Origin of the sequence: Flavobacterium sp., assembly GCF_965262375.1 — a bacterium.
GTDB lineage: Bacteria > Bacteroidota > Bacteroidia > Flavobacteriales > Flavobacteriaceae > Flavobacterium.
This window is the reverse complement of the sequence record NZ_OZ253527.1, coordinates 2,942,786-3,000,456: the sequence shown is the minus strand read 5'-3', so window position 1 is coordinate 3,000,456 and position 57,671 is coordinate 2,942,786. Positions and strand designations below refer to the sequence as shown.

47 protein-coding genes, 5 tRNA genes and 1 CRISPR repeat array (2 of these 53 running past the window's edge) are annotated in these 57,671 nt (G+C 33.3%); of the genes, 43 read left to right on the top strand and 9 right to left on the bottom strand.

The window, feature by feature from the left end; all coding sequences use genetic code 11:
* The 19 genes from ACQY29_RS13700 to ACQY29_RS13610 all read left to right on the top strand — a co-directional run.
* Positions 1–506: the 3' portion of a glycosyltransferase family 2 protein gene (locus ACQY29_RS13700; protein ID WP_428225732.1), read on the top strand. The gene continues 391 nt to the left of window position 1, outside the view; the window shows 506 of its 897 coding nt (coding positions 392–897); the start codon falls outside the window, past its left edge; the stop codon is at positions 504–506.
* On the top strand, positions 503–1,708 hold the full coding sequence (locus ACQY29_RS13695) for a hypothetical protein (RefSeq protein WP_428225731.1): 1,206 nt from the start codon (positions 503–505) through the stop codon (positions 1,706–1,708). The genes ACQY29_RS13700 and ACQY29_RS13695 overlap by 4 nt, the downstream gene beginning before the upstream one ends.
* Positions 1,705–2,394, top strand: a complete 690-nt coding sequence (locus ACQY29_RS13690; protein WP_428225730.1) for an FkbM family methyltransferase — start codon at positions 1,705–1,707, stop codon at positions 2,392–2,394. The genes ACQY29_RS13695 and ACQY29_RS13690 overlap by 4 nt, the downstream gene beginning before the upstream one ends.
* On the top strand, positions 2,394–3,410 hold the full coding sequence (locus ACQY29_RS13685) for a glycosyltransferase family 2 protein (RefSeq protein ID WP_428225729.1): 1,017 nt from the start codon (positions 2,394–2,396) through the stop codon (positions 3,408–3,410). Before ACQY29_RS13690 ends, ACQY29_RS13685 begins: the two co-directional genes overlap by 1 nt.
* Entirely contained in the window at positions 3,411–4,319 is a 909-nt protein-coding gene (locus ACQY29_RS13680) for a glycosyltransferase family 2 protein (protein ID WP_428225728.1), read from the top strand. It abuts the gene before it with no gap.
* The gene (locus ACQY29_RS13675) at positions 4,312–4,986 is read left to right on the top strand and encodes a cytidylyltransferase domain-containing protein (protein WP_428225727.1); all 675 of its coding nucleotides are present in this window, start codon (positions 4,312–4,314) and stop codon (positions 4,984–4,986) included. Before ACQY29_RS13680 ends, ACQY29_RS13675 begins: the two co-directional genes overlap by 8 nt.
* An 8-nt stretch (positions 4,987–4,994) precedes the next feature.
* A complete protein-coding gene (gene neuB, locus ACQY29_RS13670; RefSeq protein ID WP_428225726.1) occupies positions 4,995–6,035 on the top strand; it encodes an N-acetylneuraminate synthase in 1,041 nt (346 codons plus the stop codon).
* Positions 6,036–6,039: 4 nt separating this feature from the next.
* The gene (locus ACQY29_RS13665; RefSeq protein WP_428225725.1) at positions 6,040–7,176 is read left to right on the top strand and encodes an acyltransferase family protein; all 1,137 of its coding nucleotides are present in this window, start codon (positions 6,040–6,042) and stop codon (positions 7,174–7,176) included.
* Positions 7,177–7,191: 15 nt separating this feature from the next.
* Positions 7,192–8,313 (top strand): UDP-N-acetylglucosamine 2-epimerase, encoded by a 1,122-nt coding sequence (neuC, locus tag ACQY29_RS13660; RefSeq protein ID WP_428225724.1) that lies wholly within the window; start codon positions 7,192–7,194, stop codon positions 8,311–8,313.
* Positions 8,313–9,725, top strand: a complete 1,413-nt coding sequence (locus ACQY29_RS13655) for a hypothetical protein (protein ID WP_428225723.1) — start codon at positions 8,313–8,315, stop codon at positions 9,723–9,725. Before neuC ends, ACQY29_RS13655 begins: the two co-directional genes overlap by 1 nt.
* The gene (locus tag ACQY29_RS13650) at positions 9,694–10,755 is read left to right on the top strand and encodes a glycosyltransferase family 4 protein (protein WP_428225722.1); all 1,062 of its coding nucleotides are present in this window, start codon (positions 9,694–9,696) and stop codon (positions 10,753–10,755) included. The genes ACQY29_RS13655 and ACQY29_RS13650 overlap by 32 nt, the downstream gene beginning before the upstream one ends.
* On the top strand, positions 10,752–11,897 hold the full coding sequence (locus tag ACQY29_RS13645; protein WP_428225721.1) for a glycosyltransferase family 4 protein: 1,146 nt from the start codon (positions 10,752–10,754) through the stop codon (positions 11,895–11,897). Before ACQY29_RS13650 ends, ACQY29_RS13645 begins: the two co-directional genes overlap by 4 nt.
* Complete coding sequence (locus ACQY29_RS13640; RefSeq protein WP_428225720.1) at positions 11,898–13,454, top strand: glycosyltransferase family 2 protein; 1,557 nt, start codon at positions 11,898–11,900, stop codon at positions 13,452–13,454.
* A complete protein-coding gene (locus ACQY29_RS13635) occupies positions 13,444–14,436 on the top strand; it encodes a glycosyltransferase family 2 protein (RefSeq protein ID WP_428225719.1) in 993 nt (330 codons plus the stop codon). Before ACQY29_RS13640 ends, ACQY29_RS13635 begins: the two co-directional genes overlap by 11 nt.
* Positions 14,436–15,560, top strand: a complete 1,125-nt coding sequence (locus ACQY29_RS13630) for a glycosyltransferase family 4 protein (RefSeq protein ID WP_428225718.1) — start codon at positions 14,436–14,438, stop codon at positions 15,558–15,560. Before ACQY29_RS13635 ends, ACQY29_RS13630 begins: the two co-directional genes overlap by 1 nt.
* Before the next feature lie 283 nt (positions 15,561–15,843).
* Positions 15,844–16,941 (top strand): glycosyltransferase, encoded by a 1,098-nt coding sequence (locus ACQY29_RS13625; protein ID WP_428225717.1) that lies wholly within the window; start codon positions 15,844–15,846, stop codon positions 16,939–16,941.
* The gene (locus tag ACQY29_RS13620; protein ID WP_428225716.1) at positions 16,919–18,268 is read left to right on the top strand and encodes an O-antigen ligase family protein; all 1,350 of its coding nucleotides are present in this window, start codon (positions 16,919–16,921) and stop codon (positions 18,266–18,268) included. Before ACQY29_RS13625 ends, ACQY29_RS13620 begins: the two co-directional genes overlap by 23 nt.
* Entirely contained in the window at positions 18,261–19,268 is a 1,008-nt protein-coding gene (locus ACQY29_RS13615; protein WP_428225715.1) for a glycosyltransferase family 4 protein, read from the top strand. Before ACQY29_RS13620 ends, ACQY29_RS13615 begins: the two co-directional genes overlap by 8 nt.
* Positions 19,269–19,441: 173 nt before the next feature.
* On the top strand, positions 19,442–20,830 hold the full coding sequence (locus ACQY29_RS13610) for an exopolysaccharide biosynthesis polyprenyl glycosylphosphotransferase (RefSeq protein WP_428225714.1): 1,389 nt from the start codon (positions 19,442–19,444) through the stop codon (positions 20,828–20,830).
* Positions 20,831–21,666: 836 nt separating this feature from the next.
* Here ACQY29_RS13610 and ACQY29_RS13605 read toward each other — a convergent pair.
* Positions 21,667–22,788 (bottom strand): DUF4105 domain-containing protein, encoded by a 1,122-nt coding sequence (locus ACQY29_RS13605; protein WP_428225713.1) that lies wholly within the window; start codon positions 22,786–22,788, stop codon positions 21,667–21,669.
* A 25-nt stretch (positions 22,789–22,813) separates the two neighbouring features.
* Positions 22,814–23,890: a PorV/PorQ family protein gene (locus ACQY29_RS13600; RefSeq protein ID WP_428225712.1), complete on the bottom strand. Its 1,077-nt coding sequence runs from the start codon at positions 23,888–23,890 to the stop codon at positions 22,814–22,816.
* A 115-nt stretch (positions 23,891–24,005) separates the two neighbouring features.
* Between ACQY29_RS13600 and ACQY29_RS13595 the strand changes: the two genes are divergently transcribed.
* The 10 genes from ACQY29_RS13595 (at position 24,006) to ACQY29_RS13550 (ending at position 37,083) form a co-directional block, all read left to right on the top strand.
* Entirely contained in the window at positions 24,006–24,746 is a 741-nt protein-coding gene (locus tag ACQY29_RS13595) for a CDP-alcohol phosphatidyltransferase family protein (RefSeq protein ID WP_428225711.1), read from the top strand.
* Complete coding sequence (locus ACQY29_RS13590; protein WP_428225710.1) at positions 24,747–25,604, top strand: GH25 family lysozyme; 858 nt, start codon at positions 24,747–24,749, stop codon at positions 25,602–25,604. It abuts the gene before it with no gap.
* Positions 25,605–25,853: 249 nt separating this feature from the next.
* Positions 25,854–27,509, top strand: coding sequence for a S41 family peptidase (locus ACQY29_RS13585; RefSeq protein WP_428225709.1), 1,656 nt, complete (start codon positions 25,854–25,856; stop codon positions 27,507–27,509).
* Between the two features lie 104 nt (positions 27,510–27,613).
* Positions 27,614–28,468, top strand: a complete 855-nt coding sequence (locus ACQY29_RS13580) for a helix-turn-helix domain-containing protein (RefSeq protein WP_428225708.1) — start codon at positions 27,614–27,616, stop codon at positions 28,466–28,468.
* 170 nt (positions 28,469–28,638) lie between these two features.
* On the top strand, positions 28,639–30,930 hold the full coding sequence (locus ACQY29_RS13575; RefSeq protein WP_428225707.1) for a TonB-dependent siderophore receptor: 2,292 nt from the start codon (positions 28,639–28,641) through the stop codon (positions 30,928–30,930).
* A 73-nt stretch (positions 30,931–31,003) separates the two neighbouring features.
* Positions 31,004–32,482 (top strand): ankyrin repeat domain-containing protein, encoded by a 1,479-nt coding sequence (locus ACQY29_RS13570; protein WP_428225706.1) that lies wholly within the window; start codon positions 31,004–31,006, stop codon positions 32,480–32,482.
* Positions 32,483–32,962, top strand: coding sequence for a DUF2271 domain-containing protein (locus ACQY29_RS13565; protein WP_428225705.1), 480 nt, complete (start codon positions 32,483–32,485; stop codon positions 32,960–32,962).
* Positions 32,963–32,969: 7 nt separating this feature from the next.
* The gene (locus ACQY29_RS13560) at positions 32,970–35,147 is read left to right on the top strand and encodes a PepSY domain-containing protein (protein ID WP_428225704.1); all 2,178 of its coding nucleotides are present in this window, start codon (positions 32,970–32,972) and stop codon (positions 35,145–35,147) included.
* Positions 35,148–35,160: 13 nt separating this feature from the next.
* Positions 35,161–36,147 carry an FAD:protein FMN transferase gene (locus ACQY29_RS13555; RefSeq protein ID WP_428225703.1) on the top strand — a complete coding sequence of 329 codons (987 nt, stop codon included), beginning with the start codon at positions 35,161–35,163 and terminating at the stop codon, positions 36,145–36,147.
* 267 nt (positions 36,148–36,414) lie between these two features.
* Positions 36,415–37,083, top strand: coding sequence for a hypothetical protein (locus tag ACQY29_RS13550; RefSeq protein WP_428225702.1), 669 nt, complete (start codon positions 36,415–36,417; stop codon positions 37,081–37,083).
* Between the two features lie 659 nt (positions 37,084–37,742).
* On the opposite strand, the gene lptB is transcribed toward ACQY29_RS13550, so the two are convergent.
* The 4 genes from lptB to ACQY29_RS13530 form a co-directional block, all read right to left on the bottom strand.
* Positions 37,743–38,483 (bottom strand): LPS export ABC transporter ATP-binding protein, encoded by a 741-nt coding sequence (gene lptB / locus ACQY29_RS13545; RefSeq protein WP_428225701.1) that lies wholly within the window; start codon positions 38,481–38,483, stop codon positions 37,743–37,745.
* A gap of 201 nt (positions 38,484–38,684) precedes the next feature.
* Entirely contained in the window at positions 38,685–39,032 is a 348-nt protein-coding gene (locus tag ACQY29_RS13540) for a carboxymuconolactone decarboxylase family protein (protein ID WP_428225700.1), read from the bottom strand.
* Positions 39,025–39,843 carry a twin-arginine translocase subunit TatC gene (gene tatC / locus ACQY29_RS13535; protein ID WP_428225699.1) on the bottom strand — a complete coding sequence of 273 codons (819 nt, stop codon included), beginning with the start codon at positions 39,841–39,843 and terminating at the stop codon, positions 39,025–39,027. Before tatC ends, ACQY29_RS13540 begins: the two co-directional genes overlap by 8 nt.
* Complete coding sequence (locus ACQY29_RS13530; protein ID WP_428225698.1) at positions 39,844–40,809, bottom strand: KpsF/GutQ family sugar-phosphate isomerase; 966 nt, start codon at positions 40,807–40,809, stop codon at positions 39,844–39,846. It lies immediately after the preceding gene.
* A gap of 225 nt (positions 40,810–41,034) precedes the next feature.
* Between ACQY29_RS13530 and recQ the strand changes: the two genes are divergently transcribed.
* Entirely contained in the window at positions 41,035–43,230 is a 2,196-nt protein-coding gene (recQ, locus tag ACQY29_RS13525) for a DNA helicase RecQ (protein WP_428225697.1), read from the top strand.
* Between the two features lie 249 nt (positions 43,231–43,479).
* Here recQ and ACQY29_RS13520 read toward each other — a convergent pair whose 3' ends face one another.
* The gene (locus tag ACQY29_RS13520) at positions 43,480–43,713 is read right to left on the bottom strand and encodes a hypothetical protein (protein WP_428225696.1); all 234 of its coding nucleotides are present in this window, start codon (positions 43,711–43,713) and stop codon (positions 43,480–43,482) included.
* 182 nt (positions 43,714–43,895) lie between these two features.
* On the opposite strand from ACQY29_RS13520, the gene ACQY29_RS13515 reads away from it, so the two are divergent.
* The 13 genes from ACQY29_RS13515 to cas2 all read left to right on the top strand — a co-directional run bounded on the left by ACQY29_RS13515 (position 43,896) and on the right by cas2 (position 50,998).
* Complete coding sequence (locus ACQY29_RS13515) at positions 43,896–45,455, top strand: NAD(P)/FAD-dependent oxidoreductase (protein WP_428225921.1); 1,560 nt, start codon at positions 43,896–43,898, stop codon at positions 45,453–45,455.
* Positions 45,456–45,500: 45 nt separating this feature from the next.
* A complete protein-coding gene (idi, locus tag ACQY29_RS13510) occupies positions 45,501–46,028 on the top strand; it encodes an isopentenyl-diphosphate Delta-isomerase (RefSeq protein WP_428225695.1) in 528 nt (175 codons plus the stop codon).
* Positions 46,025–46,432: a 6-pyruvoyl trahydropterin synthase family protein gene (locus ACQY29_RS13505; RefSeq protein ID WP_428225694.1), complete on the top strand. Its 408-nt coding sequence runs from the start codon at positions 46,025–46,027 to the stop codon at positions 46,430–46,432. The genes idi and ACQY29_RS13505 overlap by 4 nt, the downstream gene beginning before the upstream one ends.
* 1 nt (position 46,433) lies before the next feature.
* The gene (locus tag ACQY29_RS13500; RefSeq protein WP_428225693.1) at positions 46,434–46,895 is read left to right on the top strand and encodes a peroxiredoxin; all 462 of its coding nucleotides are present in this window, start codon (positions 46,434–46,436) and stop codon (positions 46,893–46,895) included.
* Positions 46,895–47,863 (top strand): type I phosphomannose isomerase catalytic subunit, encoded by a 969-nt coding sequence (locus ACQY29_RS13495; protein ID WP_428225692.1) that lies wholly within the window; start codon positions 46,895–46,897, stop codon positions 47,861–47,863. The genes ACQY29_RS13500 and ACQY29_RS13495 overlap by 1 nt, the downstream gene beginning before the upstream one ends.
* Before the next feature lie 56 nt (positions 47,864–47,919).
* Entirely contained in the window at positions 47,920–48,186 is a 267-nt protein-coding gene (locus ACQY29_RS13490; protein ID WP_428225691.1) for a hypothetical protein, read from the top strand.
* Between the two features lie 80 nt (positions 48,187–48,266).
* A tRNA-Thr gene (locus ACQY29_RS13485) sits at positions 48,267–48,340 on the top strand.
* A 63-nt stretch (positions 48,341–48,403) separates the two neighbouring features.
* A tRNA-Thr gene (locus tag ACQY29_RS13480) sits at positions 48,404–48,477 on the top strand.
* A gap of 61 nt (positions 48,478–48,538) precedes the next feature.
* Positions 48,539–48,612: transfer RNA gene (locus ACQY29_RS13475), tRNA-Thr, on the top strand.
* Between the two features lie 64 nt (positions 48,613–48,676).
* Positions 48,677–48,750 (top strand) — tRNA-Thr (locus tag ACQY29_RS13470).
* A gap of 138 nt (positions 48,751–48,888) precedes the next feature.
* A tRNA-Thr gene (locus ACQY29_RS13465) sits at positions 48,889–48,962 on the top strand.
* An 831-nt stretch (positions 48,963–49,793) separates the two neighbouring features.
* Positions 49,794–50,678, top strand: a complete 885-nt coding sequence (gene cas1, locus ACQY29_RS13460) for a type II CRISPR-associated endonuclease Cas1 (protein ID WP_428225690.1) — start codon at positions 49,794–49,796, stop codon at positions 50,676–50,678.
* Positions 50,669–50,998, top strand: coding sequence for a CRISPR-associated endonuclease Cas2 (gene cas2 / locus ACQY29_RS13455; RefSeq protein ID WP_428225689.1), 330 nt, complete (start codon positions 50,669–50,671; stop codon positions 50,996–50,998). The genes cas1 and cas2 overlap by 10 nt, the downstream gene beginning before the upstream one ends.
* A 106-nt stretch (positions 50,999–51,104) precedes the next feature.
* Positions 51,105–53,841: a CRISPR direct-repeat array (repeat unit 36 nt; unit sequence AATATCGTGTTTTCTAATCTTTAATCAAACCACAAC).
* Between the two features lie 509 nt (positions 53,842–54,350).
* Here cas2 and ACQY29_RS13450 read toward each other — a convergent pair.
* Positions 54,351–54,596: a ribbon-helix-helix domain-containing protein gene (locus ACQY29_RS13450; protein ID WP_428225688.1), complete on the bottom strand. Its 246-nt coding sequence runs from the start codon at positions 54,594–54,596 to the stop codon at positions 54,351–54,353.
* 37 nt (positions 54,597–54,633) lie between these two features.
* A protein-coding gene (gene cas9, locus ACQY29_RS13445; RefSeq protein WP_428225687.1) for a type II CRISPR RNA-guided endonuclease Cas9 crosses the window boundary here: on the bottom strand, positions 54,634–57,671 show its 3' portion. 838 nt of this gene lie beyond the right edge of the window; 3,038 of the gene's 3,876 nt are visible here — the last part of the coding sequence; its start codon lies beyond the right edge, outside the window; the stop codon is at positions 54,634–54,636.

The window sequence follows — 57,671 nt, the reverse complement described above, 5'->3', positions numbered from 1 at the left end:
CAATATCTGAAATTTACCAACATCCAAAGTTAGAACTCGCTACCGATTTTTTAATGCGAAAATTCAAAGGCGGAACTAGAAGTTCGTTGAGTGAATATATTTTTAAAAAAGAAAATGTAGATGCTATCCAATTTAAAGATTTTCCACTAGCGTGGTATAGCGATTTGTTAGCTGTAGTTGAATTTGCGGAGTTTAAAACCATATTTACTATAAATGACGCTGTAGTTGATTTTCGATTAAGTGGAAAAAATATAACGAGTAAAACAGATGATTTAGTAGTAAAAAACCAAGCTACTTTTTTATTTTATTCTTATTTGTTGCGGGTTTATGGCAAGCAATTTTCAGATCAATTGGTTCAGTTGCTTTTTGATCGATTGGAAAAAACAGTATTTGATAACAAGAAGCAAATAAAGTATTGGTTTATTTTACTGAATTTGTTCGGAAATTTTTTTCAAGTAAAACGTTTTTTATTGCTAAGTTTGAAAATTAAAAAAAGTATACAATGAGGTTTTTGATAATAACACAAGATTTGAGGGTAAGTGGAACAAGTCAAGGTATTATTGAACGCTCTTTCTTGTCTAAACTTCGTAAACTATACCCTGATGCTATCATTGATGTATTGTATATATGTACACATACTTATGATGATAGTTTGGATGTTTTACCTGTAAATTCTATAAATAAGAAAATTGTAAATACAAAAATTCCTTTCCATATTAAATGGATGAATAGGATTTCAAGACGTTTGTTCAATTCGCTTTTAGCTGAAAATTACATCCACAAGCAATACGCTAAAGAAATAAAAAAAGTAGATTATACAATGTATAATCACATTATGGTGAGAAGCGCTGGTTTAGACTACGAAACCGTTTTAGCGATGCATAACTTGCCTATTTTAAAATACAGCATCGTCAATTTTCACGATCCTTATCCTTATGCATGGTATAAAGGTAAAGCGGAAAGAATTACTCCAAATGAATTTAAAAGATTACAAAAAGTAATTGAAATTGTAAAAGATGCTAAGATATGTTGTGCTTCAGCTTATTATATGGCTAAAGATTTACAATACTTATATGCTTCTGATAAATATTTTTATACCTTGCCACATCAGTTTGCATTTGATGGTTTTGATTTGTCGGATAATACGAATGTGAGAAAAAAAAATAAAAAAATTCAAATTTCGTATCATGGTGCTTTAATGTTTGGAAGAAATGTATTCACTATAGTCGAAGCTTTTAAACAATTGATGGAGGAACATGAATGGATTAAAAAGGATGTTGAATTTGTTTTAAGAGTCAAAGGAGATGGCGTTAATAAATTAAAAGAGTTTGTCAAAGATGTTGATAATATTTTGGTATTAGATACACTTAATTTCTCCAATTCATCTAATGAACAAATTTATGAAAGTGATATCAATATTATTTTAGAAAACGGACCACATTATTGCAATATTTTAGGAGGAAAAGTTCCTTTTTTATTCGCTATAAATAAAAAAGTTTTTATTTCATCTCCAGAAAGAAGTGAATTAAGAAGATATTTGCCAAATCATCCTTTTTTATGTGATATGAACGATTTAGAAGATACTAAATCAAAATTACATAAAGCACTGACTTTGGGTGAGTTACATAATTTGACAGCAAAAAAATTGTTTTCGGATGAAAATTTTAAAAAGCAATTGGATGTAATTCTTCAAGAAAAACTAATATGATGGATAAAATAAAAGAACTGATTAGAAGGAAAATATTCCAAAGGTATAACATTAGCTTTTCAAAATCAGGCGAAGATATGCAATTAAAGCAATTGCTAAAAGTCAACAGAAAAGGCGTTTATGTAGATGTTGGCTGTTGGGATCCTGTGAAAGCTTCAAATTCTTACTACTTTCATTTGCGAGGATGGAAAGGTATTTGTATTGATCCTAACCCTAAAATGCAAACTTTATTTGCTCAAAAAAGAAAATCAGATATTTTTGTAAATAGCGCTGTAGGTTTAGGTAATACAGCTTTAACATATTATATGTTAGAGGATTCACTTTCTTCCATGAATACGCTTGATTATAGTTTTATTCAACAGAATCAGTTGGAAGATAAAGTAGTTGCTAAAAAAGAAATCCAAATAGTTAGTTTAAAAACAATATTAGAACAGCACATTAAAGAAGGAGAATGTATTGACTTTTTAGATGTTGATGTAGAAGGTTTTGATTTAGAAGTTTTACAATCTAATGATTGGGATCGTTTTCGTCCAAAAGTAATTTTGATTGAAACCAATATGGATTTGAGTTCAGATTTGCAAAGTAAAATCACTCAATTCTTAAAGGAAAAAAAATATATTTTAATTGCTAAATCAGTAATTCAGGGTAATCTTGGTAATTTGTTTTTTATAGACCAAAAGATATAATGCGCGTAGGACTAAATCCACATAAAGATAAACCTATAGTTTCAGTTGATTATACATATCAAGTGGTAATACCTGTTTATATACCTCATTTTAACGATTATTTCAAAGAAAGTTTTCAAGTCTTAAAGTTATGTTTAGAATCGTTATTCAAAACTGTTTGTAAAAAAACATACATTACTTTGGTTAACAATGGTTCGTGTGCTATTGTAAAAGAATATTTAGATGAACTAAGTCTAGAAGGAAAAATTAACGAGGTAATTCATACCTCAAATATTGGTAAAATAAATGCTATTTTGAAAGGGGTAGTAGGTCATAGTACAGAACTGGTCACTATTTCAGATGCAGATGTTCTCTTTTTACCAAATTGGCAAAGGGAAACAATAAAAGTATTCAATCAACTTGAAAAAGTGGGGGTGGTTGGAATTGTGCCTCAATTTTGTACTTTTAAATCGAAATGTGAAAATATTATTTTTGAAAATTTATTTTCAAGAAAGCTTAAGTTTTTGCCTGTTAAGAATCAAGAAGCTCTAATTCGTTTTTATGATAGTATTGGTTGGAAGAGAGATTATAATAAAGATTATTTGAAATATACATTAGGATTGGAGCTCAATTCAGAATGTAAAGTTATTTTAGGTTCAGGTCATTTTGTTTCTACTTTTAGACGAGTAGCCTTGAAAGAAATTGAAACCTATTTGCCTTTCAAGTTAGGAGGACCAAGTGAAGAATATATAGATGGTTTACCTTTAGATTATGATTTATGGCGTGTAACAACATATGATAATTACGCCTATCATATGGGAAATGTGGTAGAGGATTGGATGTTAACTATTGATTATGAAAATCATGATAAACATAAAGAAAATGGGATTCAAGATATAAAAGCAATTACGAATACATGTAAAAAATGGTTTCAATTTCGAAATAAAATATTTAAGTATTTATTTATGAATAAAACTATTTTATCTTTTTTTTATAAGAAATGGGGTCTGCCTTCTGCAAGCGTTAAAAATTATTAAATGAACATCAAGTTTTCTATAGTAGTCACAACCCGAAATCGACTTTCAGATTTAAAAATCACCCTTGATAAACTGCATACAATTTTAGATTTGCCACAAGTAGAATGTTTAATCTATGATGATGCTTCGGAAGATGAAACAGTTTTATTTGTTCAAAATAACTACCCAAATATCAAACTTTTTCAAAATAAAAAATCATTAGGGCTTATTCATAACAGAAACGTGCTTTTAAATAATTCCTTGGGTAAGTATGCCATTTCGCTTGATGATGACGCACATTTTTTATCTGAAAATGTTTTAGAAACGATAGAAAAACATTTTGAGAATAATCAAAAATGTGGTGTTATCGCATGTAGAATATTTTGGGGTAAAGAAGAACCCACAAAAACTAAAACCAATCATGAAGTAGAACGCGTGCAAGGTTTTGTAGGCTGTGGCCATATTTGGAATTTGAAAGCGTGGAAAGAGATTCCCAATTACCCTGAATGGTTTGTTTTTTATGGGGAAGAGGATTTTGCAAGTTATCAATTGTTTAAAAAAGGTTGGGAAGTACATTATGTTCCTGAAATTTTAGTGCAACATAGAGTTGAAATAAAAGAAAGAAAGAAACATGAAGATTATTTCGTTCGCTTTCGAAGAAGTTTCCGTTCGGGTTGGTATTTGTATATAATGTTTTATCCCTTAACTTTAATACCCAAAAGAATGCTATATACTCTTTGGGTTCAAATTAAAACTAAAGTTTTAAGAGGCGATTTAGTTGCTTTTAAAGGATTGATATTAGCCCAACTTGATGTTTTAATTAACTTGCCAAAATTATTGCGAGAAAGTAATAGGTTAACACATCAAGAATTTAAAGAATATAATAATTTGACTCCAACCAAAATATACTGGCAACCAGAAAATGAGTAATAAAACGATAGCAATAATTCCTGCCCGTGGTGGATCTAAACGTTTGCCTGGTAAAAATATAAAGCTTTTAGGAGAAATTCCTTTATTGGCCCATAGTATTAATTATGCGAAACAATATTCATTTATTGAAGAAGTTTATGTGACCACAAATGACGATACAATAGCAAAAACGGCTATAGATTTTGGTGCAAAAGTCATTATTCGTCCAGAGGCTATTTCTGGGGATTTAGAGCCTACTGTTTCTGCTTTAAAACATGTAATTCAAAATGTTGAAGGTGTAAATAATGTTGTTTTGCTGCAACCCACAAATCCTTTGCGCCCAAATAATTTGTTAGATGAAGCATTTGCAATTTTCGAAGAAAGAAATTGTGATAGCTTATTTACGGTTAGTCAAAATCATCAAAAATTTGGAAAAATTATAGATAGTAAATACATTCCCTTTAATTATAAAGTAGGACAACGAAGTCAAGATTTAGAACCTTTGTATTTTGAAAACGGATTGCTGTATATTAGCAAAGCAGAATTAATTTTAAATGATATTATAATAAGTGAAATTGCTTATCCTATGATTGTAAATCATCCATTTGCCTCTATTGATATTGATACAATTGAAGATTTTGAATTTGCTGAATATTTATATAATAAACTCATAACTCATAACTCATAACTCATTTAATGAATCCATATATTGAAATTGCAGGAAGAAAAATAGGTCAAGATTATCCACCATTAGTCATTGCTGAAATAGGAATTAATCACGAAGGTTCGTTGCAAGTAGCCAAAGAAATGGTTGATGCTGCACATCGCGCAGGTGTTGAAGTGGTAAAACATCAAACACATATTGTTGAAGATGAAATGAGCGGTGCTGCAAAAAAAGTAATTCCAGGTAACGCAGATGTGTCCATTTATGAAATCATGGAACGTTGCGCTTTAAATGAGGCTGAGGAATTAGAACTTAAAAAGTATGTTGAAAGTAAAGGGATGATTTTTATATCAACGCCTTTTTCTCGTGCAGCAGCAGAAAGACTTAAAAAATTTGACATTCCTGCTTATAAAATAGGGTCTGGTGAATGTAATAATTATCCATTGTTGGAACATATTGCTTCATTTGGAAAGCCTGTAATTTTAAGCACCGGAATGAATACTATTGAAAGTATTCAAAAAGCAGTAGCGATTTTTGATAAATATAATGTTCCTGTGGCTTTGTTACACACTACTAATTTATATCCTACACCCATACATTTAGTGCGATTGGGAGCTATGATGGAAATGCATCAAGCTTTTTCTGATAAAGTTTTTGGACTTTCAGATCATACTTTAAACAATAATGCTTGTTTAGGGGCAGTTGCATTAGGAGCTTCTATTTTGGAACGCCATTTTACAGATCATATGTCTCGCACTGGCCCAGATATTGTTTGTAGCATGGATGAAAATGCATGTAAAGAATTAATTGTAGGGAGTGCTGAAATTGCATTAATGAGAGGAGGAACAAAAAAACCAGCTGATGAAGAACAAGTAACTATCGATTTTGCTTTTGCTACAGTTTGTTCTATAAAGCCAATATTCAAAGGAGAATCTCTTACAAAGGAGAATATTTGGGTTAAAAGACCAGGAACTGGTAAGATACTAGCAGAGCATTTTGAAAGTCTTTTAGGAAAAAAAGCTACACGCAATATAGAGAATGACGAACAACTAGATTGGGCTGATTTTCAATAAAAAAATGATGAATCAAAAAAACAGGCTTCGTAAACTCGATTTTTTGAGGGGTATAGCAATCATATTAGTCCTATTAAGACATCAGTATTTGTTTAAATATGGCTATACAATGGGATGGATAGGTGTGGATTTATTTTTTGTGTTGAGTGGTTTTTTGGTTTCAGGATTATTATTTAAAGAATACATACAATTTGGCAATATAAACGTTAAGCTTTTTTTAATAAGGAGAGGTTTCAAAATATATCCTATTTATTATTTAATTTATCCATTATATCTTATTCCTCTTTTTTTTAAAAATCAAATTGATTTTGAAGGAATTTTTGCTGATTTATTTTTTATTCAAAATTATGTGAAAGGTTGGGGATATGCTTATGTTGCAAGTTGGTCACTAGCTGTGGAAGAGCATTTTTATATTCTTTTCTCAATTATATTATGGTTAGTTATCAAGTTTAAACTCTTTCATTCAAAAGAGAATTTAGAAAGAGTTGGTACTATTCAGATTAAGATCTTTTTTTTCTTTTCATTTGTGGTTTGTTTGGTTTTAAGGGTTTATAGTAATCTTTATCATCCAGATTTAATAGCTAAAAATTTTGTAATGACGCATCTTAGAATTGACTCATTATTAGCTGGTGTTTTTATTGCATATTTGTATTATTTTGAAGAAAAAAAAACAAAGTCCTTTTTTCTGAATTATAAAAAGAAATTTCTGTTCACCGTAATATTGCTTTTAGGTTTTACACCATTTTTAGATCCTGATAAATCTTTTTTTGTTAGGACTTTTGGGTTGACTCTTCTTTATGTTGCCTTTTCAATAGTGCTTTGTTATTTTCTATTTGAAGAAAAAATCGATTCAATTTTGAATTCTTTTTTTTCAGAAAAGATTGTGTCATTGGTTGCAATGATTGGAGTGTCTTCATATTCTATTTATATTATCCATACACTTGTGAATATTGCTGTATCTTACTGTAATGTTTATGTTTTCGATAAGCAACTTCATCAGATTTTTATCTTCTTTTTAAGTACAATTGCGAGTTGTTTGGGAGGTATATTAATGACTAAATATCTAGAATCTTACTTTTTGAATTTAAGAGAGCAATATTTTCCAAGTAGATCTAAACAATACAATAAGAAGATTCTGTAAAAGCATTTGGACGATATGAAAAAAATAGTTTTTTTAACGGGTACTCGTGCCGATTTTGGTAAAATTAAAAGTTTAATTGAAATACTTCAAAATGATGAATCTTTCGAAGTATTTGTCTTTGTAACTGGAATGCATTTACAAAAAGAATACGGTTATACTTTGTTAGAAATAAAACGATGTGGATTTCAAAATGTTCATACATTTGAGAATCACACTCATGAAACAACAATGGATTTAACTTTAGCGAAAACTATAGAAGGGTTGTCTGAGTATGTTAAAAAATGTAATCCTGATATGATTGTAATTCATGGTGACAGGGTTGAAGCTTTAGCAGGGGCTATTGTAGGTTCTCTTAATAATATTTTAGTTGCCCATATTGAAGGTGGCGAAGTCTCAGGAACAATTGATGAGTTAATCAGACATTCAACTAGCAAAATGAGCCATGTACATTTTGTTTCAAATAGTCATGCAAAAAACAGATTGATACAAATGGGAGAAATACAAGAATCAATTTTTACTATTGGTTCTCCAGATGTAGATATAATGTTTTCAGATAATTTGCCAGAACTTGAAATTGTTAAGGAATATTATGAAATTCCTTATGACAACTATGCAGTAGCTATGTTTCATCCTGTGACGACAGAGGCAAAATTTATGCAACAATATGCTGATGATTTTGTAGCAGCTTTATTAGAAGATGTTCATAACTATATAGTGATTTATCCAAATAATGATTTAGGAAGTCAAGCGGTTTTAAAAGCTTATGAAAAACTAAAAGGAAATTCTCGTTTTAGAATTTTCCCTTCTTTACGTTTTGAATATTTTCTTACACTTTTAAAAAAATCACAATTTATTATTGGAAATAGTAGCGCAGGAATTCGAGAAGCTCCTTACTACGGACTACCAATAATCAATATTGGGACAAGGCAGAAAAATAGAGCCTTACATGCTGATATCATTAATCTTGATTACAATAAAAGTAGTATTTCTAATGCTCTTAAGGTTATAGATACTCACAAAGTACGACTTACTGATGGTGATTTTGGAAAGGGAAACAGTGCTGAATTGTTTTTACAATCACTTAAAAAAGACGATATTTGGCTACTAAATCATCAAAAACAGTTTAGAGATATTTAATGAAAAAAATAGGTGTAGTAATTACTGACGGTGTAGGATTTCGAAATTTTGTATTAAGTGATTTTTTAATTAAATCTAAGGATCAATTTCAAGAGGTTGTTGTGTTTTCTTGTTTACCTAAATCTGCGTATGGAGACTTAAATATCGATGTGAAAATTGTAGAATTAGAGGTTTTTGAAGAATCTTTTTTGACTTGGTTTTTTAGAAAAGCAAAAGAGCTAGCTCATTTACAAAAGCACAAAAAAGGAAATTTCGGGATCACAGATAACCTAAGAGCAAATTATTCAAAGGCAAAGACTCCTAGAGGTTGGGCTACGAGATTGTTATTTCCCATAACAAGTATTTGTAATTCTGAAAAATGGATTTTACGATGGGAAAAGTTGCAAAAATTTACTTTTGCGAAGCATAAAATAACAAAAAGTTATGAAATCCTTTTAAAAGAATTCGATTCGGATATTTTATTTTTTACGCATCAGCGACCTCCATTTATAGCACCATTAATTTATGCAGCAAAAAAGCAAAAAATTCAAACAGCCAGTTTTATTTTTAGTTGGGATAATCTAGCTTCTAAGGGGAGAATGGCAGGAAGTTTTGATTTGTATTTGGTTTGGAGCAATTGGATGAAAAAAGAATTGCTGCAATTCTATTCATCTATAAAATCTGCTCAAGTTAAAGTTGTAGGGACACCTCAGTTTGAACCATACGTTTTAGACAGATATGGAATGTCAAAACAAAAATTTCATGAAAAATTTGACTTAGATATTAATCATAGGACCATAATGTTTAGTTGTGGAGATGTTTCAACTAGTCCTAATGATTTTCTTTATATCGATGAAATAGCTAAAATTATTTTAAGTGGTACATTAGAAGAACCTTTAAATTTTTTAGTTAGAACATCTCCTGCTGAAACTCCAGACCGTTTTGCAGCATTAGTAAAAAAATATCCATGGATTAAATGGAATTATCCTAAATGGGTTCAAAGTCGTTCTAACCATCAGGAAAGTTGGTCACAAAGAATTCCTACTTTGGAGGATGTATCCGATTTAAAAGCTGTTTTACAATATTGTGATGTTTCAGTAAATATGTTATCAACAATGAGCTTAGATGCCTTACTGTTTGATAAACCTGTAATTAATACTGTGTTTGGTAATGATGAAAATGGTTTAGCTAACGATCAAAGGTTTTTAAAATATGCTCACATAGTGGAAGTAATTAATTCTAATGCAACTTATATTGCAAAAAATGAGCAAGAATTGCTTGAGTTTTTAAAAAAATGTCTTGCAAATCCCAAAGTTAAATTTAAAGAACAAAACGAATTAATTGCTATGGAAATTGGCGTATCATTGGATAAAACGACAGATTTAATTATTGAAAAATTGAATGAAAAGGATAGCTCTAGTTTGTCAATATAAATTAACGCCTAATAGAATAGGCGGTATGGATTACTTTTTTTGGGCATTCCAAAAAGAATGTAACAAATTAGATGTTTTAGTTGATTGGTATTTCCCTAATCAGTTAAATTTTGGTGAATATGAAGGTTTTAATATAATACCCAGTGAAAATCCAGAAGCTAAGATTATAGAAAATTGTGCTACAAAAAAAATAGAGTATACTACAATTATGACTCATTTTGTAGAATTGTGTACGCCTTTCTTTAAAGAGTTGAAAAAACATTCTGATGCACAAATTATTGTTGTTGATCACAATGCAAGACCATTAAATGGATATCCTCTAAAAAAGAAAATCATAAAAAGAATTAAAGGTTGGCTATATAGTAAATACATTGATACTTTTATCGGAGTTTCTGAATATTCTAAAAATGAAATTTTGAAGGATTTTGGAACGAATGTTTTAAAAAAAGTAAAAGTTATTTATAATGGAGTTGTCATATCTGACATAAGAAAAAGAGAAGCAAGAAGTTATTTTAAGCCTAGGTTTATTGTAGTTTCACATCTTACAGAAGCAAAAGGAATTCAAGATCTAATAACTGCTGTTTTTTCAATGCAGGAGAGCAATAAAACAGATTTGATAATAGATGTGTTTGGAGATGGGCCTTACAAACAAAACTTGCAGAGTTTATGTGAGCAATTAAAAGTTGAACAACATTTTAATTTTAAAGGAAGTTCTGGTGAGATAAAAAAAATTCTCGCTGATTACGATTATTTGATTCACCCCACGTATATGGAATGTTTTAGTTTAACTATTTTGGAAAGTTTAGCGGCAAATGTTCCTGTTATAACTACCCCAGTAGGTGGAAATGAAGAAGTAATAGTCAATGGGGAAAACGGAATTATAGTTCCTGTAAGAGATAGTAATACTTTATGTAAAATAATTGAAGATTTATATATAGGTAAATTACAAATAACATCTGATTCAAGAGAACTAATAGAAAAAGAATACTCTGTTGAAAAAATGGTTCAAAATTATATAAGTCTACTATGAAAATTGGATATCTAACAAGTGAATTTCCTTCAGAAAAATTTGGTGCTTCAGGAGGAATTGGAACAAGTATAGTGGCACTTTGTAAAGGGTTGTTGTCAGTTGGACATAAGCCAGTTGTTTTGTTATATAATCAACCTAATGATGAAGTTGTTCTACACGAGGGAATTACTTTTTATTGTATTAAGAATGTTAAAGTAAAAGGTTTATCATGGTGGCTTACTCGAAAAAAAATTGAAAAATTAATCAACGATTTGTTTGAAAAGGGTATAATCGAATTGGTAGAAGCTCCAGATTGGACTGGAATTACTTCTTTTATCCAACCTAATAAGTGTCCAATTGTAATTCGTTTGAATGGGAGTGATACCTATTTTTGTCATCTAGATCATCGTCCAGTGAAATTTTGGAATAAATTTCATGAAAAAAGGGCTTTGAAAAAAGCTGATGGCCATATTTCAGTAAGTCAGTTTACGGCAAATATGACTAACGAACTCTTTGGGTTGAAAATCCCTTTTGTAATTATCCCTAACGGAATTGATCCTGAATGTTTTAAACCCAATCCTCAAATTTCAGAGGAACAGGATACTGTTTTGTATTTTGGAACCTTAATCCGAAAAAAAGGATTGTTAGAATTACCATTAATTTTTAATCAGATAATTGAAAAGCGTCCTCAAACTAAATTGGTACTTATCGGTAGAGACTCTAGGGATATCATTTCTGGAGAAAATTCTACTTGGGAAATGATGAAACGATTGTTTACATCTGAAGCAATGAAAAAAGTTAGTTATTTAGGTGGTATTCCATATAATAAGATCCAAGAGTATATTAATAAAGCAAGTGTTTGTGTTTTTCCTACGTTTGCTGAGGCTTTACCTCTTTCTTGGTTAGAAGCCATGGCTATGGGAAAAGCTGTAGTAGCCTCAAATATTGGTTGGGGACCAGAGGTTATTGATTCTGGAAATGAAGGTCTTTTAGTGAACCCTAAAGAACATACTCAATATGCTCATGCTATTTTAAAATTATTAGAAAATCCTCGATTGAAAATTGATTATGGAAAAAATGCCGCACAAAAAGTAGTAAATAAATTTTCTAATGCAATAGTTGTTGAGAAGAGTATAGCATTTTATAATAAATTTATTAACTAGATGATAATTCTCTTTCATAATAATTTTAAAATTACTCGTATTCAATCTGAAAATCTAGATGTAGTCCATCTTGTTGGTAGTAAAGTTGTTAAAGGGTTGATCCAATTAGTCGAAATGGTTCCTGGTTCTCATTCCATAGTTTGGTGTCATGAGAGGTATTCAGGAAAATTGAACTTAGATGGAATCAAAAAAATAGCTATCTCATCTAATTCCTTGTATAGTTTTAATCCAAATAAAAAAGATTTTTTTGATAGAGTAATTGGTTATGTTGATTTATCAATTTCAATAGCAAAAAAAGATAAAAATAAATATCCTACTTGGTTGGTAAGCTCAGCAGTTGGTGTAGCAAAAATTAAATTGATAAAATTAGCTTTGGAATCAATTCCAGATAATTCTCATTTTGATTATTTTTTAAAATCATTTGTCAAGTTGATTCAAAATAGAGGTCTTTTTTCTTATTCAGAACCTAGTTTGTTAACAGGATACACCTATGAGAATGATACTTTTTCAGTAAAAGAGCTATGCAACGTTGTTCGATTTACAAAACAGCATTTCAAGTTTGTTTGGATTTTTTTTCTTTTTTATACGTTTTTGATTTATGAAAAAAAGTATATTGTTTTTTTGTCATTTTTCTCACTCTTCTACAAGCGTAGATATTTAAATACGGTAATTTCAATAGAAGGTTTGAACTCTTCTAGTAGCATCGATGTAAGTAAAGAAAGAATTGATGTTTTAATTCCTACTATTGGAAGGGAAACATATTTGTTAGATGTTTTGTGTGATTTAAAGGGGCAAACGTTACTTCCTAAAAATGTAATTATAATCGAGCAAAATCCGGACAATGATAGTGTCTCTAATTTGAATTATTTGAATGATCAAGAATGGCCATTTGAAATTGTTCATGTTTTTACCCATCAAACAGGAGCTTGTAATGCTAGAAATATGGGTTTGAATCATTTTTCTAGCGATTGGCTTTTTTTGGCTGATGATGATATTAGGATTTCAGAAAAATTTATTGAATCTGCATTACAAAAGATGCTTGCAATATCGTGTGAAGCAGCTTCTTTTAAATGTACGAATGTTTCATCTGTATTAATCAGTGAGTTTAATCCTTTTCAATGGGGGGGCTTTGGTGCAGGATCTAGTATTGTTAAAAAATCAGCCATTAAAGGATGTCGATTTGGAATGGGGTATGAGTTTGGTTTTGGCGAGGACGGTGATTTTGGTATGCAAATCAGAAATCATGGAATTGATGTGTTGTTTTTTGAAGCACCTTCACTAATACATTTAAAAGCGCCAATGGGAGGCTTTAGAAATAAGCCTGTTCTAGATTGGGCAAATGAAATATTTTCTCCTAAACCTTCTCCAACAGTCATGTTATATCGTATCAAACACTGTACAAAAGAGCAAAATATAACCTACAAACTGAAATTGTTTTTAAGTTTCTATCGCGAACAATCGATTAAAAATCCAATTCGCTATTATACAACGTTTAAAAAACAATGGGGAACAAGTCAAAAATGGGCAACAATTTTATTGAAAAGAAATGAATCTTAGTCTTATTATTTGTACTTATAAAAGAGCGAAATCTTTATTGCAATTATTGGAATCAATAAAATGGCAAACGGTATATCCTAATGAAATTCTTATTATTGATGGTTCTCCTGATAATAGCACCGAAGAAATTTTGCGTGAAAATGTTTTTGATAAATTGATTTATTTTAAAGTTAATGAACATGATAGAGGATTAACAAAACAAAGGAATTTTGGTATTGAAAGGGTTTCAGCTCAAGCAGAGCTAATTTGTTTTTTGGATGATGATGTTATTTTGTTAAAAAATTACTTCGAAGAGATAATAAAAACGTATCAACAATTTCCAAAGGCTCTTGGTGTAGGTGGATATATAACTAATGAAGTAAAATGGGAGTTTAAAGGAGAAGATTTTGCACCATCTGTTAATCAATTTAAGTATGATGGTTGGGTAAGAAAGGAGAGTTCTCGATTTGTTTTTAGAAAAAAACTTAGATTAGATGCCAACACACAACCAGGGTATTTACCTGAATTTTCACATGGTCGTAGCATAAGTTTTTTGCCACCATCAGGTAACATTTATCCAGTTGAACAGTTGATGGGAGGAGTGTCTTCATTCAAGAAAGAGGTCTTTGTAAAATTAAGATTCTCAACGTATTTTGAAGGATATGGATTGTATGAAGATGCTGATTTTACTTTACGGCTTTCAAAATTAGGTCAATTGTATGTAAATACTGCCGCTCAATTAGAACACCATCATCATCCATCTGGTAGACCTAATCAATATTATTATGGCAAAATGGTGGTTCGAAATGGATGGTATGTGTGGAGAGTTAAGTTTCCTAACCCTACTTTTAATGCTAAAATCAAATGGCATGCTATTACTATTTTGTTAACTCTAGTCCGTGCCACTAATATATTAAATACGAGTAAAAGAAAAGAAGCACTGACGGAAACTTTAGGCAGATGTGTAGGTTGGTTTAGTATATTTGTAAAAAAACCTAGATAGTGCGATTTGCTGTTTTTACCCATGTTGACCACGTTTTTGAAAACCATAATTATTATGGTTATGGACCTTATGTGAAAGAAATGAACATTTGGTTCAAATATGCGGATGAAGTTCAAATTGTAGCTCCATTGTCTAATAGGGGATTGAGTTCGATTGATTTGCCGTATTTGCATTCAAATTTAAAATTTAAACAAATTCCAATATTTGACATTGTTTCTTTGCGAAATGCTTTTAAAACGCTTTTAGTTTTGCCTATTCTATTTTGGAATGTTTTTTTGAGTATGCTTTGGGCTGACCACATACATTTGCGATGTCCTGGGAATGTTGGATTAATAGCTTCTTTTGTTCAAATTTTATTCCCTTGGAAAAAAAAGACAGCTAAATATGCAGGGAACTGGGATCCAAAAGCAAAGCAACCTTTAAGTTATAAATTGCAAAAATGGATTTTATCAAATGCATTTTTAACCCGAAATATGCAAGTGCTAGTGTACGGTGAATGGGTAAAACAAACAAGAAATATAAAACCTTTTTTTACCGCTTCGTATAGTGAAAAGGAAATTAAAAATTTAAAATTCAAAATTCAAAATTCTGATTCTTTAAGCCCCATTGTATTTTTATTTGTTGGAACCTTGTCCCATGGGAAAGAGCCTTTGTATGCAATCGAGTTAGTAGAAGAATTTGCAAAGAAAAAGCATAAGGTAGCGTTACATTTATACGGTGATGGGATATTGAAAAATAGTCTAAGCAACTATGTTTTGTTTAATAAATTAGATGAGATAGTTTTTTTTCATGGAAATCAAGAAGAAAAAGTGATTAAAGAAGCCTATCAAAACGCTAACTATCTTATCTTACCCTCCAGAAGCGAAGGTTGGCCTAAAGTGGTGGCCGAAGCGATGTTTTGGGGCTGTATTCCAGTAGTTACCCCAGTTTCTTGCGTGCCTTTCATGCTCAATTACGGAGAGAGAGGAATCGTAATGGCTAAAAAGATCCAAAACGATACAAAACAGATTATTGAATTAATTAATGATAAGGAAAAAAAGGACCAAATGTCGAGAAAAGCAATGCAATGGTCACAAAAATACACCCTTGAATATTTCGAAGAAGAAATCAGCAAACTAATGTAACAATCAACCCACAACCGACAACCGACAACAGACAACCGACAACAGACAACAGAAAACAGACAACAGAAAACAGACAACAGAAAACAGACAACAGAAAACAGACAACAGAAAACCGATAACAGAAAACCGATAACAGAAAACAGACAACAGAAAACAGACAACAGAAAACCGACAACAGAAAACCGACAACAGAAAACCGACAACCGACAACTGATAACTGATAACCGACAACAGAAAACCGACAACCGACAACTGATAACCGACAACTGAAAGCCGAAAACAAATGAACCATCAAAACATCCGTATCGTCCAACTTATTGACAGTCTTGAGATAGGAGGCGCTGAACGCATGGCGGTGAATTATGCAAATGGATTAGTAGTAATAATCGGTTTTTCTGCCCTAATTACAACACGAAAAGAAGGTTTGTTAAAAAAAGCATTACACCCTGATGTCGATTTTTTGTTTTTAAATAAAAGAAAAAAAATAGATTTGCAAGCTATTTTTAAAATGGTTAGTTATCTAAAAAAAAATAACATTACTCACATTCATGCGCATAGTAGTTCCTTTTTTTTGGCTTTAATAGCTAAAGTTTTTATGCCTTCTGTAAAAATTATATGGCATGATCATTATGGAAATAGCGACTATTTGAATCAACGTAGAAGTTGGATTCTAAAAATTGGATCTTTAGGTTTTGATAGAATTATTGCTGTCAATCGTAAATTAGAGTTATGGGCTAAAACCAAGCTATATTGTAGTCAAGTTTGCTATTTGTCTAATTTTGTGGCGGTTTCAGATTTTGGAAATCCAATAAAATTATTTGGAAATTCAGGAAAAAGGATAGTTTGTTCGGCGAATTTAAGACCTCAAAAAAACCATTTTTTTTTATTAGAAGTAGCACTCTTGGTGAAAAAAAAATACCCTCAATGGTCATTTCATTTAATTGGGGTGGATAAAGATGATTCGTATTCAAAAAGTGTAAAACAACAAATAAAAGATTTGCATTTAGAACAGCAGGTTTTTATTTATGGAGCTGTTGAAAATGTAAAGGCGGTGTTGTCTGATTGTCAAATTGGTATATTAACTTCAAAATCAGAAGGATTACCCTTAGCATTATTAGAATATGGTTGTTGTCAATTGCCTGTGGTGGTAACTGCTGTGGGGCAAATCCCTGATTTTATTGATGAAGGGTTGGGGAGTTGTGTGGATAAAGAGGACGTAAGTGTTTTTTTTGAAAAAATAGAAGAATTAATCGGTAATTCTGATTTACGAGAAAAGATAGGTGCGAAATTTAAACTCAAAGTGGAAGACGATTTTGGTGTAAACATGACTCTAAAAAAATATATTGGTTTTATAAAAAATGGAAACAACTATAATAGTTAAAAATCAGGATAATTATCTCAAGATTTACCTAATACATTTAGTATTGGGATGTGGATTGTTCCTATTCCCTTTTTTGGCTAAAATATATAGCCCATTAGTTTTTCTATTAGGAATAAAGATAATTTTTCGTACTAAAAATAGTAATCACGAAGCTCTTTTTATGTCGGCTTATGTAGTAGGACTTGAAGTCTTACTTCGTATGACTAATGGTATGTATATAAATGAATATGGTAAATATTCAGTGATAGTATTTATGCTTTTAGGGATGTATTTCAAAGGAATTTCGAATAAATCATATTGGTACTTGTTTTTTTTGTTTTTGCTCATACCTTCTGTTTTCATGGCGCCGTTTGTGCTAAATTTAGATACTGATATTCGTAAAGCGATTGCTTTTAACATATCTGGACCTGTTTGTTTGGGGATTACGGCTATGTATTGCTATAAAGCAGATATTAGTTTAGATGATTTAAAGCGAGTTGTAAGGTATATAGGTTATCCCTTATTATCGGTTCTAGTTTATGTTATTTTGTATAATCCTAGTGTTAAAGAAGTAGTAACTAGTACACAATCTAATTTTGAAACTTCTGGCGGTTTTGGACCTAATCAAATGTCAACCGTTTTAGGTTTAGGAATATTTGTTTTTTTTGTTCAATTTTTGTTAGATTCCAAGACAAAAATGGAGACTATTTTAAATGCTTTTTTGACGGCTTTGTTTGCCTATCGTTGTTTGGTTACTTTTTCAAGGGGAGGAATGATTTGTGGACTGGCTATGATTGCTTTTTTGGCTTTCATTGTTTTTTTTAAAACAAATAAAAAAGGAAAGTTAAAAATAGGAGTAATCGGGGTATTGTTATTTTTGTCAGGTAGTTTAATTTGGGGGTATAGTTTGTCACAAACGAATGGGTTAATTGAAAAAAGGTATGCCAATCAAGATGCAAGAGGTCGATTAAAACAATCGAGATTAAGCGGAAGAGAGGATATCGCTAAAGCTGAAATTAAAATGTTTTTGGATAATCCAATTTTTGGGGTTGGAGTAGGAAAAAATAAGGAATATAGAGAAGAATTAACCGGAATAGAAGCGGCTTCGCATAATGAAATAACTCGAATGCTAGCTGAACATGGGGCCTTTGGTGTACTAGCTCTTCTGATTCTTTTTTTTATTCCGTTAAGTACTTTTTTGTTTAATCGTCAACATATTTTTCTACTTTCATTTTTTATCTTTTGGTTGCTCACGATCAATCATGCGGCCATGCGTATTGCTGCGCCTGCATTTATATATGCCCTTTCGCTTTTAAAAGTAAATTTTAGCACGAAAAACCATGACTAAAATCCTCTACCTAGGCAATCAGCTCTCCCACAAAGGCTTAAATAAAACCACCATTGATACCTTGAGCGAATTACTCGTTCAAGAAGGATTTGAATTGAAAACAGCATCTTCAATAAGTAATCCTTTTTTTAGATTGCTGGATATGCTACTGGCTGTAATAAAACATAGATATATAGATTATGTGTTAATTGATACCTATAGTACAACGGCTTTTTGGTATGCATTTTTAGTGAGTCAATTGGCAAGAAGCTTAAAAATAAAGTATATTCCTATCTTACATGGTGGAAATTTACCCTATCGGATCAAGAAAAATCCTAAATTAGCACGTTTGCTTTTTGATAACGCGTACGTAAATATTGCCCCGTCAAATTATTTAAAACAAGAATTTGAAAAACAGGGATTTCAGAATTTGCAGTACATACCAAACACCATCGAAATAGCTAATTATGCCTTTCGGGTACGAAACAATTTGAAGCCTAAATTATTATGGGTGCGTGCTTTTGCCTCCATTTATAATCCTAAAATGACAATTGACGTTTTGAAAGGATTACAAAAAAAGTACCCAAATGCTGAATTGTGTATGGTAGGACCAGACAAAGATGGGACCTTAGCTCAAACCAAAGATTACGCAAATCAACTGGGAGTTACAGTAACTTTTACGGGAGGTTTGTCAAAAGACGAATGGATTCGATTGTCAGAAAATTACGATTGTTTCCTGAATACCACAAATTTTGATAATACACCCGTGAGCGTGATTGAGGCCATGGCGTTAGGATTACCCGTTATTTCCACTCGAGTTGGCGGAATTCCTTTTTTACTGGAGCATCAAAAGAATGCCTTTTTAGTCGATGCCAATGATGCATCAGCGATGATCACAGCCATAGAAGACCTATTGCAAAACCCAGAACTAAGTCGAGAAATCACTTTTCAAGCCAGAAAAAAAGTCGAATCTTTTGATTGGCAACACCTAAAACATACTTGGAGTACTCTTTTACGCTAAACTCATCCCCATCCTCCTCAAACCCACACCCGACAACAGACAACAGACAACCGATAACAGACAACCGATAACAGACAACCGACAACCGACACCCGACAACAGACACCCCACAACCAAACTTTTCTTTCATATCTCCAATTATTTGTTTATTTTGCAGTACTCCTAATAAAAACATGACAACTAAAAAACATTTGCATTTTGAAATTTCAGAACGAAAAGTATTATTGCGTTTTTTCGATATACTTATTGTTTTGATGGTTTTGCACTTGATTGGCGATTTCTTCAATTTTAGCTATTTTACAATTTCAAGTAAAAATGTTTTTTGGACCATAGTACTCGCGGTATATTTGATGTTTTTTGGAACCGTATTCGAAATGTACGATTTGCCAACAGCTAGTAACCAATCGACCGTTTTAAAAAATACGATTATAACAAGTTCAACCACAGTATTGTTTTATTTGCTAACGCCATTATTGACCCCTTCTTTACCAGAAAATCGTTTTCAGATTTTATTGTTTTATTTAGCCATTACAATCTCTTTAATGGGCTGGCGTCTGTTTTACGCTAATTATTTAGCATCACATCGTTTTGTAAAAAGAGCCATACTTATTTGTGCTGAAAAAGAAGTGTTGGAACTAGTAAATGGACTTAGGAAAAATGATCCCCATTTTAAAATTGAAGCTTATATAGATCTAACAAATATCTACAGTAGCAATGAAAAAGCTTTGCAAAAAATAGCCATTTCAGAATTGTTTGATTTTATTCAAGAAAAGCAAATCTCTGAAATTGTTGTGGCTTCAACCAATGGGAAAGGGATGCCATTAGACTTATATGAGAAAATGTTGTTGTTGGTTGAAAACGGCTTCGTGATTAGAGAATATGCTCACGTTTATGAGAGTATCACCCAACGAATTCCCGTGCAATTAGCCGAACGTGATTTTTATCGATATTTTCCTTTTTCACGTAACAATCAAAATCAATTGTATTTGATTTATGTTCGATTTATGGAAATAACGATTGCTACTATCGGTTTGTTTGTGGGAATGCTAGTGTTACCTTTTATTTTAGTAGGAAATTGGATTGCTAACCCTGGACCGCTCTTTTATAAGCAAGAACGAATAGGTAAAAATGGAAAATTGTTTACGATATTCAAATTGCGTTCCATGATTGTCAATGCCGAACAACAAGGAGCTGTTTTTGCGACTACAAATGATGTGCGTATTACGGCTTTTGGGAAATTTTTACGTAAATCAAGACTGGACGAAGTGCCTCAATTTATCAATGTTTTGAAAAACGAAATGGGAATCATCGGACCTCGTCCTGAACGACCTATATTCGTAAAACAAATCACAGATATGATGCCCTTTTATCAAACCCGACATGTGATCAAACCGGGTTTGACAGGTTGGGCGCAAGTAAATTATTCCTATGGAGAATCACTCAAAGACAGTTTAGTCAAACTACAATACGATTTGTACTACATCAAGCACCGTGGCGTTTTTATCGATCTAAACATTATTGTAAAAACCATCAGTACCGTTCTGTTCTATCGCGGTCAATAGTCTTTTAAAAGGAAAAGGGGATAAATTTAATGGTTTAGAATTTGATAAATCTTTTAAGTTCGATGTAATCCTTGCTGCTTAAAAACTCAGTTGGATCGGATTCAAAAAAAGACTTTAGCGAATAATGTTTTCTTTGGATAATTTTTGATACCATTTTAACTTTGAATTTCCCTTTTAGAAGAGTGCCCCTGCAAAGTAACTAAAATTTATATAAGCTCTCGATACGTTTCACAATCGAGCTGACGATAATCCCAGTTTTAATGGTTACCGTCGGTTCGATAAGCCTCCTTCTTTAATACAGATGTCTAATGTCTTAGAACTAATGTCAATTCCAATAAAAATGTTTTTCATAATTTTGTTTTTAGACGTTAAAACGATTAGAGAAATATTCATCATAACTCAACTCCTTAATAATGGGTTTTTAAATCCCTAATTTCTATCTGAGGTTTTGATGAAGAAGGTGTTTAAGTCTTAATCGAACCATGAGTTTTACTCGGAGTAGTTTTTAGTTTACTTAAACACTTTTCTCTTTTCTAAATTTAAGAAATAATAAAACAAATCTAAAGGAGTAGTTTTTGAAATGAAATGCAAAAAACGTATCGAGAACTTCTACATTTTATGACATCACTATTTAATCCAGTATTTTTTAAGTTTAAATGGTATAATATACCTGTTAAACAACATTACTGGTTATCCAAAAACGTAATTTTGAAGAATCTCCCCAGTGTGCTATAAAGGCGTTAAAGGGTTGTTGTTTTTAAGAAGAAAATATTCGAAGTTTACTCCCTATCAAAGCCCTATCAAAGGTATGGATAGTGTATGAAAAAGCTATGATTTTAGTTACTCAATTTTATCTTTTCAGATAAGTAAATTCTAATTAAAATAATAAAATTTGCAACCAGTATGGGAATTATCAATAGTAAATGTGCTTTAGAGAACATGTAAATCGTATAAGCACATAAACAAACTAAGCTTATCAAAGTAACTTTCTTAACCCATTTCGTATTGTTTTTTAGGATAAAATAGGTCAATAGTAAATACATCGGATTAAACAATAACATATTGTAATTCCAAAGCACTTCTTTGTGTTCAGAATACAAACTCACCGCTATAAAAACAAGTCCTATGAGACCTAAAATAGCTAGGTAACTTAGCGTTATGGCTCTTTTGTGTATTAAAACAACTAACGTCAATACTATAACTAACGGATAGCAACTATTCCAAAAGGAGAATTCTCTTTCCGGCTGAAAAGCAATAAATATGTCTTTAGGTTTTTCTGCTAAGGGTTTTCCGTTATGTTGTACAGTTTCTAGTACTTTCATCAAATCCAAGGGTAGGAATAATACGCTGGCTTGTTCATCAGGACGATGCCCAAAAATAATATTGATGCCTAAATTTAACCAATACTGTTGGGTTTGGTAGTTGTATAATACCTCTCGGTAACTTTCGTTTTTGTGTAGATGGTTTTGAATAGAATGGTCGATTAATACGCTATTAATTACATCAATAACTTTAGTAGTACAATTTCTGTCTATGAATTTATAGGTATAAAAACGTTCGTCAGTAAATGCCGATTGGTTTAGTTTTTCAAATAAAGCGTGTTTCTCCTTAGCGGTAAGATTTAGTTTTTGCTCATAAATCGAGCGGTTTTCTTGATGATAGCTATATTCAAAATCTGCAAAAGGATATACCGAGGCATAATATTGTAAATCGCCTTTAGTGAATTTTAATAAAAAGTTAGGGGTTCTAAAATCAAATGTTCCATAGTTGTATACCACGTCAAATCCTGCAAGAGAATCTTTAACTCGTAAGGCTGTATGTCCATATAACGTATGCGATTCGTTGGAAACATCCACCGTCAACACACTGAATATGGCGTTGTCCGAAAGATTCGGAATTTGAGAAAAGCTTGAAAATGAAGTGATACACAATAAAAGGAGAAGTATTCTTTTTGTCATTTTGAAGTCTTTAATCTTTTTTTAATTATCTAAATATTGATAAATCTACTTTTATAGAAAACACGTTGGAATACAGTGCCGCACTTTGGTTGCCAATGTCGGTCAAAGCGTAATCTACAGCTATGCCTTTGTAGTGAAAACCCACACCAAAATTAGGCTGAAAACCTACACTTTTACTTCCGTCCAACGCTAGAGTGTTTTGGAAGTTTCCTACCCCTGCTCTCAAAAATGCAATGTTCGTATAGCCTAATTCGAACCCTAATGCTGGGGAAATACTCACAGCTTTGGTTGAAATTAAATCATTGGTTTGTTGGAATTCCATGTTTAAATTCAATGCACCTAATAAGGTCATATCGTTATGAAATTCATGCTTTTTAGCTAAGCCCACTTGCGCTTTAGGTAAGGTGATTTCCGTGGTTTCAGGTAAATCTTGATTTTGTAATGGATTTTGCGTTTGAGCCTCTTGAATTTTTTTAAATTCTTTTTCGTTGATGTTCCAAACGTTATAAGTTGTAGTAATATCACGTAGCATCACCCCGAACTTCCAGTCGTTTTTTTCATATTGCATCCCCACATCAAAACCAAAGCCCCATGAACTTGCAAAATCACCAATAATACGGCGAATCACTTTAGCATTCACACCATATTGAAAATTTTGTATTGGTAAATGTCTGGCATAGGAAAATGTGACTCCATAATCCGCAGTAGAAAATAAACTAATGCGATTGTAATCTATGTTGCCATTAGCATCTATTAACTGAGTTGTATTCATGATATTATCTACACCAAAACGGATGATAGATGCCCCCCAAGCACTGCGGTCGTCGATTTTTTTAGCATAAGCCAGATAGTCATATTGGGCAATATTAGCAAAGTAGCTGGCATGCATTAAAGAAGCTTCGCTATCCTCAATTTTTAATAAACCAGTAGGATTCCAATAGCCCGAATTTACATCATTGGTATGCGAAACCATCGCATTCGCCATACCAAAAGCCCTCGCATCCACCCCTATGTTCATAAATTCATTGGAATATTTACGAACCGTTTGTGCGTTTGTGAGTGTGTAAAAAGTTAAAAAACAAAGTGTTACTAGTTTTTTCAAGGTGTCAATTGTTTTGGCAAAGATGAAATAAAAATCTGAGATATTAAACGTTACTACTTATAAACTTATTATCTTACATTTGTAATTTAAAATTAAGTATTTCAATTGTATCATTATGTCAATAAAATCACAAATTCCCAATTTGATTACCCTTTTAAACCTTTTTTCGGGTTGTATTGCTTTAGTTTTTGTAGCACAAGGACAGTTTGAATGGGCTTTTTTCTTTGTTTGTTTAGGGATTTTTCTTGATTTTTTTGATGGCTTTTTTGCACGTTTGTTCAAGGTGCAAAGTGAGTTAGGTTTACAATTAGATTCTTTGGCAGATATGGTTACCAGTGGTGTTGTGCCAGGGTATGTTATGTTTCAGCTACTGTTAAAAACGTCAGGCGAACAAGCCGTAATCAATACGCATTCTTGGGATAATTCGGTTATGCTATTGCCTTTTCTAGGGTTTGTAATTACGTTAGGCGCGTGCTTCCGTTTGGCTAATTTTAACATCGATACGCGTCAAACGGATTCGTTTATAGGTTTGCCCACACCAGCCAATGCCTTGTTTATACTAAGTCTTCCTTTGGTTTTGCAACATTCAGGCATTGCATTTATCAATACATTGTTACACAATCCGTATGTGTTGTTGGCCATTACAGCCTTAAGTGCTTATGTGATGAATGCCGAAATACCTTTGTTTTCTTTAAAAATAAAGCAATTCAGTTGGTCTAAAAATGCCCTACAAGTGTTTTTCTTAGCCTTGAGTGTTGTGTTACTGATTGTGTTCAACTATTTAGGTTTGCCTTTAGTAATTGCAACTTATGTGTTGCTATCGGTAATCAATAATTTGTTTTTGAAGAAAAAATAAATGGCAACTCGCACTCCATCAAAAACGCCAAGAAGGAAAGCGCCTACTAGAAATACCAAAAAACAACCTCAAAGAACCTCTTTTCTGTCGAGTTCGTTGTTTTTTAAAATGGTGATGTTTTTTGGTGTGGCTGTGGTTTTGTATAGCCAACGTGGTGTTTTTGCTCGCTATTTAGGTTTTGTGACCGATAAGATAGTGTATGCCGAAGCCCGTTCGATGCCTATTGATAAGGTGTTGGATACACATATCGAAAAATCTTTCGGGATTGATGTTTCGGAATATCAGGATAAAATAAGTTGGGACAAAGTAAAGGAGATAGAAGGAGGATATCCTATCGAGTTTGTTTTTGTCAGAGCTACCGCAGGCAGTAATAAGACGGATAAAAAATTCAAAAGATATTGGAAGAAAGCCAAAGAAAAAGGCTTTATTGTGGGTGCTTATCATTATTACCGTCCCAATGAAAATTCTTTGGAACAAGCTGAAAATTTTATAAAAAATGTAACCCTAGTGGAAGGCGACTTTCCACCAGTTTTGGATATTGAAAAATTGCCCAAAACCCAATCCATCGACCGCTTGAAAGTAGGCTTGAAACGCTGGTTGGAAACCGTACAAGCTCACTATGGCGTAAAACCCATTATTTATAGTAGCGAAAGTTATTATGAAGATTTTTTGAAAGACGACTTCGAAGACTGTCCGTTCTGGATAGCTAATTATACCGCTTTTTATAAAAAAATTGATAGCGAATGGTCGATTTGGCAGTTGACTGAAAATGGCAAAGTCCATGGTATCAACACTGATGTCGATATTAATATCTATAACGGCAATTCGGTGCAGATGAAAGAGTTGTTGATTAAGTAGTTTATCATATAGCCAACCCTTTGTTTTGTTGTATCAACGAGCCATTTTTTTTAGATTTTAATGCATAGCCTGTTGTAGTTTTATCTGTGCCCTCTGTGCAAATCTGTGTTTTATTATTAAAATGAATATATTGATTAATAGTGTTTTATGCTAATGTCGTAAGAATGACGTAAGAGATTTTACTTGATATATTGCTCGTTTTTCTATTTGCCTGTATTCTTGCAGCTTTACCTTAATGAGTCAAGTATCATGCAAAAAAGAGTGCTTTATTTTTTAGTCCTGTGTTTCGGTTTTCAATGCAATTATGGACAAGAAAAACTAACTGAAACACAAAAATTAGTCAGTTTAGCTAAAGTTTGGGGTTTCCTAAAATACTACCATCCCCAAGTAGCGAAAGGGAGTTTTAATTGGGACGGTGAATTGGTTGATAAAATGCGCGAATTGGAAGCTGTTGAGACTAAAGAGGCGTTAAATAAAGTGTATGCCACTTGGTTTGAAAAACTGGGTGCTGTTCCTCCTTGTACGAGTTGTTCTTCTGTACAAACCATTGATTATTTTGATAAAAATTTTGATTTATCTTGGACAGACGATGCATCTGTTTTTACTCCAGAAGTTATCCAAACCCTCGATTTTATTGAAAAGAACAGAAATCAAGGATATAGCCATTATGTCAAGCTTGACGCGACGCAACGCATCCAAATTCAAAACGAGCAGGAATACTCGAGTTTGTATCCAGAAAAGGAGTATCGCTTGTTGGCTTTATTTCAATATTGGAATATTATCGAATATTTTTTTTCTTATAAATATCAAACAGACCAAGCTTGGAAAGATGTTTTGCCAGAAATGATAACCAAGTTTATCCATGCCAAAGATAAAATTGAATTTCATTTAGTTCTTTTAGAGTTAATTACTAAAATTGATGACAGCCATGGGTATTTAAAATCGGGTTTGTGTTATGGTCATTTTGGAACAAAAAAAATACCTGTGAAATACCAATACTGTCAAGGAAAGCTTTTGGTAAACGGGTTTTTAAATGAATCTTTGGCTCAAAATGAGGATATACGTTTAGGGGATGTTATCACACATATCAATGGGAAGTCAGTCGATGCCATTGTTGCCTCTTTTTCTAAGTATAATCCTGCATCTAATAAGGCTATAAAAATCAGAAATGCTCAGCGTCAAAATGTTTTTTTGAGGAGTAATGCGGATAGGATGACCTTAACAATAGAACGTGAACAAGTGCGTTTGGAAAAAAAGTGCCGTTTGTACACCAAAGAGGAGATTAAGTATGTCGAGGAAAAAGTTGAAAAGCCAAAATGGGAATTGTTGCCTAACCATATTGGTTTGGTTCACTTGGGGATGTTATTGAAAGAAGATGTTCCGCAAATGTTTCAAGAGTTACAAAATTCAAAAGCTATAATCTTTGATGCCCGACATTATCCTAATGGGACAGGACATAAAATTAACGAATATATAGCCTCAGCGCCTACTGTTTTTTGGAGTAAAATAGGTCCTGATGTAAACTATCCAGGTCGATTTATTTGGAAAAAAGATATCAAAAGCGGAAGCTATAATCCTAATGCCTACCAAGGAGAAATTGTGCTTTTAGTGAATGAAAATTCGCAAAGTCAAGCGGAGTTTGTCGCCATGATTTTACAGGCTCACCCTCGTGTTACCACCATAGGGAGTCAAACCGCAGGAGCAGATGGCGATATTTGTCGTTTCAAAGTAGCTGGTTTTGAAACTTGTTTTTCGGGCTTGGGTGTCTTTTATCCTGACGGTACTGAAACACAGCGTAAAGGCGTGAAGATTACGATGGAATGCAAACCTACATTACAAGGTCTAAAAGCGAATCGAGATGAAGTTCTAGAACGTGCATTGCTTTTTCTGGCAACGCATCATTGATTTTAGGCATTTTTTACTTTTGATTCTAAGTCAAGAAAGCACACGGTATTCGTTATATTTGCAAGAATTTAAAATAAATACGCTGATTTTTACCTACATTTTGTATGCAACAACCCGAATTAGGAAAAAAAGTAGTTGCCTTACGTTTGGCACGTGGACTCACGCAACAGGAATTGGCCGATGTGTGTCAAGTCAGTCTGCGTACCATTCAGCGTATTGAATTGGCTGAAGTTAATCCGAGAAGTTTTACCGTGAAAACCATTTTCTCTGCCTTGGATTATGATATTTATGCTACTACAACTCATGTTTCTAAGAATAGCTTTTCTTGGGCACTTTGGCTCAAGGAAGTTTGCAACCTAAAGAAAAATACGATGAAAAAAATTTCTTTCCTTACACTTATACTTTTTATAATTGTTTTTTTGGGTAACCGCCAAGACCTGCAAGCACAAAAAATTAATGGTTGGTTTAAAACTGGGAGCAAAGCCAGTAGTTATGAAATAGGCTTGGATAAAACCATGTCCAAAACAGGAAAAAAATGTGCTTTTATCAAATCGGTTGATGATGATATTAAAGGGTTTGGAACCTTGATGCAAACCTGTGAAGCTAAATTTTACTTAGGAAAGCGCATCAAAATGATAGGCTATATAAAAACAGTTGAAGTGAAAAACTGGTGTGGAATGTGGTTGCGGGTAGATGGTGTAAATGATGAAGGCAAACGTAAAACGTTGAGCTTTGATAATATGTATCAGCGCAGTTTAAAAGGAACAACCGAATGGACGCGTTGCGAAATTATACTCAATGTACCTAAAGAAAGTAAAACACTCAATTTTGGGGTTTTAATTAACGGGACTGGAACCGCATATTTTGACCGTTTGAATTTCGAAATTCTGGGGAATATTGATGAAAAGGAGGGGAAAACTATCCCTGACCGACCCGCAAACATCGATTTTGAGGAATAAAATAGCAAAACTGTATAGGAAACTATGCAGTTTTTTGTTTAGATACTGTTTTGATATTTAGGGAGTTATTATTTTAGTATTATTTTTATTTAGAATTATTAAAAATAAACTTGTTTTATATTTCTTTTCGGATTTATATTTGCAAAGTAATTCTTAATAAGTCTAAATAAATGAAAATATATCTTTTAACGGCTTGTCTTTTGATGAGCAGTATAGGGCAAGCACAGGATAAATTTCAATCAGATAATAACTTTAGTCTAGAAAATGATACGGTCAAACGTAAAAGACAGACGTTACAAGAAATTGAAATCCGTGAAAAAAAACAAAAGAAGTTTGTTTCTGCCGTGCGTTCAGGCTTAAAACCGATGGACAATCCACAAAGTTTACAAACCATTGGGGGCGAAATGATTTCTCAACAACAATCGGTTCGTTTAAGCGATGTGATTAAAAATGCCAACGGTGTTTATGTTGGCTCCGCTCGTGGGGGAGCGCAAGAATCGTTCTGGTCGAGAGGTTATGATATGGGGGCAAATAATATTTTTAAAAATGGTTTTCGTCAAAATGGAGGTTCTATGCCTGAGGTTATTTCGCTTGAAAAAGTTGAATTGTTAAAAGGAAGTAGCGCTTTGTTGTATGGAAATGTAGCCCCTGGAGGTATTATGAACTTGGTTACTAAAACCCCACTTTTTGAACGCGGTGGTGAATTGGCATTTCAAACAGGGAGTTATGATTTTTATAAGCCTGTATTGGATTTTTATGGTCCATTAAATCAAACTATCGCTTACCGTTTTGTAGGAAGTGTCGAAAAAGCAAAAAGTTTTAGAGATGTTGTAGAAAGAGAGCGTTATTATGCCAATCCTTCTTTCTTGTTTAAAGTTTCTAAAAAGACAGATATTTTGTTGCAAGGCGATTATTTGTATGATAATTGGATACCTGATTTTGGTACAGGAGCTTTTGGAAAAACTATTTTAGAAGTGCCAATCAATCGCTATTTAGGAGCTAAATGGTCTAATGGACAAACCAGACAAGCATCGGTGAATGCTTTAGTGAAACATAGCTTTAACGACGCTTGGAAACTTACTGCGAATGTTTCGTATCAGGACTATTTGCGTCAAACTGAAGGAACCGATAGATTGCAACCTAAGAATTTACAAGGGGATTTAGTAAGACCTTTAGGGAAAAGTAGAGCGGAAGAAATTATTTTAGGACAACAAATAGGTGTTGAAGGGCATTTCAAGACGTTTGGGATGAAGCATCAGTTGTTTACAGGAGTTGATGGAGAGACTAATTATTCTGATAGTTATGCTTACGTGTTCATGAAAAAAAATGCCAATGGAAGTTTCAAACCTATCACGAATTATGATGATGCTCCTATAAATATTTTTAAGCCTGAAACTTTTGCTAGTGAAAAAGGACCTCAGGATAATTATAATTCAACGATAACTAAGAATTTTGGGAAGCGTTATGGGTTCTTTGCTCAAGATTTAATTACAATACATAAAAAAGTAAAGGTTTTAGCTGGATTACGTTGGTCTTGGCAGGAAGTAGACTCAAAAGTATATAAAGCTTTAACGAAACTTTCTAATATCAACGACCCAAAATCAGACCCTATTTTAGTCTATGAGGCTAATATGGATAGCAATCCTGTAGAGAATCCTATTCAAATTACACAGGCTTTCTCACCAAAGTTTGGGGTTGTATACCAGCCTTTGAGCCAGGTCTCAATTTTTGGAAGTTATGCGAATTCTTTTATTCCTAATGCTGGGGTTGATATTTATGACAATCCACTTAAGCCTTCTTTAGTGGACCAATATGAGGCTGGGATAAAAACAGAATTTTTGCAAAATAAATTAAATGTAAATCTTACCGCTTATATCATTGATAATAGTGAATTGGTGCAAATGGCGAGTCATGATAAAAATGGGAACATTAATACGAATTCGAATGTAAAAGCTTTATCGGGACAAACCAAAAGTAAAGGAATTGAACTGGATGTTTGTGCAAAACCCTTGGAAGGATTTAGAATCAATGCGGGCTATAGTTACAATGATATGCGTTTTGTAAAAACTTCTGGTCTTGTGGGAAGTGCCGTAGAAGGCGACCGTTTAGCTAGAACGCCCGACCATACGGCAAACTTGAGTTTCTTTTACACCGTTCAACATGGTTTGTTTAAAAATGTATCTCTTGGAGCTATTGGTAATTATGTAGGAAATAGAATAGGAGGTTGGAATAACAGATATGCAAAGAATACAGCTGGTGAACTTTATATTGAAGATAGAGAAATCCCTGTGAGCGATTATACAACCGTTGATGCAACCGTGGGCTACACTTGGAAAAATATAACATTGTTATGTAAAGCTTCTAATATTACCAACACATTAAATTATACAGTACACGAAAATTATAGTATCAATCCTATTGCGCCTAGACAATTTATGGCCAATTTAAAATATAAGTTTTAGGGTTTTGTTTTTTGTGAAGAAGGCAAAGGTATTTTCTTACTTTTGTCTTCCTCTTTTAATTACTTTTTATAGTATGAGAAAAATTGTTTTAAATATATTTTTGTTCGCTTCAACGGTATTCATGGGGCAAACAAAAAACACCCTTTTGGATTCCAATTTCTGGAAAAAATATCCAGATGTGATTGCGGTTCAAGCAGAAATAGCCAAAGGGAATGACCCTTCAGAATCTAACGCTTCGGCTATGGATGCTGTAACTTTAGCCATAAATAATGGTGCTTCAAATGAAGTTGTGAAATTTCTTTTAACACAAAAGGGCAATGAAATAAACAAACCCACGCACGATGAACGCATCTATTTGCACTGGGCAACAGCAAAAGGAAATATAGAATTAGTCAATCATCTTATCGGAAAAGGGGCTGATATTAATAGGGAAGACCATAATCAAGTAAGTCCTTTAGTATACGGATTAGCAAGTGGTCAAGTTTCATTACCCATATTAGAGGCTTATGTAAAAGCGGGTTTAGATTTAAAAAAGCGTTACAAAAATAATGCAAATCTAATCATGTTAGCAGTAGCTTATGACAAAGATTTGAGTATCACTCAATATTTAGTTTCAAAAGGTTTAGCGATTAAAGATGTTGATACCGAAGGGAATACGGTTTTTAATTATGCCACGAGAACAGGAAATATTGCAAATTTGAAAGCATTACTTGCGCAAGGGGTAAAATATACGCCTAATGCATTGATAATTGCTTCTGAAGCTACGCGTAGAACGGCTAATTCGTTAGAATTATATAAGTATTTGGTAGAAGAATTAAAAATCAATCCTAAAACTCTTTCTACTAGTGGTCAAACGGTATTGCACAATATTGTGCGTAAAGAAAATCAGTCAGAAATTGTAAATTATTTCTTAGAAAAAGGTGTAGAGGTCACTAAAAAAGATGCAGATGGAGTCACGGCTTTACACGTTTTAGCCATTGGAAAAGAGGTTGCACTTTTAGAAAAGTTACTTTCGAAAGGGGCTATTTTGGAAGAAAAAAATGCAAAAGGAGAAACGGCTCTTACTTATGCAGTCAAAACCGCTTCACTTGATATGATAGCTGCTTTAATTCAAGCGGGCGCTAATGTACAAGTGGTAGATAATGAAAATCAAGGGTTGTTATACCATTTGATTCAAAATTATAGAGTACCTAGAACAGGTAACGATGAGTTTTTGGCTAAATTAAATTTGTTAAAGGAAAAAGGCTTGTCGATAGTAGCACCTCAAAAAGATGATAATACACTATATCATTTAGCTATCGTAAAAAACGATTTGAATTTATTAAAAAAATTAGAAGGTTTAGGTATTGCCATCAATGCTAAAAACAAGGAAGGTTTAACTTTGTTGCACAAAGCAGCTTTACTGGCTAAAGACGATGCGATTTTGAAATATGTATTGTCTTTGGGCGCTGACAAATCTATAAAGACGGAATTTGACGAAACCGCTTATGATTTAGCTAAAGAAAATGAAGTGTTAAAAAAGAATCAAGTAAATATTGAATTTTTAAAATAAATGAAAAATTACATCAAAATACTAGGTATAGCATTGGTTTTTGGACTGTTTTCAAATAACCTATTGGCGCAAACTACAAAGTATAAATGCATGTTGCAAATGGCTAATTATGTGGGCGAAGGCGCCTATATCGTTGTTTCTTTAGTGGATGCAAAAGGAAATTACGAAAAGACGCTTTACGTTATGGGTAATGATAAAAAATGGTATAAAGAGCTTAAAGAATGGCATAAATTTTATGCTAAACGTAAAAAAGTTGATGCCAAAACAGGGGCTTCAGTGGCTGGGGGCGACCGTAGTGTTACTGTTTTAGAAATCGAAGACAAAAAAATTAACGCAGGCTATAAAATCCGTTTTGAATCGGCGGTGGAAGACCAAAAATACCATGTTATAGATGCTGAAGTGCCTCTAACTACAGAAGCTTTGGCTGATAAAACAGAAGGTAAAGGTTACATTCGTTATGTGAAACTCATAAAAATGTAAGTTCTTCATGACCCAATCTATTTGGCGTTTTGCCCATTTGGCTTTAGCTGTATCTATTTCGGTGTTTTTATTCATTGTTGCCTCTACAGGAATCATTCTAGCTGGAGCTTCCATTACTGAAAAAGTACCTTATGCCCATGCGGAAAGTTTTCAGCATCTTTCTTTGTCCGAAATGCTTCCAAAAATTTCAACACATTTTTTAGAAGTTAATGAGGTAAAAGTAAGCCCTAAATATTGGGTAACGGTGAAAGGGTTAAATGAAAATGGCGATGAAACGGAAGTTTTTGTACATCCCAAAACGGGTGAAATTGTGGGTGCACCTGAGAAAGAAAGTCAATTTATACAAGATGTTACGACCTTGCATCGTTCGTTGTTTTTGCACGAAACAGGACGATTTATTATGGGGGTCAATGCCTTTTTGTTGATTTTAATTACGGTTACAGGAATTATTTTGGTTGTGAAAAGACAAAAGGGAATCCTTCGTTTTTTTACTAAAATTCAAAAGGAAAATTGGGCAACTTACTATCATGTCAGATGGAGTCGTTACTTCTTATTTCCTATTTTAATCATAGCAATAACCGCCACCTTTCTGTCTTTAATTCGTTTTAAAGCATTTGGTGCAGATAGAATACCTACCAACCAAATTGATTTTGTAGCCTCAAAAGCTACATTGGATATGGATGCCTTTCCCAGTTTTAAAAAGATTCATCTTTCGGAAGTTCAAAAAATAGAATTTCCATTCACAGATGATATAGAGGAATGTTTTACGGTAAAGTTGCACGACCGCGAACTTAAAATCAATCAATTTGATGGGCGTGTATTGAGTGAAGTAAAGTATCCTAAAACAGTGCTTCTTGAAACGTTAAGTTTAGACTTGCATACTGGGAGAACCAGCATTGTATGGGCTCTAGTCTTAGGGATATCCTCTCTAGTGATTTTGTTCTTTATGTATTCTGGTTTTGCAATTACTTTAAAGCGAAAAAAAGTTAAAATACACAATCCGTTTACCCCTTCAGAGGGTGAAATTCTAATTTTGGTAGGGTCAGAAAACGGTTCTACTTTCGAGTTTGCGCAGGCGGTTCATCAGCAATTATTAAATCTCGGTGAAAAATCATTCTTAATGGTAATGAATCGCTTTCAAGATTTTCCAAAGGCACATACAATGCTCGTTTTTACATCAACCTATGGTTTGGGTGATGCGCCTTCAAATGCGAATCATTTTGAAGCATTAATTCAAAAATACCCTTTTTCACATCCCGTAAAAACTACTGTAATCGGCTTTGGTTCTCAAAACTACCCTGATTTTTGTGGCTATGCTGTAAAAGTACAAGCCATTTTAGAAAGAGAATCATGGAGTCACAAGATGATAGATTTGCATACTATTAATGATAAGTCGATTACTGAATTTTTGCGTTGGGTGACACAATGGAATATAAGTACAGGAATTCCACTAAGTACTTCGATGGCGCAATACCGTAGTACTTCTTCAAAACGACAGGAGTTTAAAGTTATTGATAAGAAGATTGTGGTAGGTGAACAAACTACTTTTAAGATTACGCTTCAACCTTTAAAAAAACTAGAATTCCAATCGGGCGATTTATTCACAGTTTTTCCTAAGAATGATACCACCGAACGTTTGTATTCCATAGGAAAAGTAAGCGGGAATGTACAATTAGTGGTTAAGTTGCATGAAAAAGGTGTGGGGTCTTCGTATTTGTACCAATTGGAAATAGGTTCGGTGATAAAAGCTAAGGTGTTAAAAAACAACATATTTCATTTGCCTAATAAACCTGTACTGGGAATTGCAAACGGAACAGGAATAGCACCTTTCTTAGGTATGCTTCATGAAAAATCAGCCCAAATGGAAGGGTTGTATGCTGGATTTAGACATAGAACAGCACTAGTTGATGATTTTGAAAAGCAAGCTAAAGTAGTTATATCGAATCAAAAATTAAAGAGCTTAAATATTGTCTTTTCAAGAGAAGGGGAACGGCTATATGTCACCGATTTAATTCTGAGAGATATTGAAAAAATTAAAGTTTTCCTTGCAAACGGAGGCGTAATGATGATTTGTGGTTCACTAGCCATGTTGCAGGATGTCGAAACCCTTTTGATTGCTCACTGTGGTGCTACCACGTGGCAAAATTATAAAGATAAAGGGCAATTTTTAAGTGATTGTTATTAGTGTTATTATATAAATGAAACCATTTTTTTATATTTTATTGATTTTTCAATTTGCACAAGCGCAAGTGCAAAAGCATCGTGCAGTAACCTTAATGGGCAGTCGTTTTGATATTACTATAGTGGGAAAAGATGAAAAAGATGCCGAACAACATATCGACGAAGCCATTGTTGAAATAGAACGGATAGAAAATCTAATTTCTGAATGGCGACCTCAAACACAAATCTCAGAGGTTAATCGTAATGCTGGTTTGCGACCTGTGAAAGTAGCTAAAGAAGTACTACGACTAACACAATCGGCTATTCAATTTTCTGAAATGACTAAAGGTGCTTTTGATATCAGCATTATTGCTATGGACAAAATTTGGAAATTTGATGGTTCTATGACCACAATGCCTAGCGAAGATGCTATAAAAAAATCGATTGAAAAAGTGGGGTACACAAACATTGTTTTAGATACGTTAGCTTCTACTATTTTTTTGAAAAAGGAAGGCATGAAAATAGGTTTTGGTTCCATTGGTAAAGGTTATGCGGCCGATAGCGCTAGAGCGTTGCTAGAAGCTAAAGGCGTTGCAGGCGGTATCATCAATGCGTCGGGTGATTTAACTACTTGGGGTAAACAAGCCAATGGAAAACCGTGGAGTATCGGGATTACCAATCCTTTTCAAAATGATGATTTTCTAGCAATAGTGTCTATGTACCGTTATGCTGTAACCACTTCAGGAAGTTACGAAAAGTTCGCCGAAATTAACGGCAAGCGTTATGCCCACATCATTAATCCTAAAACAGGATATCCATCGACAGGAATTTGTAGCGCTACCGTTTTTGGTCCATCCGCCGAAATTGCTAACGGATTGAGTACTTCCATTATGGTTTTGGGGGTTGAAAACGGATTAGTACTCCTAGCCAAACATCCAGAATACTCTGGGGTATTAGTAACCGATGCGGGCAAAATAGTGTATTCTGATAATTTTAGTAAACGCAAAATCAAGTCGTTTAAATAATTTTGCGATATTACTTTTTATAGATTTATTGTTTTATTGGATTTCTTTTTTTGATAGGTACTTAATTTTCTTTCATCGAAATGAAGTTTTCTTTTTTGGAAATTAATTGTACTTGAATGATAAGTATTGAAAAAGTTTAAAATTGACTTTTAGAGTAAGTATATGAGCTTTTTAAGTAAAAAGTGATTTTATGTTTCGATCTACTTTTGTTTAAACCTTTTGAAAACGAATTAGTTAGGTTTTTTAAAGTTTTAAAAGCAAAAGTCTATGGAGCAAAAAATACTTTATTATTTTGATTACAGTAAATCAAACCGCTTATTTGCAACAGCAAAAGCAACCATGCAACATGTTTTTAAAGACAGAAGTGTTGCAAAGTTAACTCCTTATTTAGCTTCTATTATCAACGACTTACAGCAACAAGTAGTTGCGTATGCAAAACCAGTAATTACTTCTAGATCAGATTTCAATCCACAACAAAATAAAATTGAAAATATAGGAGAATTGAACCCTGCTGAGAAATTGCAACAATTTAATCAGCAAGCTTTAGTTGATTTTGAAAAACTTTTGGTTGTAGGTTTTCCTGTTTATGAAAACAATGTATCTTCAGTACAAGAGCAGGAAAGTGAAGCTTTTGAATCTGAAACTGATACAGTTCTTTTTGAGAATAAATATATTGCTGAACAAGCAGACTTCGTTAAGGTAAAAGAATCCATTTCTTTTTTAGATAAAAGACAAATAGATTTTTTGCATTGTTGTTTAGGAGAAGGTTATTGTGCTAGTATCGAAGAAAATGTTTTAAAGGAGTTAGTCTCCCAAATAAAAGGCATTGCTTCAGGTACTACAGATGGATCTTTTTTTGAATTATTTGAAAATTTTAGAGCTCAAATGACTTTAAGAGAACAAATGGATTTTGAAAATGAAAAATTTGCTGCTTAGAAGTTTCTCAAGTTATTTTTAGGATTTCAAATTTTTAAGGTCGCCCTTTTTTTAGGTAATTTTCAAATTGAATTGGACTAACCTCTTTAGTGAGATTCAAGGAAGTACTCCTTGATTTTAATTGAAAATTTATAGTAACGATACCTTTTCTTGTATATGTATTTTTGATAGTATCAATTTTGATGTTAAAAACACCATTGAGAGGTTTTTCTTTTGAACTCAATATTAAAAAAGGGATGTTATTTGCATTGTAAATTAACTTATAAATCGCAAATATTGTGAGTTCTTTTTGGTTTTTAAAACTTATTGATTTGTTCCAATCGTCAATTTCTACTGTATTGAAAACTTTGTTTAAATCAGCAATAAATTTTAAATCGGATGTGTTTTTATATATGTCTTTACTATTGAAAATAATAGTACGTATTTTCCAAGTTCCCTCAAGGTCTATTTTTTATCGTTTAAAATGAAAAAACTAAACAATAAGAGTATTATGCTGGCTATATAAAAGTTTTTTTGCACTAATTTGTATAAAAGCTTGGTTCTGTAGTAAATAGAAATTTTAGTACAGAGAATGTTTATAATTCACAGAATACTTGTTATTAAATTTCTAAGTCAGTTTGTGACTTTCTTGCTAAAATCCTGGACAAAAAGTTATTGAATTAAAACTCCAACTTCTTTCTTCTCAACTCAAAGTTTTGACCCAAATAAACACGACGTACCATTTCATCTTCCACTAATTCCTCAGGGACACCTGCTTTTAGGATCCCCCCTTCAAACATCAAGTAGGTTTTGTCAGTGATTGCTAAAGTTTCCTGAACGTTGTGGTCGGTAATTAAGATGCCTATGTTTTTGTTTTTTAATTTTGCAACAATACGTTGAATGTCTTCAACCGCTACGGGGTCAACCCCAGCAAAAGGTTCGTCCAAAAGGATAAATTTAGGGTCGGTAGCTAAACAACGAGCAATTTCTGTACGACGACGCTCACCGCCAGAAAGTAAGTCTCCACGATTAGTACGGATATGATTTAAGGAAAATTCTTCAATCAAAGCCTCCATTTTTTCTTCTTGTTGGTCTTTGGTCAAATTCGTCAATTGAAGCACACTCATGATATTATCTTCAATACTCATTTTACGGAAAACCGAAGCTTCTTGAGCTAGATAGCCAATCCCATGTTGCGCACGTTTGTACATCGGAAAATCCGTGATGTTGGTTTGGTCTAGATAAATATTCCCCGAATTAGGTTTTACCAAGCCTACTATCATGTAAAATGAAGTTGTTTTTCCTGCGCCGTTTGGTCCCAAAAGTCCCACAATTTCTCCTTGGTTAACTTCTACCGAAATCCCTTTTACAACCGACCTTTTTTTATAGGTTTTGACTAAATTATCTGCTCTTAATATCATTGTTGAATTATGAATTATAAGTTAAAAGTTGAAATGTAAAAAGTTAAAAAGTTGATGTTTCGCTTGGAAGAAGAACTCTTTAAAAATTATTTCAGCCTTAATAACTAAAAAATGGAACTAATTATTGTTTATTCCATTCAATCTAACTACCTACTACCACTAACCACAGTATACTGCTCACTGACTACTGCCCACTGCATACTATTCACCACCCTCAAGCGCTTCCCAGAATTCATAGGCTCGTCTTAAATGCGGAATCACAATTGTACCCCCCACCAAAGTTGCTACACTCATGGCTTCCATCATTTCGGCTTTGTTAACGCCTAGTTTGTAACAAGTTTCCAAATGGTATTTGATACAATCATCACAACGCAAAACCGCCGAAGCAACTAAGCCCATTAATTCTTTAGTTTTAGTGTCTAAAGCGCCTTCTGCATAGGTGTTAGTGTCTAAATTAAAAATACGTTTGATAACTTTGTTGTCATCACCTAATATTTTTTCGTTCATTTTTGAACGATAATCATTGAAATCTTTAACTAAATCAGCCATTTTGTGCTTTTAATTGGTTTTTGTAAACAATTCTAGAAATAAGAATACTCATTTCATAGATTAACAACATAGGAACTGCTACCGTAATTTGACTTACCACATCGGGTGGCGTTACGATAGCCGAAATAATCAATACAATAATAATTGCGTATCTGCGCGTGTTTTGTAAGAAACTCGGTTTGATTAAACCTAATTTTGTTAATAGGTATACAATAATAGGTAATTCAAAGAAAATACCACCTGCTAAAACCGAAGTTTTTACCATGCCAATATAAGAATCTAAGTTGATGTCGTTTTTGACAACAGTACTAATTGAAAAACTAGCCAAGAAGTTTACGGACATCGGTACAATAACAAAATAACCAAAAAGGACTCCCATAAAAAATAGAAGAGACGCCGTAAAAATGAAAACTTTGGCATATTTTCGTTCATTTTCGTATAAAGCGGGACTTATAAAACGCCATAGTTCCCAAAGTATATAGGGAAAGCCTAAAATAAACCCAGCGGTAATTCCCATCCAAATAAAAACATTGACTTGCCCTTCCATACTCGTATTTTGGATGGTAAAAGGTAGTTCTTCAATACAAATAGTATCAGCAAACCCTAAGTAGTGTGATGCTTCACAGAAAAATCGGTAGGTAACAAAATCAACTTTTGTAGGGCCAAAAACGACTTGGTCGAAAATAAAATCTGAGAAGAAAAAAACAACTACAGCAAGTAGTACTACAGCAATTGTACTGCGTACTAACAACCATCTCAGCTCTTCTAGATGGTCTAAAAACGACATTTCAGATAAACTTTTCTTAGCCATTTATATAATTCCTTCTTTTAAAATATCATGAATGTGTAAGATGCCTACATAAGTTCCCTTATCTTCAACTACCATTTGAGTAATTGAAAAATCTTCCATAGTGTTAAAAGCATCAATCACCATAGCGTCTAAGGCAACTGTTTTAGGGTTTTTAGTCATAATGTCTTGTGCGGTTAAACCAGCTATGGTTTCGTTAACATTCAACATACGACGAATGTCTCCATCGGTAATAATTCCTATCAATTGGTTGTTCTCAATCACGGCGGTAACCCCTAAACGTTTCTCCGAAATTTCAACAATAACATCTTTGATTGAAGTCGATGGAGTAACCATAGGTTTGTGGGTGCGGTCTAACATATCTGTAACGCGTAGTAATAATTTTTTTCCTAACGCGCCCCCAGGATGGTATTTAGCAAAATCTTCGCTTTTGAAATTTCTTTTCTCCATCAAGCAAACCGCTAACGCATCACCTAAAACCAATTGCGCAGTAGTACTATTTGTCGGTGCTAAATTGTTAGGACACGATTCTTTGTCGACATGAGCATGCAATACTAAATTTGATTCTTTGCCTAAATACGAAGTTAAATTTGCCGTCATTCCAATTAGTGGATTGCCAAAACGTTTTAATAAAGGAACCAAAACTTTTATTTCAGGGCTATTGCCACTTTTTGAAATACAAATAATAACATCGCCTTCTTGTACCATGCCTAAGTCCCCATGAATCGCTTCCGATGCGTGCAAAAACATCGAAGGCGTACCTGTTGAGTTAAAAGTAGCTACCATTTTTTGAGCTATGATGGCGCTTTTTCCAATACCTGTAACTATCAATCGCCCTTTGGCACTGTAAATAAGCTCTACGGCATGGGCAAAATCATCTGTTAGATAATCTACTAATTGGGCAATAGCTTGACTTTGCTCTAAGATAGTATTTTTAGCCGAAGCTAAAATGGTTGCGTTTGTTGTCAAAACAAGAATCGTTTTAAATTTGTATGTGTTAAAGAAATTTGTATCTTTATGAGTGCAAATTTATAAAAATCCTAGCATTGCGGGATTTTTTATTTGCCTGAAATTTTATTAATTTCGTATAAAATTTCTCAAAAAACAAAAAACACGTTTTCTTTTATTAGTTGGGGTAATAAGAAAATGGGTTGATTTATCGTTAATTGTACCAAATAAGAAAATTGTTGAAGAATGAGTGCAGGCCCAATTGATTTACACAAAGAATTAAAAAAGTATTTTGGTTTCGACCAATTCAAAGGACTTCAAGAACAAGTTGTAAGAAGTATCATTACCGGACAAAACACTTTCGTTATCATGCCTACAGGTGGTGGAAAGTCGTTGTGCTACCAGTTGCCCGCATTGATACAGGACGGGGTGGCTATCGTAGTTTCTCCGCTAATCGCTTTGATGAAAAATCAAGTGGATGCGTTACGTAGTTTGGGTTCCGAAATGGGCATTGCGCATGTATTGAACTCTTCTTTAACTAAAACTGAGATTACTCAGGTAAAAAAAGATATCGCTAACGGAATTACCAAGCTCTTATATGTAGCGCCAGAATCCTTAACTAAAGAAGAATATATTGATTTTTTAAAAGAAAATAAAATTTCTTTTGTAGCTATTGATGAAGCACACTGTATCTCAGAATGGGGACATGATTTCCGTCCTGAATACCGTAATTTAAGAAATATTATTGCTTCACTAGGGGAAGTGCCTATTATAGGTCTAACGGCTACTGCTACGCCAAAAGTGCAAGAGGATATTTTGAAAAACTTAGATATGTCGGATGCAAATGTATTTAAAGCATCCTTCAATAGACCTAATTTGTTTTACGAAATACGCACTAAAACCAAAAATGTTGAGTCAGATATCATCCGTTTTATCTCTCAACATAAAGGTAAGTCAGGAGTAATTTACTGTTTATCTCGCAAAAAAGTTGAAGATATTGCCGAGGTATTAAAAGTAAATGGTATTTCTGCGGTACCGTATCATGCGGGATTAGATGCTAAAACACGTGCGAAACATCAGGATATGTTTTTGATGGAGGAAGTAGATGTGGTTGTGGCTACTATTGCTTTTGGTATGGGGATTGATAAACCCGATGTGCGTTTTGTAATTCACCACGATATTCCTAAATCTTTAGAGAGTTATTATCAAGAAACAGGTCGTGCGGGTCGCGATGGTGGTGAAGGGCATTGTTTAGCATACTATTCCTATAAAGATGTTGAAAAATTAGAAAAATTCATGGCTGGAAAGCCTGTTGCGGAGCAGGAAGTAGGTTTTGCGCTGTTGCAAGAAGTTGTTTCCTATGCCGAAACTTCTATGTCACGTCGTAAGTTCTTGTTGCATTATTTTGGTGAAGAATTTGATAATGAAACGGGTGAAGGAGGCGATATGGATGATAACATGCGCAATCCTAAAAACAAAGTGGAAGCTAAGGATAGTGTAGTGAAATTGTTAGAAATCATTCGTGATACTAAAGAATTATACAAGGCTAAAGAAATCATCTTGACTTTAATGGGTAAAGTGAATGCACTTATCAAAGCCCACCGTACAGATGCGCAACCATTTTTTGGCGTAGGCAAGGAGCATGATGAAAAATACTGGATGGCATTAATTCGTCAAGTGATGGTGGAAGGCTATTTCAGAAAAGATATTGAAAGTTATGGGGTGTTGAAAATGAATGATAAAGGATTAGGGTTTATTAAAAATCCGCAATCGTTTATGATGACCGAAGACCATGAATACAATGAAACTGAAGACGAGAACATCGTTACCGCCTCTAAAGCGACAGGCACGGCTGATGAAGCTCTAATGGCGATGTTGGTTGACTTGCGTAAAAAAGTAGGTAAAAAAGAAGGCGTGCCTCCGTATGTGGTTTTTCAAGAGTTTTCGTTGGAAGATATGGCATTGAAATACCCAGTGACTATTGCGGAAATGATTAATATTCAAGGGGTAGGCGAAGGAAAAGCCAAAAAATATGGTAAAGCCTTCGTGGATTTGATTGCCAAATACGTAGAGGAAAACGATATTATTCGTCCTGACGATTTAGTGGTAAAATCGACGGGTGCCAATTCAGGATTGAAATTATACATCATTCAAAATATTGACCGCAAGTTGCCTTTAGATGATATTGCTAAGGCAAAAGGCTTGGATATGGATGGTTTGCTGAAAGAAATGGAGCAAATTGTGTATTCAGGAACTAAATTGAATATCAACTATTGGGTAGATGATATCTTGGATGAAGACCAACAAGAAGAAATTCACGACTACTTTTTAGGTTCTGATTCAGATAAAATACAAGATGCTTTAGATGAGTTTGATGGAGATTATGATACTGAAGAATTACGTTTGATGCGAATTAAGTTTATCAGCGAAGTTGCGAATTAGTGCTCAGAGTTCAGTATTCAGAGTTCAGTATTCAGAGTTCAGTATTCAGTGTTCAGTGAACAATGTTCAATCGAAGTTTTTAGAAACAGTTGAGAAGAATTAAGGAGTTTTAATTCTTCGTATAAAAATAAAAAATCGCAGTTTACAGTTTAAATGCTGAATACTGCGATTTTTTTATCTCTAAGATTTCTTTTTAAGTCCTGCTCACTGTCTACTGAACACTGCCCACTTTGAACTGACAACTGCCCACTAATAAACTTCCCCTCTATGCGGTTTCAAAGCATCTCTTACAGGAATCATGTCTTGTTCGTTCACCACCATCCAAGCAATAGTGTGCATGTCATTTATACAATCAAAACCTGTGATGTTTAAAGAGAGTTTTTCAATAGCGATATATTCTTTTAAATGAATTTCATGATGTTCGGCAGTTTTTGCAGAAGCGGGACCTCTAAAATCCCATATAAGTTTGATTTGTCGTTGCATTATCGTGTGTTTTCTAAGTACAAATGTAAAGTTTTGTTTTCTATTTTATAAAAAGTAAGCAGAAGTTGTCTGACTTGTTGAGGTGATGTGCCAGTAATTTTAATTGTTTTTGTAAAAACCCCTCTTAAAATAGTATAGGAACTCATCCTAAAATAGTATTTTTGCAACGTAAAATCGATATAATGCCAAGAGAACTTCAAATACAGGTTTCCCCTGAAGTAGCGTCAAATGAAGGAATGTTGAAAACCCACGTGTCTAAACTCGTGCAAACATCGGTCAGTGAAATTCAGTATGTAGCTATTGTAAAACGTTCTATCGACGCACGTCAACGCGCTATTAAAATCAATTTGAAATTGCAGGTTTTTTTTCAAGGCGAAGATTTAGTACTTGAAAATATTGCTTTACCCGAATATAAAGAGGTGTCTAAAGCCCCAGAAGTTATTGTGGTGGGAGCAGGTCCTGCTGGATTGTTTGCGGCTTTGCAGTTAATTGAGTTGGGTGTGAAGCCTATTTTGATAGAGCGAGGTAAAGATGTGCGGGGACGTCGTCGTGATTTAAAAGCGATAAACCGCGATGGGATTGTTAATGAAGATTCGAATTACTGTTTTGGTGAAGGGGGTGCAGGAACTTATTCTGATGGAAAACTGTACACGCGTTCTAAAAAACGTGGTGATGTAGATAGGATTTTACGATTGTTGGTCGCTTTTGGTGCTACACCTGATATATTGGTGGATGCCCATCCGCATATTGGAACTAATAAGTTGCCGCAAATTATTCAGGATATTCGTGAGAAAATTAAAGAATACGGGGGGCAAGTTTTGTTTGAAACTCGTGTGACGGATATTTTAGTGAAAAATAATGAAGTAGATGGAGTTGTAATTCAAAATGGCGATGTGATTCATGCTAAAAAACTAATTTTAGCTACGGGCCACTCCGCAAGAGATATTTTTGAATTATTAGACCGAAAAAAGATATTGATTGAGGCCAAGCCATTTGCTTTAGGTGTGCGTGCCGAGCATCCTCAAAGTTTGATAGATAGTATTCAGTATTCTTGTGATTTTCGTGGTGAGTTCTTGCCTCCAGCGCCTTATTCGGTGGTAAAACAAGTGAATGGTCGTGGGATGTATTCGTTTTGTATGTGTCCAGGAGGGGTGATTGCGCCTTGTGCTACCAGTCCAGGTGAAGTGGTAACGAATGGCTGGTCGCCTTCTAAGCGTGACCAAGCGACTGCCAATTCTGGGATTGTGGTGGAGTTGAAATTAGAAGATTTTAAACCTTTTGCAAAACATGGAGCTTTGGCGGGAATGGAATTTCAAAAGGCCATTGAACAAAAAGCTTGGCAATTAGCGGGGCAAACGCAAAAAGTGCCCGCACAACGCATGGTTGATTTTTCGCAAAAGAAAATTTCAGCCGATATTCCTAAAACTTCGTATGTGCCTGGAACGGAAAGTATTGAGTTGGGAGAAGTGTTTCCCGGTTTTCTAACGCAAATTATGCGCGAAGGTTTTGTGCAATTTGGGAAATCCATGAAAGGCTATTTTACCAATGAAGCTATTTTGCATGCACCTGAAAGTCGTACGTCTTCACCAGTGCGTATTCCGCGTGACAATTATTCGTTAGAGCATTTGCAAATAAAAGGCTTGTATCCATGTGGAGAAGGTGCAGGGTATGCTGGTGGGATTATCTCGGCCGCTATAGATGGCGAGAAATGTGCAATTAAGGCGGTTGAAACTTTGGCTTAAAAACTTTGTTGGAGATTTCGTACTTTTACCGAGCAAAATAGAATTATGTCAGAAGAAAAAGTAATTTTAGTTAATGAAAATGATGAGCCCATTGGGTTGATGGCTAAAATGGAAGCTCACGAGAAAGCCTTGTTGCATCGTGCGTTTTCTGTTTTTATAGTAAATGACCAAGGTGAAATCATGTTGCAACAACGTGCGCATCATAAATATCATTCTCCTTTGTTGTGGACCAATACCTGTTGTAGTCATCAGCGTGAAGGAGAGTCGAATATTGAGGCGGGTAAAAGACGTTTGCAAGAGGAAATGGGTTTTACGGCTGAACTAAAAGAGCTTTTTCATTTTATATACAAAGCGCCTTTTGATAATGGTTTGACTGAGCATGAATTAGACCATGTGATGATTGGGTATTATAATGATGCGCCCATTATTAATCCAGATGAGGTTGAGAGCTGGAAATGGATGTCGGTAGAAGCTGTTAAGAAGGATATGGAACTTAATCCAGAAGTTTATACGGTTTGGTTTAAGATTATTTTTGACGAATTTTATCATTTTTTAGAAGAACATACCTTATGAGAGTAACCGTTTCTAGAAAAGCGCATTTCAATGCTGCACATCGTTTGTATCGAAGAGAATGGTCTGATGAGAGAAATCAAGCAGTTTTTGGAAAGTGTAATAATCCCAATTTTCATGGTCATAATTATGAGTTAATTGTAAGCGTGACGGGTGAAATTAATCCAGAAACGGGGTATGTGATTGATATGAAAGATTTGGCGGATATAATTTTTGAAGAAGTAGAAATTGCATTTGACCATAAAAATCTTAATTTAGATGTTCCAGATTTTGAAAATCTAATCCCTACGGCGGAAAATATTGTTGTAGTGGTATGGAATAAAATCAGGAATCGAATAGATAATAGTAATGATTTAGAGGTGACTTTGTATGAAACACCTCGTAATTTTGTAACTTTCAAAGGCTAATATGCAAGAAGGATTAAAAGTAGGGGATAAGTTGCCCTTGTTTGGAGCAAAAGACCAAAATGGAAACGATTTTTATATCGCTTCTGTATTGGAAAAAAAAGTATTGGTTATTTATTTTTATCCTAAAGATGATACGCCAGGATGTACCAAACAGGCTTGTTTTTTGAGAGACCAATACGAAGAATTTAAAACGATTGGTGCAGAGGTAATAGGGATTAGTGGTGATAGTATTGGTATGCATAAAAAATTTGCGAGTAAATACGATTTACCTTTTATCTTGCTTTCTGATGCCGATAAGTCGTTGCGTAAATTATTTGGTGTAAAGACTAATATGTTTGGGTTAATTCCTGGGCGTGTAACGTATATAGTAGATAAAAAAGGGGTAGTTCAAATGATTTTTGAAGATATGAATGCGACAAATCATTTAGAAAAAACCGTTGAAAAAGTAAAAAGTTTGATTTAATGCCGATGGAGTTATATCCTTTACAGTTTAAACCGATTTTAAAAGAAAGAATTTGGGGAGGTACACAGTTAGAGTCCTTTTTGAATAAACCCGTTGTATCTAAAACGACGGGTGAAAGTTGGGAAATATCAGGATTAGAAGGTGATGTGAGTATTGTGAGTAAAGGAGTGTATGCGGGGGAAAGCTTGAATGCTCTGATTTCGAAATATCCCGTAGAGATGTTGGGGGCTAAGGTTTATGCTACTTTTGGAGAAGAGTTTCCTTTGTTGTTTAAATTTTTAGATGCCAAAGAAGATTTGTCTATTCAAGTGCATCCTAATGATACTTTAGCTAAAGAACGACATAATGCTAACGGGAAAACCGAGATGTGGTATGTGGTTCAAGCAGAAGAAAACGCCCGATTGATTGTTGGGTTTAAAGAAGATGCTTCTAAAGAAGCGTATTTGGAATGTCTGAAAAATAAAAGTTTAACATCAATTCTAGATGATTATCCGGTAAAGGCAGGAGATGTTTTTTATTTAGAAACCGGTACAGTGCATGCTATTGGGGCAGGTACTTTAATTGCAGAAATTCAACAGTCTTCAGATATTACTTATCGTATTTATGATTTTGACCGTAAAGATGCGAATGGTAATTTACGTGAATTACACGTAGATTTTGCTTTAGATGCTATCAATTATAAAAAAATTGATGTAAAAAAAGCATATGAAGCATCTTTGAATAAAGAAGTTTCGTTGGTTGATAGTCCTTATTTTTCAGCCGCGATTATAGATTTAGATGGAGTCCTTGATAAAAATAACTCAAACGATTCTTTTGTGGTGTATATGTGTGTGGGAGGTGTGTTTGAAATTCAAGTAGAGGATAAAAAATATGAATTTCAGTTAGGAGATTCTGTGTTAATACCAGCAGCTTTGACCAATTTTCAACTTTCAGGGCAGGCTAAGTTGTTAGAAATAAATATTTCTTAACTGTTTTCAGAAGAATAATTGTAATTTTGCAGTCGTAATTTAAAAATACAAACCTAATGGCAAGTGTAAGAACTTTAAAACAGAGTATCAATTATGTAATTGGTCAAATCATTGAAGCGGTATATTTAGTAGAAATGACAACTACAGGTCAGCCTACTGAAGCAACTAATGCTATCCTTGAAGAATCTTTCACTATTTTTGATAATTTAATCAAAAAAGTAAATGAGAAAAATGTAGCGGATAAGAAATCTCATTTCAAACAAATTAATGTGGAATTGGAAAATGCTGCAAACCAATTAGTTGATAAAATCAACGCGTTGTAGTGGTAAAAATGTAGAAAAAAAGGGGAGTAATTATTTGTAAATTTAAAAAACTCCCTTATTTTTGCACCCGTAAATGAGTCGCCGGTGTAGCTCAGCTGGCTAGAGCAGCTGATTTGTAATCAGCAGGTCGTGGGTTCGAGTCCCTCCATCGGCTCTTTTGAAATAATGAATGATCAGTTGAAAAACTGATTTTGCCAGAATAAAAAAAAAACACTTTGCCGGTGTAGCTCAGCTGGCTAGAGCAGCTGATTTGTAATCAGCAGGTCGTGGGTTCGAGTCCCTCCATCGGCTCTTTTTGAAATAATGAATGATCAGTTGAAAAACTGATTTTGCCAGAATAAAAAAACACTTTGCCGGTGTAGCTCAGCTGGCTAGAGCAGCTGATTTGTAATCAGCAGGTCGTGGGTTCGAGTCCCTCCATCGGCTCTTTTTGAAATAATGAATGATCAGTTGAAAAACTGATTTTGCCAGAATAAAAAAAAAACACTTTGCCGGTGTAGCTCAGCTGGCTAGAGCAGCTGATTTGTAATCAGCAGGTCGTGGGTTCGAGTCCCTCCATCGGCTCAATTTTTTGAAGAGTTTATTCGTTAGGAACGAGAAGTTCATCCTAAGCGAAGTCGAAGGGAGTCTCTCCATCGGCTCAAAATTGAAATAATGAATGTCAGTTTAAAAACTGATTTTGCCAGAATAAAAAAACACTTTGCCGGTGTAGCTCAGCTGGCTAGAGCAGCTGATTTGTAATCAGCAGGTCGTGGGTTCGAGTCCCTCCATCGGCTCAAAAAAGGAATGACGAAAGTTGTTCCTTTTTTTGTTTCTACAACTTTCCTCTTTTTTGATAGTTGTATTTATATTCCTTTTTTTGCTGTTTTAATGATTCGTAGAAATAAATGAGATATGGTTTTTATTTCGTAACTATTCAGCCTACAAACACTCATTCTTTTTTGCTACGAATTACACAAATTAGCACGAATTATTATATTTAAAATAAGCTTACGTTTAAATTATACTGTTTTAACTTTAAATTTACCGCAAGTAAAAACATCTTTAAAACCATCAAGGAATTAAGAAAAATTAGAAACATTTTAATGAATTAAATGACTAAAATAAAAAGGTAATTTCAAAATTTAAATGATATTACACTAATTCTGACCCGTACAAAAGCTCGGTTATTTGTGCTTATTTAAATAAGGCGTTTTCCATTCGGTTACATTATGGTGAAGAATTTGTGCTAATTTGTGTAATTCGTGGCTTAAAAAATAAATGGCTGAATAGTTACTTTATTTCATCATCAAGTCTAATTTTTCAAGGAATTTATTCTTCAAAAGTCTTCCTGTTGATTCTCTGTTATTAGCGTTATGCTGTTTTAGTTGGTGTAGATTTATATATTTATTTGAAATGAACTTCGTTGTAGATTAAAAAAATAATTTTTGTTTTCAATACCTTTAAAGGACTCGTTAGTAAAAATCTAGGGCTTTTATAAACTTTGGTTAGCTGATATAACGCATTTCAGGAAGCTATGTTTTAATGTTAAGGTTTGATTTAAGTTGTTGTTTTGGTAAACTGCAATTAACTTCCTGATAAGGTTTTGTTTTTAACTTGATTCAAAAATGATAAAACGGACCTTACTTATCGAAAATAAAACCAGTATTACCACTCAGCACAATCAATTGGTGCTTAAGAATGAATGGCGTGAAGGCGTAATTCCTATTGAGGATATCGGTTTTTTAGTTCTTGACCATGCTGAAATATATTTGAGTCTTCCTGCTATGAATTTGTTAATAGAAAACAATGCGGCAATCATAGTTTGTGGTAAAAATCACTTGCCTAATGGATTGTTTTTGAATTTGAATAGCCATCATATCCAGCAGGAGTTGTTTAAAAATCAAATTGATGCCAGTGTACCGTTAAAAAAACAATTGTGGCAACAGACCATAGTGGAGAAAATTACCAATCAAGGTTTGCTACTCGAACGGATGACAGCCCAAAAAAATCAATTTCCTTTTTTAGCTTCTAAGGTGTTGAGTGGCGATAGTAGTAATATGGAAGGAGTAGCCGCAAGCCAATATTGGAAACAGTTTTTTGATATGCCTTTTAAGCGTGAACGTTTTGGGGATTACCCCAATAATTTTTTGAATTACGGTTATGCCTTACTACGAGCAGGTACGGCACGCGCCCTGTCAGGGAGTGGTTTGCTCAACACGCTAGGTATACATCATAAAAGCAAGTACAATGCGTTTGCTTTAGCGGATGATATTATGGAACCCTTTCGCCCTATAGTGGATGAAAAAGTATATGAACTCATGCAACGGTACGAGGAGCAAGAATTGAACACAGCCATCAAAGCCGAACTCCTGCAATTGCTCACCCGAACGGTCTATTTTAAGGAAGAGAAAAGTCCATTGATGGTAGGTTTACAAAAAACGGCTAGTTCGCTGCAACAGTGTTTTGCAGGGGAGCGTAAAAAGATAAAATATCCAAAATTATGGATTTAAACGGGTATCGAATCATGTGGTTGTTTGTATTTTTTGATTTGCCCACCGACACGAAGAAAGACCGAAAAAACGCGGCTGGATTTAGGAACCAACTTTTGAAAGATGGATTCAGTATGATGCAATACTCGGTGTATATACGGCATTGTGCCAGTAGCGAAAGTGCAGATGTGCATGAAAAACGCATACAAAAACTCCTGCCTCCCTTGGGCAAAGTGAGTGTACTACGCATTACCGACAAACAATTTGGGAACATACAAAATTTTTGGGGCAAAGTAGTCGTGCCTCAAGCCCCACAACCCACACAGCTTGAGCTGTTTTAGAAATAAAAAAATGCTTCAATCTTGGTTCAATGTGCCAAAAAAGAAGCATTTTTTTTAACGATATTTTGTCTTAATCTGTTGATAATTAGAAGGTGACAAGCCAACTAATATCGTGTTTTCTAATCTTTAATCAAACCACAACTTCTGAACAAGAATTAGGTAAGTTAATTTAATATCGTGTTTTCTAATCTTTAATCAAACCACAACTTACCTGTATATTTATAGAATAACTTTATAAATATCGTGTTTTCTAATCTTTAATCAAACCACAACCATTTTGGTATTTTTTGAAACGTCCGTTTAAATATCGTGTTTTCTAATCTTTAATCAAACCACAACTTCCGATAAGCAGTTCTATACTATACAGGGAATATCGTGTTTTCTAATCTTTAATCAAACCACAACCGTTAGAAATGGAGGTAGAACAACACTTAGAATATCGTGTTTTCTAATCTTTAATCAAACCACAACGAAGCAGGTGTAAATTACCAATTAATGGATAATATCGTGTTTTCTAATCTTTAATCAAACCACAACAGCTAGTGTCTGAATGGTTGCAAGCGTGCCAATATCGTGTTTTCTAATCTTTAATCAAACCACAACTACTGGTCAGATTTAGCAAACGCAAAACCTAATATCGTGTTTTCTAATCTTTAATCAAACCACAACTCTACCTGAGCTATTTAATACAACATTATTAATATCGTGTTTTCTAATCTTTAATCAAACCACAACAATTTCTCAACTGCTTCGTGAATTGCGTCTAATATCGTGTTTTCTAATCTTTAATCAAACCACAACTACCCAAACAGTAACAATTTTATGGTGGTTAATATCGTGTTTTCTAATCTTTAATCAAACCACAACAAATTAAAGGGGGAGTTTATGGAGGACGATAATATCGTGTTTTCTAATCTTTAATCAAACCACAACTTCAGAGGATTTGTGTTTCTGCCAGTAATAATATCGTGTTTTCTAATCTTTAATCAAACCACAACTTATTCAAACCTCTTGCTTGGTTGATTTTGAATATCGTGTTTTCTAATCTTTAATCAAACCACAACCAAAGTTCCAGTCAGAATTAAAAGCCTGAAAATATCGTGTTTTCTAATCTTTAATCAAACCACAACCGTTGATATCTGAACGAACAAATTGTCTTTAATATCGTGTTTTCTAATCTTTAATCAAACCACAACAGAGCATACACAGAAGATTTAGATGGAAACAATATCGTGTTTTCTAATCTTTAATCAAACCACAACCTTTTTATCGAATATTATTAGCCTTTATTAAATATCGTGTTTTCTAATCTTTAATCAAACCACAACATTAAATTCTCTACTATCTCGAAATGCTCTAATATCGTGTTTTCTAATCTTTAATCAAACCACAACTTGACGTGCTTTTACATTGTTAGGAAATGAATATCGTGTTTTCTAATCTTTAATCAAACCACAACAAGTAGAAGATAGTATCGCTTTAATACAATAATATCGTGTTTTCTAATCTTTAATCAAACCACAACAGCGGTATAAACGTAAATGCATCAACTACAAATATCGTGTTTTCTAATCTTTAATCAAACCACAACTTAGAAAAGCTAGGTATATACATAAGTTCAAATATCGTGTTTTCTAATCTTTAATCAAACCACAACAGATACAGAAAACAGAAAAGCAGTAAATGCAATATCGTGTTTTCTAATCTTTAATCAAACCACAACTAAAGTACGGAAACGGCGCTTCTTATGATTAATATCGTGTTTTCTAATCTTTAATCAAACCACAACAACAGGCTTTAATACCAACACGTTCCATATAATATCGTGTTTTCTAATCTTTAATCAAACCACAACTCGCCGTGATTGTGAGGCGGTATTTCGTCAAATATCGTGTTTTCTAATCTTTAATCAAACCACAACAGTAAATCCTGAGCATTAAATAAGCACTAAATATCGTGTTTTCTAATCTTTAATCAAACCACAACTGTTTTGGTACTTCTTAAATCGCCCATTGAAATATCGTGTTTTCTAATCTTTAATCAAACCACAACTCAAATTGCAAAGAATTACCAGATGTAAAGAATATCGTGTTTTCTAATCTTTAATCAAACCACAACTCTTCAACTAACTTTATTTGTTGTTCTTTCAATATCGTGTTTTCTAATCTTTAATCAAACCACAACGGTACTCCTTTTAAATTACCAACAGAAAATAATATCGTGTTTTCTAATCTTTAATCAAACCACAACTTCAAATTTCAGACTTTGTTGAGAAAAATCAATATCGTGTTTTCTAATCTTTAATCAAACCACAACTACTTTTATGATTTTCAGTTTACGTTTCCAAATATCGTGTTTTCTAATCTTTAATCAAACCACAACGCATAGTTTTTTCTTTAAAGGTGAATTTGTAATATCGTGTTTTCTAATCTTTAATCAAACCACAACGGGTCAGACAACGATTTATGTTGCCCTGTAAATATCGTGTTTTCTAATCTTTAATCAAACCACAACTCTGTCGTATTTGTTATATTTTTTTTAGCGAATATCGTGTTTTCTAATCTTTAATCAAACCACAACTTTATCCACAGAGCTTAGAAGAATTGATAAAATATCGTGTTTTCTAATCTTTAATCAAACCACAACGGCAGTAGATCTTTATACTCCATTTTTATTAATATCGTGTTTTCTAATCTTTAATCAAACCACAACTGGAAAACGGTGGTATATTGAATTTAATAAATATCGTGTTTTCTAATCTTTAATCAAACCACAACATGCCAATTAAAAAGAAAAGAAAATCCTTTAATATCGTGTTTTCTAATCTTTAATCAATTATAATCACAAACGCACCTATAACAAATATTGACTTGGTGTTTGTAAACCACAACTTGACGGGTCTAAGCTGGATTTTATGTACTAATATCGTGTTTTAGCTCCGCTGAATCTCGCAAGCTCGATTTCTAATCTTTAATCAAATCGACCAGAGGGAGATTTACAAACACACTTTTTTAATTGTTAACAAGGTGCTAAAAAAAATACAACTATTCGATATGGAGCTAGATTATGAAAATTTATGTCAATGAACGTTTTAATAATTTTGTCTGCCAATAATTGCCATGATTTCAATTTCATTGGCATTGATTTTGTAGAAAATTGTATCTGCCCCACAAACACAATATCTGTACTCTTTTCGATATCGAGTAACTTCTGGGAACAGCAAGGGGTTTGAAGCTATTTTAGAAAAACATTCAAATAGCATCTCATAATATTTTTCTACTTGGAACAAACCGAAACGCCCAAACCATATTCAAAAATTCGAGTCAAATCTTCCTCAACTTGAATATTCAGTTTATAGCGGTACATTTAATTTTTTCTTTATTTCGGCTAATAATTCTTCTTTTGTTTTGGTGCTAAAACCGCTTTTCTCGGCTTTTTCTAATTTCATTCGCACAAAATCTATATGCGCATCGCGTTCACGAGCTTGTTTAATTAAATAATTTACCGCTTCACTTTTACTTGTAAATTCTTCGTTTGCGACTTGCTGTTTTAACCACTCATCATTTTGATTGGCTAAAGTGATACTTTGACGTGCCATACTATATATGTTTATTGGTGTAAATTTACACCATTTTTTAATACTTAAAGTCTATTTTTCCAGAAGGGTGTAAAATAAAATCCTGCCCTTCAAATATAGCTTTAACGTTGCTTAAACTGATTCTTAGTTTTTGAGAAGGCTGTTCAAAATTTACCGATGATTCTTTGATTAAATCCTTATCCGCGCCTCCTTGTATATGGTGTCGCAATTGAATTCGACCATCACTTTCAAATTGAGTAATTTTAAATAATCTTTTGCTAATGTCTGATTTTGAAAGCTTCTTTAATTCTTCGGGGGTGTTTTCATAAAACAATGCCATTTGATTAACTCGTAAAACTTTTGACAATGGAACAAGTATCGTATCCTTCTTACTCTCTATAGTAATATTCTCCTCTATAGGTGTTTCTAATTTGGATTTTCCTTGATTGAATTTAGCTAAATCAAATGCAGAAATAGTCTTATGTTTCTGTATTTTTTTTCCTTTACCATCAATGGTTTCATAAATAGCCATTGCAAAAATATTTTCTAATGTGGCATAATAAAATTCTTTATGTTCTTTACGATTCCCTTGTGATTTGTGGCTCTGTGCTTTTATTTTGGGCAAATCACTATTTCTAGTTCTCATCCTAATTTTTTTAATAAGCATTTCTTTTATTTCATTTCCTTTTTCGTCTTTCTCACTAGGCAATAAAATCCAATTTTCCTTTGTTCTACAATTTTTTAAGCCGTGTTTTAGAATCCTTGCTTTTATGCCTTCATCAACTATATTCGCAACATCTGCATCCGAAAAATTTGCATTTATTGGCTTTCTAATTACAAACCAAAATTCTTTTTCTTTATTTTCATTTTCTCTTTCAATTTTTCCGTAAAAGGTATCTTTATGCAATGAGGCTCTTATGCCTTGTCCTTTCTCATATATTGTATTACCGTACTTGTCATATTGAATTTTATTTCTTTTACGTAATTTTCTTTTTGTTTGTTTTTCAATGGTAGCTTTGTGATTATGAACTGTAATGATTTGTTCCTTTAACTGATTAATATCCTCCGTAAAAGTTTGCCAAGGTTTTTGAACTTTAAATTTATCTTGATACCTATTTTCTTCTGATTCTTTAAATGCTTCCGCTAATCCGTCACGAATACTTTTGTCCATACAAGTTAAAACTATAGCATCTATGGCGTGATGATAATTCAGGTTTCTGTCTTTTTCACCTAAGCCCCAAGATTTTCTTACATCCGACACCATTGAGCCTTTGGCTGGAAAAACATTTTGGAACAGAGACTTTAAAAAAAGCTGAGCGTATTTTGTTATAATCCCCGTGTCGACTAATTGACTATTTTTAAAATTGGGTTTAATTTCGGTTGCCGTAAAACGATAAACTTTTTGCTTCCAGTAATCTAATTCCAATTTTAAATAATGACGTTGTTGAATGGCTCTGTTTTTTTGTTTAACCGTACTCGCTACTTTCGAAAAATATTTTTGTTGTTCAATTTTCTCTTCTAATTCATCTATCTTTTCTTCCCAACCTTTTATATTTAGAGTAAAATTATTGATGTATTCCTCTTCTAATTCTTGAGGAATTCTATTTCCTTTAATCTGATTAAATGTTTTATCAGCCAAGGTTTTATTGGCTAATGAATTATCAAAAGATTTACTTCGTGGAAAAGTATGTTCTATATCAAACTGTGGATTTGCTCCTAATAGTTTTTCACAATTTATAGTTTTGTTGGTATAAAAACATTTTCCATTTTGTTCCTGACATAATCTGTACTTCAATACGTCAGTATCTGTTACTTTAGAATTCGTGTCTAAAGCAAGTTCTTCCAGTTTTTCTCTAAACTTTTTGTTTTCATTTTCACGTTCTCTTTGCCATTTTTCAATGGCTAGTCGCTTATTTTTATCATTTAATTCACGGGCTAGTTCAATAATAATTTCAGTATCGGGCGCAATTTTATTTTCCTTTAAAAGCGTATTTATCAATTTTCTCAAATAGAATAAGGTGCGCATTGCCATAGGATTTTTAACTGAATTTGTAAATGGCAACCCTAATAGATTATCTTGACTCTGTGGATAAACATCCATAGCCGAAGGATGATATAGTTTATCCGCCTGCTCTTTTGCTATTTGATATTCTTGAATTAAAAAATCCTTAATAATTTCATCGATTCTTGGTTTTGGCAAATAATAACCTCCAACTCTTCTCTTTTGAAGTTGTTCTTGAAAAGTGATTTCAATTTCATTTAATAATTCTTTTTTAGACTCATCAGAAAGTTTATCCCATTCTTTTTTGCCATAGAATAGTTTTGTTTTGGCAGATACGTTTTTCTTGTCGGTATCATCCAAAATATAATCTAGGTGTGAATTATCATATTCCTTTATAAAATCACCAACTAAGCCATTTACTATATCAATTTTAAGTGTTTGCTCTTTATACTGCGCAATAATATCAATGATAGTATCTTGAATAAATTCTTTGTTAGATTCCCATTTTTCTTTTCCAACTATAGAGTCTATGTTGGCAAAGAAAACAGCATAAGGATAAATTATTTTGTTTTCCAAAAACGGCAATATCTTTCCAATAGCTTTTTTGCTCAAAGAAGAATAGCCTTGCTTTAAATTTATGGTTTCATAATAGTTGACTTTCTCTTCTGAAATATCAAATCTATCTCTAATAAAACTCTTTACCTTTTCTGTGGTTATGTCGTTAACGAAATCTCCCGAGAAAAATAGTGTATGCCATAATTCGTCAATTAATTCATCAACAGTCTTATTATCTTGTTTTTTATATTTTGAAAGAATTATTTTTTTACAGCCTTCCCAATCTTCTGCATCAAAAACTTCAATTAATTTGCTTATTGTAGGACTGCCAACAATAGGGTATTTATCGTTATAATTAAACTCAAAATTTAGGCTATTCTTCTTTGCGAGATTGTTCACACCTTTTGAAATATCAATAAACTTAAAATTTTTAGCACTAATTCTATAAAATTTATCTTTTGCAATTTTATAATATTCAGGATATTCAGAAAGAAAAACAAACTTATCACTATTTCGTTCTTTAACTTTAATAGAGTTTA

Excerpts from the sequence above, each read along its gene's own strand:
- ACQY29_RS13695 (WP_428225731.1), top strand. The coding sequence starts at position 503 with ATGAGGTTTTTGATAATAACACAAGATTTGAGGGTAAGTGGAACAAGT.
- ACQY29_RS13690 (WP_428225730.1), top strand. The coding sequence starts at position 1,705 with ATGATGGATAAAATAAAAGAACTGATTAGAAGGAAAATATTCCAAAGG.
- ACQY29_RS13685 (WP_428225729.1), top strand. The coding sequence starts at position 2,394 with ATGCGCGTAGGACTAAATCCACATAAAGATAAACCTATAGTTTCAGTT.
- ACQY29_RS13680 (WP_428225728.1), top strand. The coding sequence starts at position 3,411 with ATGAACATCAAGTTTTCTATAGTAGTCACAACCCGAAATCGACTTTCA.
- ACQY29_RS13675 (WP_428225727.1), top strand. The coding sequence starts at position 4,312 with ATGAGTAATAAAACGATAGCAATAATTCCTGCCCGTGGTGGATCTAAA.
- neuB (WP_428225726.1), top strand. The coding sequence starts at position 4,995 with ATGAATCCATATATTGAAATTGCAGGAAGAAAAATAGGTCAAGATTAT.
- ACQY29_RS13665 (WP_428225725.1), top strand. The coding sequence starts at position 6,040 with ATGATGAATCAAAAAAACAGGCTTCGTAAACTCGATTTTTTGAGGGGT.
- neuC (WP_428225724.1), top strand. The coding sequence starts at position 7,192 with ATGAAAAAAATAGTTTTTTTAACGGGTACTCGTGCCGATTTTGGTAAA.
- ACQY29_RS13655 (WP_428225723.1), top strand. The coding sequence starts at position 8,313 with ATGAAAAAAATAGGTGTAGTAATTACTGACGGTGTAGGATTTCGAAAT.
- ACQY29_RS13650 (WP_428225722.1), top strand. The coding sequence starts at position 9,694 with ATGAAAAGGATAGCTCTAGTTTGTCAATATAAATTAACGCCTAATAGA.
- ACQY29_RS13645 (WP_428225721.1), top strand. The coding sequence starts at position 10,752 with ATGAAAATTGGATATCTAACAAGTGAATTTCCTTCAGAAAAATTTGGT.
- ACQY29_RS13640 (WP_428225720.1), top strand. The coding sequence starts at position 11,898 with ATGATAATTCTCTTTCATAATAATTTTAAAATTACTCGTATTCAATCT.
- ACQY29_RS13635 (WP_428225719.1), top strand. The coding sequence starts at position 13,444 with ATGAATCTTAGTCTTATTATTTGTACTTATAAAAGAGCGAAATCTTTA.
- ACQY29_RS13625 (WP_428225717.1), top strand. The coding sequence starts at position 15,844 with ATGAACCATCAAAACATCCGTATCGTCCAACTTATTGACAGTCTTGAG.
- ACQY29_RS13620 (WP_428225716.1), top strand. The coding sequence starts at position 16,919 with ATGGAAACAACTATAATAGTTAAAAATCAGGATAATTATCTCAAGATT.
- ACQY29_RS13615 (WP_428225715.1), top strand. The coding sequence starts at position 18,261 with ATGACTAAAATCCTCTACCTAGGCAATCAGCTCTCCCACAAAGGCTTA.
- ACQY29_RS13610 (WP_428225714.1), top strand. The coding sequence starts at position 19,442 with ATGACAACTAAAAAACATTTGCATTTTGAAATTTCAGAACGAAAAGTA.
- ACQY29_RS13605 (WP_428225713.1), bottom strand. The coding sequence starts at position 22,788 with ATGACAAAAAGAATACTTCTCCTTTTATTGTGTATCACTTCATTTTCA.
- ACQY29_RS13595 (WP_428225711.1), top strand. The coding sequence starts at position 24,006 with ATGTCAATAAAATCACAAATTCCCAATTTGATTACCCTTTTAAACCTT.
- ACQY29_RS13590 (WP_428225710.1), top strand. The coding sequence starts at position 24,747 with ATGGCAACTCGCACTCCATCAAAAACGCCAAGAAGGAAAGCGCCTACT.
- ACQY29_RS13585 (WP_428225709.1), top strand. The coding sequence starts at position 25,854 with ATGCAAAAAAGAGTGCTTTATTTTTTAGTCCTGTGTTTCGGTTTTCAA.
- ACQY29_RS13580 (WP_428225708.1), top strand. The coding sequence starts at position 27,614 with ATGCAACAACCCGAATTAGGAAAAAAAGTAGTTGCCTTACGTTTGGCA.
- ACQY29_RS13575 (WP_428225707.1), top strand. The coding sequence starts at position 28,639 with ATGAAAATATATCTTTTAACGGCTTGTCTTTTGATGAGCAGTATAGGG.
- ACQY29_RS13570 (WP_428225706.1), top strand. The coding sequence starts at position 31,004 with ATGAGAAAAATTGTTTTAAATATATTTTTGTTCGCTTCAACGGTATTC.
- ACQY29_RS13565 (WP_428225705.1), top strand. The coding sequence starts at position 32,483 with ATGAAAAATTACATCAAAATACTAGGTATAGCATTGGTTTTTGGACTG.
- ACQY29_RS13560 (WP_428225704.1), top strand. The coding sequence starts at position 32,970 with ATGACCCAATCTATTTGGCGTTTTGCCCATTTGGCTTTAGCTGTATCT.
- ACQY29_RS13555 (WP_428225703.1), top strand. The coding sequence starts at position 35,161 with ATGAAACCATTTTTTTATATTTTATTGATTTTTCAATTTGCACAAGCG.
- ACQY29_RS13550 (WP_428225702.1), top strand. The coding sequence starts at position 36,415 with ATGGAGCAAAAAATACTTTATTATTTTGATTACAGTAAATCAAACCGC.
- lptB (WP_428225701.1), bottom strand. The coding sequence starts at position 38,483 with ATGATATTAAGAGCAGATAATTTAGTCAAAACCTATAAAAAAAGGTCG.
- ACQY29_RS13540 (WP_428225700.1), bottom strand. The coding sequence starts at position 39,032 with ATGGCTGATTTAGTTAAAGATTTCAATGATTATCGTTCAAAAATGAAC.
- tatC (WP_428225699.1), bottom strand. The coding sequence starts at position 39,843 with ATGGCTAAGAAAAGTTTATCTGAAATGTCGTTTTTAGACCATCTAGAA.
- recQ (WP_428225697.1), top strand. The coding sequence starts at position 41,035 with ATGAGTGCAGGCCCAATTGATTTACACAAAGAATTAAAAAAGTATTTT.
- ACQY29_RS13520 (WP_428225696.1), bottom strand. The coding sequence starts at position 43,713 with ATGCAACGACAAATCAAACTTATATGGGATTTTAGAGGTCCCGCTTCT.
- ACQY29_RS13515 (WP_428225921.1), top strand. The coding sequence starts at position 43,896 with ATGCCAAGAGAACTTCAAATACAGGTTTCCCCTGAAGTAGCGTCAAAT.
- idi (WP_428225695.1), top strand. The coding sequence starts at position 45,501 with ATGTCAGAAGAAAAAGTAATTTTAGTTAATGAAAATGATGAGCCCATT.
- ACQY29_RS13505 (WP_428225694.1), top strand. The coding sequence starts at position 46,025 with ATGAGAGTAACCGTTTCTAGAAAAGCGCATTTCAATGCTGCACATCGT.
- ACQY29_RS13500 (WP_428225693.1), top strand. The coding sequence starts at position 46,434 with ATGCAAGAAGGATTAAAAGTAGGGGATAAGTTGCCCTTGTTTGGAGCA.
- ACQY29_RS13495 (WP_428225692.1), top strand. The coding sequence starts at position 46,895 with ATGCCGATGGAGTTATATCCTTTACAGTTTAAACCGATTTTAAAAGAA.
- ACQY29_RS13490 (WP_428225691.1), top strand. The coding sequence starts at position 47,920 with ATGGCAAGTGTAAGAACTTTAAAACAGAGTATCAATTATGTAATTGGT.
- cas1 (WP_428225690.1), top strand. The coding sequence starts at position 49,794 with ATGATAAAACGGACCTTACTTATCGAAAATAAAACCAGTATTACCACT.
- cas2 (WP_428225689.1), top strand. The coding sequence starts at position 50,669 with ATGGATTTAAACGGGTATCGAATCATGTGGTTGTTTGTATTTTTTGAT.
- ACQY29_RS13450 (WP_428225688.1), bottom strand. The coding sequence starts at position 54,596 with ATGGCACGTCAAAGTATCACTTTAGCCAATCAAAATGATGAGTGGTTA.